General features: G+C 54.5%; 62 protein-coding genes (2 of these 62 cut by a window edge). 5 read left to right on the top strand and 57 right to left on the bottom strand.

What is annotated here, in order from left to right; all coding sequences use genetic code 11:
• A protein-coding gene (locus KNP76_RS00305; RefSeq protein WP_034815209.1) for a DUF3800 domain-containing protein crosses the window boundary here: on the top strand, positions 1–505 show its 3' portion. The gene continues 347 nt to the left of window position 1, outside the view; 505 of the gene's 852 nt are visible here — the last part of the coding sequence; its start codon lies beyond the left edge, outside the window; it ends in the stop codon at positions 503–505.
• A gap of 35 nt (positions 506–540) precedes the next feature.
• Here the strand turns inward: KNP76_RS00305 and nth are convergent, their stop codons facing one another.
• The 14 genes from nth to bshB1 form a co-directional block, all read right to left on the bottom strand.
• Complete coding sequence (gene nth, locus KNP76_RS00310) at positions 541–1,197, bottom strand: endonuclease III (protein ID WP_034815208.1); 657 nt, start codon at positions 1,195–1,197, stop codon at positions 541–543.
• On the bottom strand, positions 1,197–1,784 hold the full coding sequence (locus KNP76_RS00315; protein ID WP_034804943.1) for a DnaD domain-containing protein: 588 nt from the start codon (positions 1,782–1,784) through the stop codon (positions 1,197–1,199). The genes nth and KNP76_RS00315 overlap by 1 nt, the downstream gene beginning before the upstream one ends.
• Positions 1,785–1,851: 67 nt before the next feature.
• Positions 1,852–3,153, bottom strand: a complete 1,302-nt coding sequence (gene asnS, locus KNP76_RS00320; protein WP_034809104.1) for an asparagine--tRNA ligase — start codon at positions 3,151–3,153, stop codon at positions 1,852–1,854.
• A 20-nt stretch (positions 3,154–3,173) separates the two neighbouring features.
• On the bottom strand, positions 3,174–4,361 hold the full coding sequence (locus KNP76_RS00325; protein ID WP_034809106.1) for a pyridoxal phosphate-dependent aminotransferase: 1,188 nt from the start codon (positions 4,359–4,361) through the stop codon (positions 3,174–3,176).
• Between the two features lie 16 nt (positions 4,362–4,377).
• Complete coding sequence (locus tag KNP76_RS00330; protein ID WP_034809109.1) at positions 4,378–4,860, bottom strand: hypothetical protein; 483 nt, start codon at positions 4,858–4,860, stop codon at positions 4,378–4,380.
• Positions 4,857–5,042: a YpmA family protein gene (locus KNP76_RS00335; RefSeq protein WP_021067223.1), complete on the bottom strand. Its 186-nt coding sequence runs from the start codon at positions 5,040–5,042 to the stop codon at positions 4,857–4,859. The genes KNP76_RS00330 and KNP76_RS00335 overlap by 4 nt, the downstream gene beginning before the upstream one ends.
• Positions 5,043–5,105: 63 nt before the next feature.
• The gene (gene dinG / locus KNP76_RS00340; protein WP_251137270.1) at positions 5,106–7,925 is read right to left on the bottom strand and encodes an ATP-dependent DNA helicase DinG; all 2,820 of its coding nucleotides are present in this window, start codon (positions 7,923–7,925) and stop codon (positions 5,106–5,108) included.
• Between the two features lie 98 nt (positions 7,926–8,023).
• The gene (gene panD / locus KNP76_RS00345) at positions 8,024–8,407 is read right to left on the bottom strand and encodes an aspartate 1-decarboxylase (protein WP_034809114.1); all 384 of its coding nucleotides are present in this window, start codon (positions 8,405–8,407) and stop codon (positions 8,024–8,026) included.
• 5 nt (positions 8,408–8,412) lie between these two features.
• Entirely contained in the window at positions 8,413–9,243 is an 831-nt protein-coding gene (gene panC / locus KNP76_RS00350; RefSeq protein WP_211779601.1) for a pantoate--beta-alanine ligase, read from the bottom strand.
• Positions 9,240–10,076, bottom strand: coding sequence for a 3-methyl-2-oxobutanoate hydroxymethyltransferase (gene panB / locus KNP76_RS00355; RefSeq protein WP_034815202.1), 837 nt, complete (start codon positions 10,074–10,076; stop codon positions 9,240–9,242). The genes panC and panB overlap by 4 nt, the downstream gene beginning before the upstream one ends.
• Before the next feature lie 210 nt (positions 10,077–10,286).
• On the bottom strand, positions 10,287–11,249 hold the full coding sequence (locus KNP76_RS00360; RefSeq protein ID WP_034809121.1) for a biotin--[acetyl-CoA-carboxylase] ligase: 963 nt from the start codon (positions 11,247–11,249) through the stop codon (positions 10,287–10,289).
• Positions 11,222–12,361, bottom strand: coding sequence for a CCA tRNA nucleotidyltransferase (locus tag KNP76_RS00365; protein WP_214842008.1), 1,140 nt, complete (start codon positions 12,359–12,361; stop codon positions 11,222–11,224). Before KNP76_RS00365 ends, KNP76_RS00360 begins: the two co-directional genes overlap by 28 nt.
• A complete protein-coding gene (gene bshA / locus KNP76_RS00370) occupies positions 12,358–13,479 on the bottom strand; it encodes an N-acetyl-alpha-D-glucosaminyl L-malate synthase BshA (RefSeq protein ID WP_034815199.1) in 1,122 nt (373 codons plus the stop codon). Before bshA ends, KNP76_RS00365 begins: the two co-directional genes overlap by 4 nt.
• A complete protein-coding gene (gene bshB1, locus KNP76_RS00375) occupies positions 13,476–14,159 on the bottom strand; it encodes a bacillithiol biosynthesis deacetylase BshB1 (RefSeq protein WP_034809126.1) in 684 nt (227 codons plus the stop codon). The genes bshA and bshB1 overlap by 4 nt, the downstream gene beginning before the upstream one ends.
• Positions 14,160–14,272: 113 nt before the next feature.
• Between bshB1 and KNP76_RS00380 the strand changes: the two genes are divergently transcribed.
• Positions 14,273–15,148: a YitT family protein gene (locus KNP76_RS00380; RefSeq protein WP_034815197.1), complete on the top strand. Its 876-nt coding sequence runs from the start codon at positions 14,273–14,275 to the stop codon at positions 15,146–15,148.
• Between the two features lie 81 nt (positions 15,149–15,229).
• On the opposite strand, the gene KNP76_RS00385 is transcribed toward KNP76_RS00380, so the two are convergent.
• The 27 genes from KNP76_RS00385 to prsW form a co-directional block, all read right to left on the bottom strand.
• Positions 15,230–15,694, bottom strand: a complete 465-nt coding sequence (locus KNP76_RS00385; RefSeq protein ID WP_214842012.1) for a GreA/GreB family elongation factor — start codon at positions 15,692–15,694, stop codon at positions 15,230–15,232.
• Between the two features lie 60 nt (positions 15,695–15,754).
• On the bottom strand, positions 15,755–16,438 hold the full coding sequence (locus tag KNP76_RS00390; RefSeq protein WP_034809132.1) for a zinc metallopeptidase: 684 nt from the start codon (positions 16,436–16,438) through the stop codon (positions 15,755–15,757).
• A gap of 38 nt (positions 16,439–16,476) precedes the next feature.
• On the bottom strand, positions 16,477–17,094 hold the full coding sequence (locus KNP76_RS00395) for a DUF1405 domain-containing protein (protein WP_211779606.1): 618 nt from the start codon (positions 17,092–17,094) through the stop codon (positions 16,477–16,479).
• Positions 17,095–17,179: 85 nt separating this feature from the next.
• Entirely contained in the window at positions 17,180–17,974 is a 795-nt protein-coding gene (locus tag KNP76_RS00400; protein ID WP_034809138.1) for a menaquinol-cytochrome c reductase cytochrome b/c subunit, read from the bottom strand.
• Between the two features lie 33 nt (positions 17,975–18,007).
• The gene (gene qcrB / locus KNP76_RS00405; RefSeq protein ID WP_021067209.1) at positions 18,008–18,679 is read right to left on the bottom strand and encodes a menaquinol-cytochrome c reductase cytochrome b subunit; all 672 of its coding nucleotides are present in this window, start codon (positions 18,677–18,679) and stop codon (positions 18,008–18,010) included.
• A gap of 15 nt (positions 18,680–18,694) precedes the next feature.
• Positions 18,695–19,198, bottom strand: a complete 504-nt coding sequence (locus KNP76_RS00410; protein ID WP_034815195.1) for a QcrA and Rieske domain-containing protein — start codon at positions 19,196–19,198, stop codon at positions 18,695–18,697.
• A 110-nt stretch (positions 19,199–19,308) separates the two neighbouring features.
• Positions 19,309–19,749 (bottom strand): DUF2487 family protein, encoded by a 441-nt coding sequence (locus KNP76_RS00415; RefSeq protein ID WP_034809142.1) that lies wholly within the window; start codon positions 19,747–19,749, stop codon positions 19,309–19,311.
• 161 nt (positions 19,750–19,910) lie between these two features.
• A complete protein-coding gene (locus tag KNP76_RS00420; RefSeq protein ID WP_034808558.1) occupies positions 19,911–20,444 on the bottom strand; it encodes a ReoY family proteolytic degradation factor in 534 nt (177 codons plus the stop codon).
• 25 nt (positions 20,445–20,469) lie between these two features.
• The gene (locus KNP76_RS00425; RefSeq protein ID WP_214842015.1) at positions 20,470–21,741 is read right to left on the bottom strand and encodes a tetratricopeptide repeat protein; all 1,272 of its coding nucleotides are present in this window, start codon (positions 21,739–21,741) and stop codon (positions 20,470–20,472) included.
• A gap of 33 nt (positions 21,742–21,774) precedes the next feature.
• Positions 21,775–23,025 carry a 3-phosphoshikimate 1-carboxyvinyltransferase gene (gene aroA, locus KNP76_RS00430; RefSeq protein ID WP_214842018.1) on the bottom strand — a complete coding sequence of 417 codons (1,251 nt, stop codon included), beginning with the start codon at positions 23,023–23,025 and terminating at the stop codon, positions 21,775–21,777.
• 1 nt (position 23,026) lies between these two features.
• The gene (locus tag KNP76_RS00435; RefSeq protein WP_214842021.1) at positions 23,027–24,070 is read right to left on the bottom strand and encodes a 3-dehydroquinate synthase; all 1,044 of its coding nucleotides are present in this window, start codon (positions 24,068–24,070) and stop codon (positions 23,027–23,029) included.
• Entirely contained in the window at positions 24,064–25,224 is a 1,161-nt protein-coding gene (aroC, locus tag KNP76_RS00440) for a chorismate synthase (RefSeq protein ID WP_034808553.1), read from the bottom strand. The genes KNP76_RS00435 and aroC overlap by 7 nt, the downstream gene beginning before the upstream one ends.
• Positions 25,225–25,234: 10 nt before the next feature.
• Positions 25,235–26,014 carry a CheR family methyltransferase gene (locus tag KNP76_RS00445; RefSeq protein ID WP_034815475.1) on the bottom strand — a complete coding sequence of 260 codons (780 nt, stop codon included), beginning with the start codon at positions 26,012–26,014 and terminating at the stop codon, positions 25,235–25,237.
• 105 nt (positions 26,015–26,119) lie between these two features.
• Positions 26,120–26,539, bottom strand: coding sequence for a nucleoside-diphosphate kinase (gene ndk / locus KNP76_RS00450; protein WP_034808551.1), 420 nt, complete (start codon positions 26,537–26,539; stop codon positions 26,120–26,122).
• A gap of 91 nt (positions 26,540–26,630) precedes the next feature.
• On the bottom strand, positions 26,631–27,593 hold the full coding sequence (locus tag KNP76_RS00455) for a polyprenyl synthetase family protein (RefSeq protein ID WP_034815184.1): 963 nt from the start codon (positions 27,591–27,593) through the stop codon (positions 26,631–26,633).
• A 3-nt stretch (positions 27,594–27,596) separates the two neighbouring features.
• Positions 27,597–28,298, bottom strand: coding sequence for a demethylmenaquinone methyltransferase (locus KNP76_RS00460; protein WP_034808547.1), 702 nt, complete (start codon positions 28,296–28,298; stop codon positions 27,597–27,599).
• A 20-nt stretch (positions 28,299–28,318) separates the two neighbouring features.
• The gene (locus tag KNP76_RS00465; RefSeq protein WP_034808545.1) at positions 28,319–28,891 is read right to left on the bottom strand and encodes a heptaprenyl diphosphate synthase component 1; all 573 of its coding nucleotides are present in this window, start codon (positions 28,889–28,891) and stop codon (positions 28,319–28,321) included.
• Positions 28,892–29,018: 127 nt separating this feature from the next.
• Positions 29,019–29,291, bottom strand: coding sequence for an HU family DNA-binding protein (locus KNP76_RS00470; protein WP_024370177.1), 273 nt, complete (start codon positions 29,289–29,291; stop codon positions 29,019–29,021).
• A gap of 109 nt (positions 29,292–29,400) precedes the next feature.
• Positions 29,401–30,102, bottom strand: coding sequence for a hypothetical protein (locus tag KNP76_RS00475; protein ID WP_209325624.1), 702 nt, complete (start codon positions 30,100–30,102; stop codon positions 29,401–29,403).
• 13 nt (positions 30,103–30,115) lie between these two features.
• Complete coding sequence (locus tag KNP76_RS00480; protein WP_251136429.1) at positions 30,116–30,295, bottom strand: DUF2768 family protein; 180 nt, start codon at positions 30,293–30,295, stop codon at positions 30,116–30,118.
• Positions 30,296–30,396: 101 nt separating this feature from the next.
• The gene (locus tag KNP76_RS00485) at positions 30,397–31,440 is read right to left on the bottom strand and encodes an NAD(P)H-dependent glycerol-3-phosphate dehydrogenase (protein ID WP_214842024.1); all 1,044 of its coding nucleotides are present in this window, start codon (positions 31,438–31,440) and stop codon (positions 30,397–30,399) included.
• A 17-nt stretch (positions 31,441–31,457) separates the two neighbouring features.
• The gene (gene der, locus KNP76_RS00490) at positions 31,458–32,768 is read right to left on the bottom strand and encodes a ribosome biogenesis GTPase Der (protein WP_034808538.1); all 1,311 of its coding nucleotides are present in this window, start codon (positions 32,766–32,768) and stop codon (positions 31,458–31,460) included.
• A gap of 130 nt (positions 32,769–32,898) precedes the next feature.
• Positions 32,899–34,044, bottom strand: a complete 1,146-nt coding sequence (gene rpsA / locus KNP76_RS00495; RefSeq protein ID WP_214842027.1) for a 30S ribosomal protein S1 — start codon at positions 34,042–34,044, stop codon at positions 32,899–32,901.
• Positions 34,045–34,185: 141 nt separating this feature from the next.
• Complete coding sequence (locus tag KNP76_RS00500; protein ID WP_081825894.1) at positions 34,186–34,809, bottom strand: lysophospholipid acyltransferase family protein; 624 nt, start codon at positions 34,807–34,809, stop codon at positions 34,186–34,188.
• On the bottom strand, positions 34,806–35,483 hold the full coding sequence (gene cmk / locus KNP76_RS00505) for a (d)CMP kinase (protein ID WP_214842230.1): 678 nt from the start codon (positions 35,481–35,483) through the stop codon (positions 34,806–34,808). The genes KNP76_RS00500 and cmk overlap by 4 nt, the downstream gene beginning before the upstream one ends.
• A gap of 74 nt (positions 35,484–35,557) precedes the next feature.
• Complete coding sequence (locus KNP76_RS00510; RefSeq protein WP_214842040.1) at positions 35,558–36,223, bottom strand: flagellar brake protein; 666 nt, start codon at positions 36,221–36,223, stop codon at positions 35,558–35,560.
• A gap of 19 nt (positions 36,224–36,242) precedes the next feature.
• Positions 36,243–36,899 (bottom strand): glutamic-type intramembrane protease PrsW, encoded by a 657-nt coding sequence (gene prsW, locus KNP76_RS00515; RefSeq protein ID WP_214842054.1) that lies wholly within the window; start codon positions 36,897–36,899, stop codon positions 36,243–36,245.
• Positions 36,900–37,007: 108 nt separating this feature from the next.
• Between prsW and KNP76_RS00520 the strand changes: the two genes are divergently transcribed.
• Entirely contained in the window at positions 37,008–37,979 is a 972-nt protein-coding gene (locus tag KNP76_RS00520; RefSeq protein ID WP_034808531.1) for an asparaginase, read from the top strand.
• Between the two features lie 29 nt (positions 37,980–38,008).
• Positions 38,009–39,016: a YpdA family putative bacillithiol disulfide reductase gene (locus KNP76_RS00525; protein WP_034815169.1), complete on the top strand. Its 1,008-nt coding sequence runs from the start codon at positions 38,009–38,011 to the stop codon at positions 39,014–39,016.
• A 57-nt stretch (positions 39,017–39,073) separates the two neighbouring features.
• Here the strand turns inward: KNP76_RS00525 and KNP76_RS00530 are convergent, their stop codons facing one another.
• The 7 genes from KNP76_RS00530 to KNP76_RS00560 all read right to left on the bottom strand — a co-directional run bounded on the left by KNP76_RS00530 (position 39,074) and on the right by KNP76_RS00560 (position 45,860).
• On the bottom strand, positions 39,074–40,342 hold the full coding sequence (locus KNP76_RS00530; protein ID WP_034808527.1) for a Glu/Leu/Phe/Val family dehydrogenase: 1,269 nt from the start codon (positions 40,340–40,342) through the stop codon (positions 39,074–39,076).
• 148 nt (positions 40,343–40,490) lie between these two features.
• Positions 40,491–41,408 carry a D-alanine--D-alanine ligase gene (locus KNP76_RS00535; protein ID WP_034808524.1) on the bottom strand — a complete coding sequence of 306 codons (918 nt, stop codon included), beginning with the start codon at positions 41,406–41,408 and terminating at the stop codon, positions 40,491–40,493.
• Between the two features lie 96 nt (positions 41,409–41,504).
• Positions 41,505–42,086, bottom strand: coding sequence for an adaptor protein MecA (locus tag KNP76_RS00540; protein ID WP_214842057.1), 582 nt, complete (start codon positions 42,084–42,086; stop codon positions 41,505–41,507).
• Positions 42,087–42,150: 64 nt separating this feature from the next.
• Positions 42,151–43,008, bottom strand: coding sequence for a MerR family transcriptional regulator (locus KNP76_RS00545; protein ID WP_214842060.1), 858 nt, complete (start codon positions 43,006–43,008; stop codon positions 42,151–42,153).
• A 173-nt stretch (positions 43,009–43,181) separates the two neighbouring features.
• Positions 43,182–43,385 carry a hypothetical protein gene (locus KNP76_RS00550; protein WP_214842240.1) on the bottom strand — a complete coding sequence of 68 codons (204 nt, stop codon included), beginning with the start codon at positions 43,383–43,385 and terminating at the stop codon, positions 43,182–43,184.
• 41 nt (positions 43,386–43,426) lie between these two features.
• Positions 43,427–44,854: a RecQ family ATP-dependent DNA helicase gene (locus KNP76_RS00555; protein WP_371816123.1), complete on the bottom strand. Its 1,428-nt coding sequence runs from the start codon at positions 44,852–44,854 to the stop codon at positions 43,427–43,429.
• Positions 44,838–45,860, bottom strand: a complete 1,023-nt coding sequence (locus tag KNP76_RS00560) for a YpbB family protein (protein ID WP_081825892.1) — start codon at positions 45,858–45,860, stop codon at positions 44,838–44,840. The genes KNP76_RS00555 and KNP76_RS00560 overlap by 17 nt, the downstream gene beginning before the upstream one ends.
• 144 nt (positions 45,861–46,004) lie before the next feature.
• Here KNP76_RS00560 and KNP76_RS00565 point away from each other — a divergent pair, with 144 nt between their 5' ends.
• Complete coding sequence (locus KNP76_RS00565; RefSeq protein WP_021067177.1) at positions 46,005–46,253, top strand: ferredoxin; 249 nt, start codon at positions 46,005–46,007, stop codon at positions 46,251–46,253.
• A gap of 48 nt (positions 46,254–46,301) precedes the next feature.
• Here the strand turns inward: KNP76_RS00565 and KNP76_RS00570 are convergent, their stop codons facing one another.
• The 9 genes from KNP76_RS00570 to KNP76_RS00610 all read right to left on the bottom strand — a co-directional run.
• Positions 46,302–47,099: a thermonuclease family protein gene (locus tag KNP76_RS00570; RefSeq protein WP_251137272.1), complete on the bottom strand. Its 798-nt coding sequence runs from the start codon at positions 47,097–47,099 to the stop codon at positions 46,302–46,304.
• Positions 47,100–47,191: 92 nt separating this feature from the next.
• Positions 47,192–48,151 carry an ABC transporter permease gene (locus KNP76_RS00575; protein ID WP_214842065.1) on the bottom strand — a complete coding sequence of 320 codons (960 nt, stop codon included), beginning with the start codon at positions 48,149–48,151 and terminating at the stop codon, positions 47,192–47,194.
• On the bottom strand, positions 48,148–49,212 hold the full coding sequence (locus KNP76_RS00580) for an ABC transporter permease (RefSeq protein ID WP_214842068.1): 1,065 nt from the start codon (positions 49,210–49,212) through the stop codon (positions 48,148–48,150). The genes KNP76_RS00575 and KNP76_RS00580 overlap by 4 nt, the downstream gene beginning before the upstream one ends.
• A complete protein-coding gene (locus KNP76_RS00585) occupies positions 49,209–50,735 on the bottom strand; it encodes an ABC transporter ATP-binding protein (RefSeq protein ID WP_034815156.1) in 1,527 nt (508 codons plus the stop codon). The genes KNP76_RS00580 and KNP76_RS00585 overlap by 4 nt, the downstream gene beginning before the upstream one ends.
• Before the next feature lie 61 nt (positions 50,736–50,796).
• Positions 50,797–51,888, bottom strand: a complete 1,092-nt coding sequence (locus tag KNP76_RS00590) for a BMP family lipoprotein (RefSeq protein ID WP_214842071.1) — start codon at positions 51,886–51,888, stop codon at positions 50,797–50,799.
• Positions 51,889–52,019: 131 nt separating this feature from the next.
• Entirely contained in the window at positions 52,020–52,739 is a 720-nt protein-coding gene (locus KNP76_RS00595; protein WP_034808510.1) for a GntR family transcriptional regulator, read from the bottom strand.
• A gap of 401 nt (positions 52,740–53,140) precedes the next feature.
• A complete protein-coding gene (locus KNP76_RS00600) occupies positions 53,141–55,351 on the bottom strand; it encodes a DNA translocase FtsK (RefSeq protein ID WP_371816124.1) in 2,211 nt (736 codons plus the stop codon).
• 56 nt (positions 55,352–55,407) lie between these two features.
• A complete protein-coding gene (locus KNP76_RS00605; protein WP_034808812.1) occupies positions 55,408–57,075 on the bottom strand; it encodes a ribonuclease J in 1,668 nt (555 codons plus the stop codon).
• 95 nt (positions 57,076–57,170) lie between these two features.
• Positions 57,171–57,671 carry the 3' portion of a M15 family metallopeptidase gene (locus KNP76_RS00610; protein ID WP_034815152.1) on the bottom strand. Its footprint extends 153 nt past the window's final position, so the window shows 501 of its 654 coding nt (coding positions 154–654); the start codon falls outside the window, past its right edge; its stop codon occupies positions 57,171–57,173.

Genomic DNA, 57,671 nt, shown 5'->3' on the forward strand with positions numbered 1-57,671 from the left:
GCTACAAGACTTCTACTCGACACCGAAAGACCCTTACGTCGTCGCGTTCGCGCATTTGATGAAGTCGTTTTACGCGTTTTTAGAAGAGACCGAGGCGGTCAGTGCCCGCGTCGTGCTCGAATCGCGTGACGATTACCAGAATCTACTCATTCAAAAGGCGTTTTTTGACATTTTCAACTCAGGGACGGTCCACCTCGATGTCGAAAAGAGTCGACAAAAAATCAAAGGCTTCATCTTCTCCGAGAAACAAAACACGATTTATCAGTCCGGGCTCGAAATCGCAGACCTCGTCTGTCTGCCGCTCTCGCGCGTCCGTCGCGGGGTCATCGAAGTCAAACCGCGGTTCGTCCATTATGGGGATGAGAATCGCATCTTTAAAGCAATCAAGGACAAGATTTACATTCGTAAAGAAAGTCCAGACCAAGACTTCCGAAACTGGGGCTTCAAAAAAGTCCCGATCACGAAAAAGCGCCGCGAATGGAGCGACCATCCGTGGAACCACTAAAAAACTGCCTCGTAGCGTTAGCTACGGGGCAGTTTTTATGTCGCTTTTATCGACTTCATCCGCTTTTTCCCTTCCCGGCACATGTGCAGGAGCGGGCACGTCTCACAAGCCGGGCGTTGCGCCTTACAGTGATACCGTCCAAAGAAGATGAACTGATGATGCAGCTGCGACCATTCCTCACGCGGGAACTTTTTCATGAGCGTGTCCTCGACTTGACGGACGTTGTCTTTCCAGCGACAAATCCCGAGTCGTTTCGAGACGCGCTCGACGTGCGTATCGACGGCGAACGCCGGCTCATGGAACGCGACCGACAAGACGACGTTCGCCGTCTTGCGACCGACGCCAGGCAACGCCTCGAGCGACGCCCGGTCGTCCGGGACAATCCCGTCATGAAGCGTCACGATTTGCATCGATAGCGCCTTCACGTTCTTCGCTTTGTTCCGATACAATCCGATGCGCTTGATGAGCGACTCGATTTCCGAGACGTCGGCTGCCGCCATCGCTTCGACCGTCGGGAACGCCTCGAATAGGCCTGGCGTCACTTTGTTGACGAGCGCGTCCGTCGCCTGAGCCGATAACGCGACGGCGACGACAAGCTCGAACGGATTGCGATGCGTCAGCTCACAGTGCGCATCCGGGAACATCTGTCGCATCGTGTCTGATACTTCGTTTAGTTGGGCCCGGGTCAACATCATTTGTTCCTCCGTTGATATTCGACGACATCCTCAAGCGACTGGACGTTATGGTCTTGCCAGACGCGCAAGATTTTATCCATGTACTTGAAATTCCGCACGTTCCGGAGTTTTGCTTCCCGAAGGGCGGCCAGCACCAACTCTTCGCTAAACCCGTCTTCGGTCAGCCAGCCGACGATTTGCTCGATTTCAAACGGGGTGATCGTCCCGAATTCGCGCTCGAACGTATGAATCAAGTTCTCATTCAACGCATGCGGCGTCTTGACGGTCACCGTCTCCTCCTCGAGCGCTTCGAACAACGGTAACAGGCTGTATCGTTCCACGTCAGCCGAGGCATCGATGGCAATCAATTCTTTTTGCAACAAACCGAGCAAGACGGCACGTGCTTCATGCTCGGCCACGTTCATCCGTTCCCCGAGCTCGCTCGGGAGCGGCATCTCGATGCCTTCCCCGGTCAGTTCGAGCAAGTGGACGACGAGACAAAACTCGACCGGGCTAAGGTCCAGCCGGCGTGCGTCCGTGAACAATTTACGCGGGACGACGACCGGGCTCTGTTCGAACAGTTTGATTAGACTATGTGCATTCATGGCGCACATCCTTTCTAAACACATCAATCGGGGAAGACGTCAAACGTCATCCCCGATTCGGCGATTATTATGGGTGAATCCGGTTCAAAAGACGTGGGAACGGAATCGCTTCGCGGATATGCTCGATTCCGCTAATCCAAGCGACGGTGCGCTCGAGACCGAGTCCGAAACCTGAGTGCGGCACTGAACCGTACTTCCGGAGCTCGAGATACCAGTCGTACGCGTCCGTCTCATCGAGGCCTTCTTTGATGATTTCTTCTTTCAAGCGGTCATAGTCGTCTTCACGCTGTGAACCGCCGATAATTTCTCCGTACCCTTCCGGTGCGATCAAATCGGCACAGAGGACGAGATCCGGGTTCTCCGGGTCGACTTTCATATAGAACGGCTTAATCTCTTTAGGCCAGTGCGTGATGAATACCGGCTTGTCATGTGCGTTCGCGATGGCCGTCTCGTGCGGTGCACCGAAATCGTCGCCATACTCGATATCATCGAATCCTTCGGCTTTTAGGAACGTGATTGCGTCCGCATAACGGATGCGTGGGAACGGTGCTTGAACTTTCTCAAGCTTCTCCAAGTCGCGCCCGAGCAGTTCGAGCTCGTTGCGGCAGTTCTCAAGTGCCGACTTCGCCAGATACGAGACGTAACGCTCTTGAAGGTCGAGACTCATATCATGATCGAAGAACGCCATCTCAGGCTCGATCATCCAGAACTCGATTAAGTGACGACGTGTCTTCGATTTCTCGGCGCGGAACGTCGGGCCGAACGAAAAGACTTTTCCAAGCGCCATTGCCGCGGCTTCCATGTATAGTTGTCCTGTCTGAGACAAGTATGCCGGTTGACCGAAATAGTCCGTTTCGAACAACTCCGTCGTCCCTTCCGGCGCGCTTGACGTGATGATCGGCGGGTCGATTTTGACGAATCCTTCTTGGTTGTAGAACTCATACGTCGCCCGAATCAATTCGTTCCGTACTTTCATGATCGCGTGCTGGCGACGCGAACGGAGCCAGAGGTGACGGTTGTCCATCAAAAACTCCGTCCCATGCTCTTTCGGCGTGATCGGGTAATCGACCGACTCGGCGATCACTTCCATGTCTGACACTTCAAGTTCAAAACCGAGCGGCGTGCGGCCACCGTCTGACTTGACGTTCCCTGTCACCCAGACCGATGTCTCTTGCGTCACACCTTTGGCGAGTGCGAACAGCTCTTCGGCCACATCGGCTTTGACGACGACGGCTTGGGCGAACCCGCTCCCGTCCCGGAGCTGAAGGAACGCGATTTTCCCGCTCGAACGTTTATTGGCAATCCATGCACCGACGCGGACCGTCTGTCCTTCGTAATCTTTAAATTGGTTGATTGAAATAGTTGTCATTGTCGTTTCCATCCTTTCGCTTATCGAGCGTTCTCTTTAATGAAAGCTTCCACTCGATCGAGCGCTTCTAATACTCGCTTTAACTCCGTCGCATAGGAGAGTCGTACGTAATCGTCTTGACCGAAGCCAGAGCCCGGGACGAGCGCGACGAACGCTTCACCGAGGACAGCCTCGCACCAAGCGTCGACCGAGTCGTATCCGCTCATCGATGCCGCTTCTTTGGCGTTGGCGTATAAGTAAAATGCACCTTGTGGTTTCAAACATGTGATTCCTGGAATTTGAATCAATCGGTTATAGACGATGTCGAGGCGTTCCTCGAACGAGACACGCATCATCTCAACGTCATCTTGCGGCCCGTTATACGCTTCGACCGCGGCTGCTTGCGCGACGGACGTCGGGTTCGACGTCGAGTGCGAGGCGAGGTTCGTCATCGCTTCGATAATCGTTCGGTCACCGAGCGCATAACCGATGCGCCACCCTGTCATCGCATGCGACTTCGAGACGCCGTTGATGATGATTGTGCGTTCGCGCATACCCGGAAGTGTCGCAATCGAGACGAACCGGTCATCTCCGTAGACGAGCTTCTCGTAAATCTCATCGCTGACGACGAGCAAATCGTGGCGTTTGACGACGTCCGCGAGTTCTTCGAGTTCCTGTTCGGTATAGATCATGCCGGTCGGGTTGGACGGGCTGTTCAAAATGACCGCTTTCGTCCGATCCGTGATGGCCGCTTCGAGCGAAGCCGGCGTCAATTTGAACGACGTCTCTTCCGTCGTCTCGACGTACACCGGTTCCCCGTCCGCGAGTTTTACTTGTTCCGGGTAACTGACCCAGTACGGGACCGGGATGATGACTTCGTCCCCTTCATCAAGAATCGCTTGGAACAGGGCATACAAGGCATGCTTCGCCCCAGAGGCGACCATGACCTCGTTCCGTTCAAAGACGAGGTCACTGTCGCGCTTCGTCTTGTCGATAATCGCATCTTTCAATGCAACCGTGCCCCCTGAAGGCGTATATTTCGTATCGCCTTCCCGGGCAGCGCGGCAGGCCGCATCGATGATTCGGTCTGGCGTGTTAAAGTCCGGCTCGCCCGCCCCAAGACCGATGACGTCTTGTCCTGAAGCCTTGAGCGCTTTCGCTTTCGCCGTGATGGCGAGCGTCGTCGACGGCGTCAATTGTTTAACCCGTTTTGCCAATAGATGTTCCATCGTGATCCCCCTCTACTTATAACGACGCGTCCGTCAGTTCGACCCGTCGGATAAATTCTCCAGTTTGAAGCGTATAGTATGAATACGTGTATGACGCGTTCGCCTTTGTCACCACTTCGACTAAGGCACGTTCATCGAAGCCATATGTGCAGCTGACGAGTGTCCCGCCCGTCTCTGCGAGTGAATCGTTACAAATTTGATCCAAATCAACGTTCGTCACGTCACGGACGACAATCGGTTGTTCCTCATCGACCGGAACGAATAGGACGTTTTCTGCGTTCTCGAAGACGACGTAAGGTTCAGTGCCGTTATAGAGCGTCGCCCGATCGACTGTCACGCCTGCTTGCTCCGTCTCAAGACGTTCTCTTGCCTCGCCGATCATGGCATCTTTCACACGCTCGGTGTGGCCGATCGTGAACCAATACACACCACTAAAGACGATGACGACACCAATCAGTGCCGTCACGAGTGCGATCACTACTTTTGACTTACGTGTCATTCCGTCCGATAGATGGTGAACACCATCTCTTCTTTCTTCGGATCATTTACTTTTTTCTCTAACGCCAAACCAAACATTAAATCTTGGCCCTTGAGCGTCCGATTCAACAAGTCGACGATTTTATAGACGTCTGCGGTCGGCTCGATGCGAACGGTCGCGAGCGTTTCGATATTTGAATTCATGGTCCATCCTCCTTCGAACACTATACCCATCATTATAAAACGATAACTTCTTCATGCCTAGCGTTATCTGTCATTTCCTAGGCCGGTCTTCGCTTTGTCGTCCAAAAAAAGTTCAAGTTCTGCGAGCGCCGTCTCGATTGGTCCTTCGATTCGGTCGACGGCGGGCAGACTATTGAGGAATTGCTTGCCGTAACGCGTCGTCTCGACACGGCGGTCAAAGACGAAGATGGCGCCGTAGTCGTCTTTCGAACGAATCAACCGGCCGACCCCTTGTTTGAAACGGATGACGGACTGTGGCAGGGACAGTTCAAAGAATGACGATTTTCCGGTCGCCTCAATCTTCTCACCCCGGGCTTGCATGACGGGCTGGTCCGGCGGTGCGAACGGTAGCCTGACGATGATGAGACACGTGAGCGCCTCGCCTGGGATGTCGACGCCTTCCCAAAAGCTAGCCGTACCGAACAAAATCGACTGATCGATGCGCTTGAACTGCTTCGTCAACCGACTTCTCGATCCGCCGCTGACACCTTGGGCGAGAAGCGTATATGCTTCGTCAAGTTGGTCTTTCACCGCCTCATGCGTCAGGCGTAGCAGTTCGTTCGAAGTGAACAACACGAGCATGCGCCCTTTTGTGACGTTGGCAATCTTTGCGATGGCGTCCGCGGTCTGTTCGACGAACTGTGGGAGCGGCACTTCATTGATGAGCGGGAGGTCGGACGGGACGAACAGCTTCGCCTGCCGTTTGAAATCAAACGGCGACGGCAAGACGACACGCCGCACGTCTTCCCCGTCTAACCCGAGCCGACGCTCGATGAAGCCGAACCGTCCCGACACCGTCATCGTCGCCGACGTCAAAATCGTCGGCCGCTTGTTGAACAGCCGCTCGTGGAGCAACGGACCAATCTCGACCGGTTGCGTGTAAACCGAAGTCAGCTTTCGATTCGCTAGGTTCAGCTCGACCCAACTGACCGAGTCGTCATCCCGGGCGAGCATCGTCTCGAACAAGACGCTCTCGAGTTCGCGCACATCCCCGATAAACGCCTTGAAGTCCGCGATGACGGCCCGTTGCTTGAACGTCATATGTTCTTTATTTTCATCAAGAAGGCGGTGCATCTGCCGGAGCGACATCCGCAATGTCCGTAGTTTCGATTCGAGTCGTCTCGCCACTTCCCGAATCGGCTGGAAGGCGTTCCCTTCCCGTTCAAAGCGCACCGTTTGACGCGGCTCTTTCTTCTTGCCGAGCGAGTAAAGCGCCGTCAATAGGTCATCGAGCTCCGCGTCGACTCCTGCGAGCGCGACGTCCGTGTCACGGCTGAACGCCTCCGTCTCTTCTGACACCGACGTCAGATCGGCGAGTTGCAACAACCGTGAGTGAAACTTCCCATCGGCCCCGTACCCGAACCATTTGAACACACGGTCGAATTGGAGCGCATCGAACGTGACACCGAAATGATGGGACGCGACTTCCTCAACTTGGTGCGCCTCGTCAAGGACGAGCGGTGTATCGGTCGGCAAAATCCCGGCCTGATGCTGAAGGTCGGAGAATAAGAGCGCATGGTTCGTCACGATGATATCCGCCTCTTTCGAGCGCAAGACGGCCCTTGTGAAGAAGTCCCGGCTATACCATGGGTCGAAGCGCCCGAACTCCGAGGCCGCGTCCGCTTGAATCAACCGTTTGAACGAGGCAGGCCCTTGTGTGGCCGCTCCAGGTAGCGATAGCTCCTCTAGGTCGCCCGTCTCGGTCTCCGTCAACCAGACGAGCACCATCGCTTTGCACATCCCCGTGAGCAGTCCGTCCGTCTTTTCCTCGAGGACCGCCTCGAACTTCCGTAAATCGATGTAGTTGCGGCGACCTTTCAACAGCGTGAACGCCACTTCCGGGAATATCGCCTGTAAAATCGGCAAGTCCCGATTGAGCAGTTGTTCCTGCAATTGAATCGTATGTGTGCTGACGACGACGGGCCGCTTCGTCTCGAGGGCATGGTGTGCACTCGGGATGAGGTAGGCGAGCGTCTTCCCTGTCCCCGTCCCCGCTTCGACTAACAAGGTCGCCTCGTCGTCGAGCGCCTTGTAGACGTGCCGCATCATCTCGAACTGGCTTTGTCGCGGCTCGAACTGATGGAACAATGACGGAAGCGTCTCTTCGATCGTCCGATGGAGGAACGGCTCGAACGGTTCGCGTTCGACGGCTTCGACGTGCGAATCGATCAGACGGCGAAGCGCGATTTTCCGATGAATGTCATAATTCGTTTCGTCATCCGGACGAATACCGACCTCGACAATCAACTCATCGAGTAACGGTTCGATGTTGCTCGTCCAAGACTCCGACAAGCGCCGGAGCTGTTTGAGCGTCACGACCGGCAGATCTCGGAGCCGTTCGATTTGACGGATGAACAGCTCTGCCGTAGCCTCGGCATCACTGAGCGCCCGGTGCGCATCCGTATGCACCAGGTCGAACGTGCCGGAGAGCGCCTCGAGGGCGTGACTTTCAAGGGTCGGGTAAAGGATTCGGGCCAGTTCGACCGTGTCGATGGCCCGTCCTTCAAACCGCATATACCCGGCCTGCTCCAAACTTTCATTTAAAAAATTCAAATCAAAGGTCACGTTGTGGGCGACAAAAATACGACCGTCCAAACGCTTCCATATTTCAGGGATCACTTCTTCAAATGTCGGGGCATCCGCCACATCATCATCGGTGATCGTCGTCAACTGCGTGATAAAGGGTGGGATTGGACGACTCGGTCGAATCAAGGTACTGTAGCGCTCAATCACTTCACTCCCTTGTACGACTACCGCCGCGAACTCAATCAGTTCGTCGCCGGATTTAACGGAATGACCGGTCGTCTCTAAATCCACTATCACATAAGTGTCCATAACATCCATCCCATCTTCGGCACGCGCGTGCTTGCTATCTGTCTCATCTTACCATAGAACGAAAGACGAAAAAACGGGGACGCCTATACTAGACGCCCCCGTTCGCTTCACAATACTGTGTGTGCAATCTCTTCATAGAGCAATTGGTCGACCTCGTTGCGTTCGTTCAAGACGGCCACTTTCGGACGATGCATTTTCGCTTCTTCCGCCGTCATTTGACCATACGCCATGATGATGACGACATCGCCGACTTGGAAATGTCGCGCTGCGGCCCCGTTCAAACAAATGACGCCTGAGCCGCGCTCGCCTTTGATGACGTATGTCTCGATGCGGGCCCCGTTATGGTTGTTCGTGATGTGCACATGTTCGTTTTCCATAATGCCGACCGCATCCATCAAATCCTCATCGATCGTGATGGAGCCGACGTAATGCAAGTTCGCCTCGGTGACGGTCGCCTTGTGTAGTTTCGCGTGCATAAATGTTCGAATCATTCGATTCATCCTCTCTTCCAAATCACATTATCAATCAGGCGGGCCCGTTCGAACTGCACCGCCACGGCAATCAATAGTTCGGTCGATGCCGAGGTCGCCTCGGTCAACGTCGGATAGTCTTTCACTTCGACATAGTCGATCATGCTATTCGGAATGTTTTGCAACCGTTCCTCGAGTCGTGCCATCACGTCTCGGAGCGGCTCGCCGTCTTCAAGCGCGTCGTACGCATCGGTCAAGGCGCGGTTGATTTCGCTCGCATCCGTTTTTTCCACGTCTGACAGATAGACGTTCCGTGACGACTTCGCGAGGCCTGACGGTTCGCGAATAATCGCACAGCGACGAATCTCGACCGGGACGAAATAGTCGCGGACGTAACCTTCGATTAGAGCGACTTGTTGCGCATCCTTTAATCCGAAATAGGCGCGTGTCGGACGGACGAGATTGAACAGCTTCGATACGACGGTCAAGACGCCATCGAAATGACCGGGACGACTCGCCCCGCATAAGACGTCCGCGCCGGTCCGTACCGTCACCCGTGCCATATCGAGCGGATACATCGTCTCGGTCGTCGGATAGAACAACACGTCGACACCTGCCTCACGGGCGAGCGCCTCGTCTCGCTCAAAGTCACGCGGGTAACGGTCAAGGTCCTCGTTTGGCCCGAACTGGGTCGGGTTGACGAAGATGCTCATGACGACGAGATCGTTCTCGGCTTTGGCCGCCTCGACGAGACTGAGGTGCCCTTCATGTAAATAGCCCATCGTCGGGACGAAACCGATCGTCCCGGCGTCTGTCAACAGTTGCTGCAACGCGCTCGGTGTCGTGACGATGTTCATGCCTTGCCCCCGTAGAGCGTGTCGAGCAAAGACTCGTCCATCGTGAACGTGTGCCGCTCGAGCGGGAATGAACCGTCTTTCGTCGACTCGACATAATGGCGAATTGCCGTCGTCGCCACTTCGTTCACGTCGGCATACGCCTCGACGAACTTCGGTAACCGGTCGACCCCGTATTTCAAGATGTCGTGATAGACGAGCACTTGCCCATCGACGTCGGCCCCTGCCCCGATGCCGATGACCGGAATCGTGAGCGCCGCGGCGATCTTTTTCGCCAATTGGTGCGGGACACACTCTAACACGAGCATCTTCGCACCGACACGCTCGGCCTCGAGGCTGTCGGCAATCAACTGTTCGGCATCCTCAAGTGACTTGCCTTGTACTTTGTAGCCTTCGAGCACGCCGACCGATTGCGGCGTGAGACCGAGATGGGCGACACAAGGCATGCCGACCTTCGTCAGCCGCTCGATTGTCTCGAGCACCTCGCCCGCCCCTTCGAGCTTGATGGCGTCGGCTTGTCCGTCCTGGAACAAGGACGCCGCGGCTTGGAGCGTCCGGTCAAAATCACCGTGATAGGTCGCAAACGGCATATCGACGACGACGAACGTGTCACGCGCCCCGCGGCGTACCGCCTTGGCGTGATGAATCATATCTGCCGTCGTCACAGGAATCGTCGAGTCGTAACCGAGTACGACCATCCCGAGCGAATCGCCGACCAAGATGATGTCGACCCCCGCCGCCTCGGCGAGTTTCGCCGACGGGTAGTCGTAGGCGGTCAACATGACCAGCTTCTCTTCTTGTTTCATCTTTTTGAGTAGTGAAGTCATCGTGTGCATAAAATTCTCCTCCTAATTGGGAGACAGGAAAGAAAAAGCGCCTTCTTATCGACAAGAAGGCGCACGAAAGCAAACTCAAGGGTTGAGTGTCCTTCTGTCCCTGTCAAAATGATCAAGGCAGACAAAAATGTGAGTGACGGTCTGCAGTCCGGTACACTTCGCGAGCGATAGCGTCCGACACACTCATTATAGACCACGTCAAGCATTCATTCAATCATTCCAAACTGCGATTTCAGCAGAGTAAATCGGTTCGATTTCCGCTCCCGTCTCCAGTAAGAGCGCACCTTCAAACGAGATGCCACGCATGACCCCGGTCTTCGTCCTTCCACCCGTCGTCAACGTGATCATCTCATCGATGAAAGCTGCGTTGTGAAGCCAATGTTCACGAACCGGGGAGAAGCCCGCCTCAAGGAACAGATCGTACTCCTTCTCGAGGTCTTCTAACAAACGAGCGAGCAATTCGCTGCGGCGGTGGACGATGCCCGTCTCGCGCTTGAGTGACGTCGCGCGATGGAGGAGTTCTTCTGGGATCGTCTCGCCGTTGACATTGAAGCCGAAGCCGAGGATGACCGCTTGAATCCGGTCGCCCTCGGTTTGCATCTCCGTCAAAATCCCGCCGATTTTCTTCCCGTTCAAGAGCAGGTCGTTCGGCCATTTGATCGTTGCGGCAATCCCTTCACGGTTGAGAGAGCGGGCGAACGCGCTCGCCGCCATGAGGGTTAATTTCGACGCGTCTCGAATCGGCAAGTCCGGACGTAAAATGACGCTCGCCGCAATATTGACCCGGCTCGGATTGTACCATTGTCGTCCGAGTTGTCCGCGGCCGGCCGTCTGTTCTTCGCTGATGACAATCGTCCCTTCCGCCGCCCCTCGTTGAGCGAGCTCGTGGGCGATCCGTTGCGTCGTGTCGACTTGGTCGTACGCGTGAACGTGTTGCCCGAAACGGCCACGCCGGACGGAGACGAACGCCGTCTCATCGAAGCGGTCGTTCTGCTCAAGCAATTGATACCCTTTTCGTGGAATCGTCTCGATCGCGTAACCGTCTTGTTTTAACGTCTCGATATGCTTCCAAATAGCGGTACGTGAAATATTTAATTGCCGGGCCAACTCCTGCCCGCTCCAAACCGCCCCGTCTTGCAAGAGGCTCAAGACCTTTCCTCGTGTCGAAGCCATGCGCCTGCCTCCTTCCGTAAAATCGTCTCCTCGTTCGAGAGCTCGCCGTGGAGCACCACTCGTTCCAGATGGGCAAGTAACTGTTTAATCGTCGCGCCTTTCGCCCCGATGGCGATGGCGTCACGACCATCGAAACGAAGCTCACTGCGACGTTGAATCGGCAATGCCCGCTTCAACTCGAGGGCCCGGTCCGTCCGGCCTTCCATCCGTAAGTACGTGTCGAGCGTCGCCTCGGGCGTGTCGTAAATCGCGAACGTGTCGAGGCCGGTCGAGAGCAACCTAGCGAGCCGACTTGCTTCACGTTTGGTCGCGTTCGACCGTTTCCAGGCAGCGAGCCAATTCGCGTCACCCGCGTGATAGAGTAAGAGCGCCCAGCCGCCGAGCGCGTTGACCGGTCTCCGGTCGTCGTCGATGACCTTTTCCAAGAGATGGCGATCCATATCCGGCAAGTGGGCATGAATCCCGGCCGCCATGAGCGACGAGAGCGCCCGCTTATAGGCCGGACCCGCCATCAGCTTCTCGAACTCGATGGCGATGCGCTCCATGGCGATATGGCGAAGCTTGTGCCCGAGCGCCGAGGCTGCGCGGACGAGTTCCTCGTCGAGTGTGAAGTCGAGCTGGGCCATAAAACGGAACGCCCGCATGATGCGGAGGGCGTCCTCGTCGAACCGTTCGTACGGGCTCCCGACGGTTCGGATGACTTTCGCTTCGAGGTCGAGCCGTCCGCCGAACAAGTCGACGACGTTGCCGTCGTGGAACGCCATCGCGTTCATCGTGAAATCGCGTCGGAGCAAATCCTCCTCGAGTGAGACGCCGAGGGCGACGTGGTCGGGGCGACGCGAGTCGGAGTACGTACCTTCCGAGCGGAACGTCGTCACTTCGAACGGGTGATGGTCTAAGATGACCGTCACCGTCCCGTGGTCAATCCCGGTCGGCACCGCCTTCGGGAAGAGCGCGAGCACCTCGTCCGGGAAGAGCGACGTCGCGATGTCGATGTCGTCCGGCAAATGTCCGAGCATATAATCCCGGACGGCGCCGCCGACAATATACGCCTCGCCGCCGCAGGCGTTAATCGTTTCGATAATCTGTTTTGCGTATTCCCACTCTGTCATACGCGCACCACCCGTTCATAAAGTGATTCGTAGGCGGACACGATATCGGCCGAAGCGAACTGTTTGGCCCGTTTCAACCCGTTTTCCCGTAACCGCATCTGTAGCGCCTTGTCGAGCAAGATGTTCTCGAGCGCTTTTGTCGCCCCGGCGACGTCACCACGGGCGACGACGAACCCTTCCGCCCCATCGGTGATCACTTCCGGCAAGCCGCCGGCGTCCGAGACGACCGACGGGATGCCCGTCGCCATCGCCTCGAGCGCGACGAGACCGAACGCCTCTTTATCCGATAACAGGACGTGCACGTCACTGATCGCTAACAGTTCCGCGACTTGTTCTTGCTTCCCGGCGAAGATGACGTCTTGCTCGAGCGACAACTCGCTCACTTGGCGGCGCATCGCCCCCATGAGCGGGCCGTCCCCGACGAGGAGCAGTTTCTTATCCGGCACGTCCATCCGGTCGAACGCTTCGAGGACGAGATCGATCCGTTTCACTTGGCGGAAGTTCGAGACGTGGATGACGACATGGTCCGATTCGGTCAAGCCGTAACGTTCCCGAAGTGACGAATCATCGAGCGGACGGTACACCGACTCGTCGATGAAGTTATGGATGACGTCAATCGACAAGTCGGACCCGATCCGTTCGAGCGTCTCTTGCCGCAGGCTATCGGACACGGCCGTGATGGCGTTCGATTGCCGAAGCCCGTATAGGATGGCCGGTTTCAGCTCCTCATCCTCCCCGAGGACGGTAATATCGGTCCCGTGTAGCGTCGAGACGATCGGGATGTTCGTCCCGGCCATCTCGCGCCCGAGCGCGGCACAGACGGCGTGCGGCACGGCGTAATGCGCATGGATGACGTCGAGACCGAACGCCTGGATGACGCTCGCGATCTTCGAGGCGAGCGTAATGTCGTACGGTGGATAGCGAAACACCGAATATTGATTGATCTCGACCTGATGGAACGTGATGTTCGGATGATACGCGTTCAATCGGAACGGGATGCTCGACGTGATGAAATGGACGTCATGGCCGCGGTCGGCGAGCTTCATCCCGAGCTCGGTGGCGAGAATGCCCGACCCCCCGACCGATGGATAACAAAGGACACCAATCCGGAGCTTCATGCGAGCCCACCCGCCTTCCTGACGGCGTAAGGCTTGACGGTCATCAAGCCTTCGGCGTACGTCGTCCCGATTAAACTGCCGAAATGCCTCTCCCGGGCCCGCACGCGCTCGATGTATTCATCTGTGAGCGGGGTGCGGACGCCGTCGACGGGCATGAATTGGCTCTCATACGCAGACAAGGCACGCAGCTTCGTCTCCATCGTCTCGCTGATGTCGATGCAGACGTCAGGCGTCTCGAGCGCGTTAATCATATATTGATAGACGCTGTCCGGTCGATACGCCGGCACGTCCGGTAAGTATTTACGAATCCCGGCGTTAAAGAGCGCCTCCTCGACGAGCCGGGCACAGGCCCGATGGTCGGGATGACGGTCGACGCCGTACGGATACAAGACATGCGTCGGACGCTCGGTCCGAATCAACCGTACGAGCGTCTCGATTTGGATTTCGTCCCCGGTCAGTCCACGGTCCGGGAACCCGAGATTGAGGCGACGAACCCCGAGCACGTCGTCGGCGTATCCCGCCTCGACGGCGCGCGTGTCGACGTCCCCGTTCGAGGACAGCTCGGCCCGCGTCAAATCGACATAGACGACCTCGATGCCGTCGCGTCTCCATTGGGCCGTCATCCCGGCGATACCGATCTCGATATCGTCCGGATGGGCCCCGATTGCTACTATTTTCATAATCAATCACCTCTTCTGTGAAAAGTATATCGGACTCCTCCGCGAATGTCATATGTAGAGGGTAGGCAATCGAGAGGTTTTTCGAGTACTCTAGGAAATGGGAGGTGAACGAAATGACGGTCCAGTTACCGATTCGTTTTCGCAATATTATCTTTATCTTAATTGGTTCTTTCATTTTTGCGTTCGGGGTGTATCACTTCAACGTACAAAACAATTTGGCCGAAGGTGGCTTCACCGGGATCACGTTGATTCTGCGCGGCTTGTTCGACTGGTCGCCCTCGATCACGAACTTGGCGCTCAACATCCCGCTCTTCTTCGTCAGTTATAAGCTGCTCGGGCGGACGACGTTCATCTATACGCTCATCGGGACGTTCAGTTTCTCGCTCTGGTACGCGCTCGTCGCCAAGTACTCGAACCTCGTCATCGATTTGACCGACGACATGGTGCTCGCGAGCTTGTTCGCCGGGCTCTTCATCGGCGTCGGCCTCGGCATCATCTTCAATAACGGCGGCACGACCGGCGGCGTCGACATCATCGCCCGCCTCGTCCAGCGCTATGTCGGATGGTCGATCGGGAAGACGTTCCTCGTCTTCGACTTCTTCGTCATCGTCCTCAGTTTGACGTATCTCGACATCCGCGAGGCGATGTACACGCTCCTCGCCGTCTATGTCGGGGCTCGCGTCATCGATTCGATGCAGGAAGGAACGTACGCCGGCAAGGCCGCGATGATCATCAGCGACCATCGGACGGCGATCGCTGACGGCATCCACGCGACGATGAATCGTGGGACGACACGCCTCATCGCCAAAGGTGGCTACTCGAACAAAGAGCTCGAGGTGCTCTATGTCGTCGTCGGTCGCAACGAGGTCAACCGCCTGAAGACGATCGTCAAACAGATCGACCCGCACGCCTTCGTCACGTTCCATCACGTGTACGAGGTCGGCGGGGAAGGCTTCACGTTCGACGAGAATCGGGTCCCACTGAAGTAATCGAAACCTCAGAGACATCAAACAAGCCACCGGCAGCGAACTCGCTGCCGGTGGCTTGTTTTTTAACGGTTGTTCGCCTCGTCATCGTTCGATTCGGACGATCTCAAAGTCGAGCGTCCCGCCCGGTGAAACGATTGAAACGGTTTGGCCGACGACGCCCCCGATTAACCCGCTACCGAGCGGCGACGTGTCGGCAATCGTGTCTTTCGTCAAATCGGCTTCGTGTTCACCGACGATGCGGTACGTCTCTTCATCCCCACCGGGTATCTCGCGGATGACGACGCGGCTGCCGAACGCGACGACGTCTGAGCGGCCCGTCTCGACGATGACGGCATGAGCGAGTAGCCGCTCGAGTTCGACGATCTTTGACTCGATCCGCGCTTGTTCCCGGACCGCGTCCATATACGTCACGTCTTCTCGAAAATCACAGAACTTCCGGGCCGCCTTGACGCGTTCGAGCGCCTCGCGCCGGCTGTCGCCTCGCAGCGTCTCGAGCTGTTCCTGCAAGCGGTGGCGCCCCGCTGTCGTCAATTGTGGTTGATGCATCGGTTGCTCCTTTCGAAAGCGAAATGAAAAAATCCCGTCACGTGGACGGGACTGATGATTCTACTCATCACGTGGCATGAAGACGATGAGCGCCAAACGGATGAGTTCCGCGACCGCGACGAGCGTGGCGGCGACATATGTCCAAGCTGCGGCGTTGAGCACTTTTCGTGCGCCTGACTCTTCGTTCGCCGTGACGATCCCGTGGCTCGTCAATTCGGCCATCGCCCGTTTCGAGGCATCGAACTCGACCGGAAGCGTCACGAGTTGGAACACGACCGCACCGAGCATCATGATGACACCGAGCTGAGCGAGTCCTAAGGCACCTAACAAGAATCCGCCGAGGAGGAGCGGGAACGACAAGTTCGACGTGATGTTGACGACCGGGACGAGACGATGGCGGACGCGCATCATCTTATAGTCGGTCGCATCTTGGATGACGTGCCCGATCTCGTGCGCCGCGATGGCTGCTGACGAGATCGTCGAGCCTTGATACACTTCACGTGACAAGCGGACGACTTTGTTGACCGGGTCGTAATGGTCGCTCATCAGTCCGTCGACCATCTCGATGCGCACATCGTTGACACCGTTTTGCTTCATGATGAAGTCTGCGACTTGCGCGCCGGTGACACCGCTTTGGAGGCGTTGCTGTAAAAATTTCTTATACGTACTTTTCACTCGCATCTGAGCCCATAGCGGGATGAGCATAATCAGTGCAAGATAGAAAATATAACCACCTAATGACATTTTCTATATCACCTCTGCGTGTATTTGATAGTTCAATTTTACATTCTCATGACCTTATTATCAAGTGAAGTGCGTAGGACGAGCACATATCCCACAAAAAAACACAATCCTGTCAGCCAAAACGACCCGTATCCGATCCACATGATATGTTCGGCTAGCGCGGGGTAACGTGGCCATTGGCCGAGCACATAATCGACGACGTCGTTATGGATGACCCAAACGAGCGTCAACACGAACGAGCGTATCGTCCACGTCATGAACGGGGCGTAAAGGAGCGCCTGGACGGCCATGGCGCCGTGCGACACCATGAGCATGAGTGCCATGAGCACCGTGAACGTGTCGGCATCACTACCGAGCGTCCGTAAGAACAAGACGTTCATGACGACGGCCCAGACACCGTATTTGATTAAAGTAATGAAGGCGAGCGTCTCTAGGAGTGGCGATCGCTTGCCGAAAATCCAAAGACCGAGCACGACCGTGAAGAAGAGCGAAGCCGTCGGACTATCCGGCACGAATGGCCAGTAGATGAGCGGCGTATCCCGCAGTTGTGGCTCGTACCAGATGTAACCGTAAATCGTACCGAGCAAGTTGATGACGAACAACACGCTGAGCACGGCTTTATGTCTCAAGAAAGGATACCAAACGTTATGTAACATGTTCAAACCGTCCTTTTTTCCTTATTGTAGCGCGAGCCGAAGGGAAAGTAAAAACGCGCGGCCCAATTGGACCGCACGCGTTGGATTACTGGTTGTTTTCGCCGCCTTCACCGTATGAAGCGATGAATTCAGCCATAGCTTGAAGATCTTCATCCGAACCGTCCCATTGACCGGCTGGCATTGCGCCAATCCCGTTCACAGAGATTTCGGCAATCTCTTCTGCCGAGTAAGTCGTACCGACGAGCGGTGGGGCTGCAGCGCCACCTTCTAGGTTTTGACCGTGACAGTTGACACATGATTGGGCCGCATAGATTTCATAACCTGGGGCCGCCGTGTCAATCTCTGGGCCTTCACCCGGGACGACAAGGATACCTTGCTCATGGACTTGGTCCCAGTGCGTCGTTTGTACCGACTCCCACGTCAAGTAGACGATCGAAAGGATACCAAGCAACATGAACGTTGTCGAGACTGGGCGTCTCGCCGGTCGGCGCTCGAGCCCTTGGTCAAGCCATGGTGCAATCAAAAGCGCCGTAAAGGCGATTCCCGGCATGATGACCGTACCGAGTAAAATCCAATCCCCTGCTGCAAACTGATATTTGAGCAATTGATACAAGAACAAGAAATACCAGTCCGGAAGCGGAATATATGACGTGTTCGTCGCATCAGCGATGTTTTGAAGTGGCGCAGCTTTAACAATCGTCAAAGCAATGAATCCGATCAAGAAGACTGATCCGACCATCCACTCTTTAAGCAAGAAGTTCGGCCAAAACGCTTCTGTGCGTCCTGGGTATTCTGAATAGTCTTTTGCAATGTTCTGTTTCCGATTCGAGATTCCTACTCGAGAGTCGGTCACAAATTTCATCCCTTTACCGCGATGCATATCGTTTCTCCTCCTTTTTGTCTTCGAATCGGCTTAAAGCGGTCCAGATATTCCTTGTTTACGAATCATCAAGAAGTGAGCCCCAAGGAGTCCGAACAAGGCCGCCGGTAAGAAGAAGACGTGAATGGCGAAGAAGTTCGTGAGCGTCCGGGCGCCGACGATCTCACCACCGGCGAGAAGCGTTTTGGCGATGCCACCGATGACCGGGACACTCTCAGCAATCTGAAGCGTAACTTTCGTCGCGAACAACGCTTTCATATCCCAAGGCAACAAGTAACCTGTGAGACCGAGCGCCAAGACGACGAAGAAGAGCAAGACGCCGACGACCCAGTTGAGTTCGCGCGGCTTTTTATAAGAGCCTGTAAAGAATACGCGGAGCGTATGCAAGAACAACATGACGATCGCAACCGATGCGCCCCAGTGATGCATCCCACGGACGATTTGACCGTGTGCGATCTCGTTTTGTAAGTAGTAGACCGACGCGTGCGCGTTGATGATGTCAGGTACGTAATACATCGTCAAGAACATCCCTGACAAGATTTGAATCACGATCGTAAAGAACGTCAAACCGCCGAAGCAATAGACAAATGCTGAAAAGTGATGGGCAGGGTTGACGTGTTCTGGTACTTCATGGTCAGCGATGTCGCGCCATAACGGCGTGATGTCGACGCGTTCATCGACCCAATCATAAATTTTTTGTAACATCGGCTATTCCCCCTCTCACAACTGTGTGACCGGACTGCCCAAGTATAGGAATCCGTCTTTTTCTTCTTTTTCATAACGGGCAAGTGGTGATGTCGGAGGCGTACCTGGAATGTTCGTCCCGTCCTTCGTATAACGACCGAAGTGGCACGGGCAGAAAAATTCTGTTGGACGCGTCGGATCGCCGCCGTATCCTACTTGACAGCCGAGGTGCGTACAGATCGGAGACAAGGCGATCACCTCTCCGCTCTCATCTTTGAAGACCCATGCTGAGAGCGTCTCTTCGAACTCATACCATGCATCTTGCGTTTGTTTTTTAAAGTCGACACGTTGCGGCTCAGTCGTGATGTCATCGAGACTCATCACTCGAACTTTGTCACCCGCATCCGATCTTTTAAGTACCGGATCGATTGCAAAGTTGACCATCGGACTGATCAATGTTGCCGCCATAAAGCCACCTACTCCAGTCAGTGTGTACGTTAAGAACTGACGGCGCGTGACTTTTGACCCTTTTTGAGCCATTTCGTTCCCCCCTCATTCGTGTGCATAACCCCATAATTCTTTATGCATTCTTCACAAAAATTTCTCACTCAACAAAATAGTATATCAATAAAACCTCTACGTCAACCGCTTCATGTCGCCATCCAACGGGCAGAAAGCTCTGTGATGACTTGTGTCGCAAAATTTTGAACCATCGTGTGCGACTGCTCGCCCGACATCCCTTTCAACGCTAACGGCGGCACGAAGATGATCGGTAAATCGAACGCTTTGAAGCGGACGTCTGAAGAGATGAACAACACGTGAGAGAAACCCGACGCCGTCGCTCTCTCGAGGACGGTCTCCGCAAGTAAAGAGCCGGTTTCCACGTCGACGTAACTAAGCGTCGGGCAGAGCATCGTTCGTCCAGAGAGCTGTCGTTCCGTCTCGAGCGCCACCGCCTGGATGACCTCGTTCCCTTCAGCTTTACGGACCATCTCCTCGTCGAACGCGAGTTCGACGAGCGGGACGACGAGCGTATCGACGTATTGTCGTTCCGTGAGCGACTTTCGCGCATCAATACTATCGAACCTCATCTTTCCCCTCCTCTCTAGACATGATTCATCATGTCTATTGTATCGCACCTCCGTTCATTGCTTGTTCAAACTTATGAACGAAATGTGAAATTATTGTGTATTCCTACGTCATTAATATACCAAAAAACAAGCGCTACCCATAACGGAAGCGCTTGTTTTTCCTAAAATAATTTTGAGGCTCGAACTTGATGGAGTTTACTCGTCAAGTTGCGGAACAACTTCTCATCACGTCGGTCGAGCGCCTCGTCGATTTCGACGAGCAATCGTTCTTCCTCGAACTGGGCGACCGAGGCACGGATGACGGTCTGTGCCGATGTCGTCACTTCGTCTTTCACTTCGGCAACGGGTTCGAACGGGTTCGGCTCGACAATGTCAATCCAATTCTCGTCAATCATCATGCCCTGGAAATTGAGTTCGACATAAATCGCCCCGTCATGAAGGCGAATGTCGTGATACGCCTTTTCCGGATTGACCGTGACAAGGTCCCCACGACGGTATCGAAACGGTTCCCCGTCAAAGCCGTACGCTGTCATCACGAGGCTTCGCGGGGCGACGGACGCGTTCGTCACAAAATGGACGTTGCCGAGTTTCTCTGGATGCCTGAGCCAATAATCGATAATCCATTTGGCCTCTCGCTTACGCAACGTATGATGAGCGAGGAATCGCTTTAAAAAGTTCTTTTTCCGCTCCACCATGTGACCCCATCTCCTTTTTTATCGATTAATCGCGGTCCGCCAACGAGTCGAGCCGTTCTTCGAGCATTTGTCGGTCGTCCACGTCTGCAGTAAGCGCAAGCGTTTGCTCTAGCGTACGCTTCGCCTTATCGCGCTGTCCTTCTTCTACTAACAGTGTAGCCCATTCGTTCGCAAAAGACACGTCCTCTTTATAAACGTCTTCAATCGATTCATATAAAACGACGGCGTCTTCGTACGCCTCGAGTTCATAGGCGGCTTTTGCCTTGTACCACGTCATGAGCGGTGATGTCGAGTGGTCTTCGAGGGCGTCGATCGTCTCGATGACGGCATCCATGTCCCCAGCTTCAAACAAGACGGACAAGAGCAATTCAGTCGCCTCAAGCGATTCGGGGTTCAAGGCGAGCGCTTCACGCAGCTCGTTTACCGCTTCGTCGGTCGCACCTTGACGCAAGAACAGTTTTGCCTTCACTGTCCGCAACTCGTCGTTATAATCGTCTCGTTCAATCCCGTGGCTAATCATCTCGAGCGCCTCATCGATTCGCCCGAGCGCCTCGAGCGCTTCCGTATATGGAAGATAGAGCGACGTGAAGTCCGGGTCCATCGTCCGCAACTCCTCGAACTGTTTGACCGCGACCTCGTCACGCCCGATGCGGTGGGCCGTCATCGCATGCCCGAACACGGTATTCAAGTTTCGGTCCGTCGACTTCTCGTATTCCACGAGCGCCTCTTCGAACGACCCAATCATCGTGAGCGCCTCGGCATAATCGGCTTGATAATCGATCTCTTCAGGCAACGCCAGATGCGGCAGTCGCGCATAGAGCGGGACGGCTTGTTCGAACGACCCGATTGACGCGTAAAGTTCAGCGAGCCCATAGACGAGCAGCGGTTCGTCCGGATTCGTCTCGAGTGCCTCGAGCAGTTTTTTGACGGCGACTTCGTCGAGTCCTTGCGATTGATACAAATCGGCCAATAAGACGAGACTGCGGACGTGTGCCTCTCGATCTTTCGTGTCGACTTTCTCGAGCACGGCAATCGCCTCTTCTTCGCGGTCGCTATCAAGATATGCCTCGGCGAGCGACAACGCCACGTGCGGATTCCCCGCATAATCGACGTAAAGCGCGGCCAGGACGTTCACCGCGCGGTCGGCGAGTCCGAGCTCGAGATAAAGATCGGCGATGGCTAGCCGGTCTTCGTCCGAGCCCTCTTTTTCAAGCGATTCGAGATGGTGTAGGGCGTGTTCTGTCTCCCCGGCCTCGAGCATCTCGACAATATGGTTCAATTCTGATTCATCTAACATTGATCTTCCTCCTACCGACAACAACTATTGACGTTATTCTATCTCACGACCGAGCCGTTGTAAATCTTGATGAAACTGCGGGTAACTGACATCCGAGACATCCATCCCATGAATGTGGACAGGATCGTCCGTCAAAAGCGCCGCAATCTGCAGCATCATCGACAGCCGATGGTCGCCAAACGCATCCACGTCCCCACCTCGAATCGGACTCGGGCGGACGGTGAACCCGTCCTCAGTCTCTTCGATGTCGACACCGAGCGTCTTCAGTTCGGTCACGACCGTCCGGATGCGGTCCGTCTCTTTCACACGCAGTTCGCCTGCGTCTCGGACAGTCGACGGGCTTGTCGCCTGTGACGCGACGAGGGCAAAGAGCGGCAACTCGTCGATTTGATGCGGAATCGCCTCGCCGCCTAACTCGATGCCGCGAAGCGTGCTCGTCGAGACCGTCACATCGGCGACCGTCTCCTCTCCGAGCGGGCGCGCCCGCTCAATCGAAACGGAGGCGCCCATCCGTTCAAGCGTCCGCAAAAAGCCGATGCGCGTCTCGTTCAAACAAACATCGACTGTCGTGACTCGACTATTCGGGACGATGGCCGCTCCGGCCCAAAAGAATGCAGCCGACGACGGGTCGGCCGGGACGTGGACCGTCGCTCCCTTCAATCCACCCGGGTCGAGTCGGATCACTCGTACCCCGTCCTCGATCGTCACATCGATGCGACCGCCGAACAGTGGCAACATCCGTTCCGTATGGTCACGCGACAACATCGGCTCTCGCACGATCGTCTCTCCCTTGGCCCGAAGCCCTGCCAGCAAGATGGCCGATTTGACTTGGGCGCTCGCGACAGGCAACGTGTAGTCGATGCGGCCCAGTTCGCTTCCTCGGATGCGAATCGGGGCGTAATCGCCTTCGATATCGGCTCCACGCTCACGTAGCGGTACCGTGACACGTCCCATCGGCCGTTTCGAGAGCGATTCGTCACCCATCAACTCATACGTCCCGTCAAACCCGACGAGCAGTCCAGTGAGGAGACGCATCGTTGTCCCCGAGTTGCCGCAGTCAATCGTCGTCGACGCCATCTTGTCCGTTCCCGTGATGACGACCTGGTCAGCTCGTTCCTCCACCGTCGCCCCGAGGCGACGCATGGCCTCCATCGTCGACCGGCAATCGGCTCCAAGGAGCGGGTCATGAATCGTCGTCACACCATGCGCGACGGCACCGAACATGACAGCGCGATGCGTGATCGATTTGTCACTCGGGACACGAATCCGTCCTGTCAATCCCATGCTACATCCATCCTTTCAGTTGATTGAAGGCGGCGATGAGGCGATCGTCTGACACCGGTTCGACCGTGACGGTTTCACCGAGCAAGACGAACCGGACTTCACCGCCGCGATTTTTTTTATCCCGTCCCATTAACGTCCGATAGTCTTCAAATGGACGCCAGGCGACCGGTGTGACTTCGTTCGCTGTCATCCAGTCTGCTAACCGCCTCGCCCGGTCCGTGTCCCCGTTCAAAAGGAAGGCATACACCATCCCATACAGGACGGCCTCTCCATGGGCGAGCCGATACCGTTCACTCGTCTCGAGCGCATGGCCGAACGTATGGCCGAAATTGAGCCACGCCCGAACTCCTGCTTCTCGCTCGTCCGCCTCGACGATGCGACGCTTCACTTCAATGCCTCGCGCGAGCCACTCCGTCCAATCGATCGGGCCCGTCAAGGCGTCGAACAACGCATCCTCGAACGACGCCTCGAGCACATGCTCAGAGAGATACGCATGCTTGATCAGTTCGCCGAGACCGCTCCGGACGTCACGTTGCTGTAACGTCTCGAGTCGCGTGACGTCGTAGTGGACGCCCATCGGTTGATAGAACGCACCGATCGCATTTTTGGCGAGCGGATGGTTGACGGCGACTTTTCCGCCGACGGCCGAATCGTGCGCCAGAATCGTCGTCGGGACTTGGATGTAACGGACGCCCCGCATATAGACGCTCGCCAAAAAACCGGCCAAATCCCCGACCATGCCGCCGCCGAAGGCGAGAACGATCGTATCGCGGTCACATCCGGACGTCAATCCTTCGGAGACGAGCCGTTCGATGACGGAAAGCGACTTCGATTCGTCGCCTGGTGGCACGACCGACCAGACAATGTCTTGATGGACGTGCGCCAGCCGTTCTCGAAACGTGTTGCCATGGAGTCGGTCGACCGTCTCATCGGTCACGACCCAAACCGTCGAACCAGAAAAAGCTTGAACGCGGTCGAGCCAAGCATCACCGCGTTCAATCGTCACATCATATGGGGTCGACGCATCGACGCGAATCATCACCATGTCCGAATCTCCTCACGATACGTCGCGACTCGGTTTTGTATCCGTTCCACCGTATCGTGCCCGAACGTTTCACACAGCTCACGCGCAAGTTCGAAGGCGACGACCGCTTCGACGACGAGCGAGGCGGCCGGGACGGCACACGCGTCACTGCGCTCGATTTGAGCGAGGAACGGCTGTTTCGTCTCGATGTCGACCGACGGGAGCGGTTTGTATAGGGTCGGGATCGGTTTCATGACGGCCGTGCAGACGATCGGCATCCCCGTCGTCATCCCGCCTTCAAAGCCGCCAAGGTGATTCGAGAGTCGAGTGTAACCGGTCTCGTCATAGGCGATCGGGTCCATCACTTCCGAACCCGGACGATACGCCATGTCAAACCCGTCCCCGAAAGCGACGCCTTTGATGGCGTTCACGCTCATGACCGCCTGAGCGATTCGCGCATCAAGTTTCCGGTCGTACTGAACGTAGGAGCCGAGTCCCGGGATGACACCGTGGACCTCGGTCGTGACGACGCCTCCGAGGGAATCCCCCGCGGCTTTCGCCTCGTCAATCAAGCGCATCATCTGATCTGCCGCTTCCGCGTCGTACGTGCGGACAGGTGACGCCTCGACCGCTGCGATGAGCGCCTCCTTCGAGTCCATCGTTTTCACGGCCGCGACGCCGCCAATCACTTTCACATAGCTGAGCACACTCATCCCTACGGCGGCGAGCAACTGCTTGCTGATGGCGCCGACCGCGACGCGGGCTGCCGTCTCACGGGCGCTCGAGCGCTCGAGCACGTCGCGAAGGTCGCGATGGTCGTACTTCAATCCTCCGACGAGGTCGGCGTGCCCTGGCCGTGGGCGGACGACCCGCCGCTTCACCTCGGCGTCATCTGCGATCGGCTCCGCTTGCATGACGTTCCGCCAATGCGTATGGTCCTTGTTCTCAATCCAAAGCGAGATCGGGGCACCCGTCGTCCGTCCGTGACGAATCCCGGCCCGGACGTCCACGCGATCCGATTCGATTTGCATCCGCCGGCCACGTCCGTATCCCGATTGTCGTTTTTTCAATTCTTCATTCACCAAGTCGATGTCGACGGAGAGGCCCGCCGGCACTCCTTCAAGAATGATGGTCAATCCAGGACCGTGTGACTCTCCTGCCGTCAAATAACGCATACACGCCACCTCACTCTTCGTATTTTTCGTAAAAGAAACTTTGCTTCATCCGGTAGCCGTAACGTTTCGGTTGGAAGATTTGCTCTGTCCCGCCGACGAACAACACACCACCCGGACGCAACGAGCGATGAAACGATTTGTACACTTTCTCTTTCGCTTCCTCCGTAAAGTAAATCAAGACGTTGCGGCAGACAATCAAATCGAAGTTTCGTTCATAGACGTCCGCTAACAAATTGTGCTTTTTGAACGTGACGAGCTTCTTTATGTCTTCTGCGATATAGTAATCGTCGCCCCGCCGTGTGAAATAACGTTGTCGGAACTCGGCCGGCAAGTCGACGAGAGCCCGTTCATGGTATTTGCCTGCTTTCGCTTTCTCGATGACGATGTCGTCGAGGTCGGTCGCGGTAATCGAGAATTGGGCAGGTGACAGATGTTTGGATAAGAGCATCGCGAGCGAGTACGGCTCTTCCCCTGTCGAACAGGCGGCGCTCCATACGCGTAACTTCCCTTGGCTCTTGCGGATGAGTTCTGGCAAAATATCCTCCTCGAGCTGTTGCCAACGGACCGGGTTCCGATAAAATTCGCTCACATTGATTGTCATCCGGTCTAAAAACTCTTCGTACAGGCCGCGGTCGGCCTCCATCGCTTTGAAGTACTCGATGAACGTGGCATAGCCTTTCTTCTCGCGGAGGGCAATCATCCTGCGCTTCATCTGTGCCTCTTTATATAAGTTCAAATCAATCCCAGACTTTAAGTAAAATTTTTTCACGAAGATGGCATAATCATTTATCACCAGTTCCAACCTCAATTCTTCCTCATTTCCTAGTTCTCGATGCCGCGTAAGCGCTTCAACGGCAACAAAAAAAGGGACAGGTGACCCCGTCCCTCGTTCTCGTCATGAAACGTGCGATGCTTCAGAGACGAACCAAAGCGCCAACTCCCGCTCGGCACTCTCGGCACTGTCAGACCCGTGAATCACGTTTTGTGACATCGTCGCGGCCAAGTCGCCCCGAATCGTGCCCGGTTGCGCGTCGAGCGGGTTCGTCTTCCCAATCATCATGCGTGAGACGGCGATGATGTTCTCACCTTCCCATTCCATCGCGACGACCGGACCTGACGTCAAGAAGTCGACGAGCTCGCCGAAGAACGGCTTCTCCTTATGTTCCGCATAATGCGCTTCTGCGATTTCTACAGACGGTGTAAGCATTTCGAGACGGTTCAACGTGTATCCTTTGTTTTCAAAGCGCGAGATGATTTCCCCAATCAAGCCACGCGCTACGCCGTCAGGCTTCACCATTAAAAATGTTTTTTCCATTCCCCTAATCCCCCTAAATCGATATGTGTACGATGTACTCTATAAGTGTACACGGTCACTCTCGTTATTGAAAGGGGTTACAACGTGCAAATTACCATTTCCGTTTCCCAATATATTCGGCAATCTCGATGAGCGAACGTTTGTCTGACACGTCCGGGAGCGGCTCGAGCCGTTTGATGGCCCGGCGAACGTAACGATCGATCGTCTGTTGGCTCCGTTCAAGCGTCCCGTTTTGCTGTACCTCGCGGACGAGCGCGGCCGTCAAATCAGGGGTCGACGTGCTGTCGACTCGCGACAAGCGCTCGTAAAACCGACCATCTTCGGCCGAATAGAAGAGCGGCAACGTCTTATGGCCGTGCTTCAAATCTTCACCGACCGGTTTCCCGAGCTGAAAGCTCTTCGCTGTGAAGTCGAGTAGGTCGTCCGTCATTTGAAACGCCATGCCGATGTCATACCCGAACAGACGTAACTGCTTGACGACTTCTGGCGACGCGCCCGAGACGATTGCCCCAGCGGCACAACTCGTTTCGATGAGCAGCGCCGTCTTTCTAGCGATTCGGTCCAAATACCGTTTCGGTGACTGCGACCAGTCGTATTGATCTTGGATTTGATTGATTTCGCCGATACAAATCAATTCCATCGTCTCTGCCATGAGTTGCATCACTTCCGGCGAATCGACTTCGGAGACGAGGCGGATCGCCTCGCCGAACAGCGTGTTTCCCGTGTACATGGCGACACGTTCATCATACCGTTCCATGACGGTCGGCTTGCCGCGTCTGAGCGTCGCATCGTCGATGACGTCGTCATGGACGAGCGAGGCCATGTGAATGAGCTCGAGACTAGCCGCTACTTTCGTCAATCGAATGTCATTCTGCTGACCGAACGCGGCACTCAAGAGGACGAAAGCCGGACGAATCCGTTTCCCGCCCGCGTCTAACAGTTGCCTCGACGCCGCATCGATGACGGGATGGTCCGTATGCACACGTGTCGACAAAAAGCGGTCGATTTGATCGATTTCACGATTCATGTGACGATATAGTCGTTTTAAAGACATCGGTTACCACTTCTTCCCTAAGTGCATCGCACATGCACCACCGGAAAACGGTTTGACCTCGACTTGTTCGAACCCAGCCGTCTCGAACATTCGCTTCAATGTGAGGCGGTCCGGGAACGAGTCGGTCGACTCTTGCAGCCATTTATATTGGTCATAGGAACCGGCGAACAGCTTGCCAAAGAGCGGCATGACCGTACCGAAGTAAAATCGGTACAGCTCGCTGAAGAGCGGCGCCGTCGGTTGGCTCGTCTCGAGGCAGACGACCGTGCCGCCCGGTTTCAAGACGCGATGCATTTCGCTTAGCACCGTCATATAGTCCGGGACGTTACGAAGGCCGAAGCCGATTGTCACAAAATCAAACGAGTCATCGCCAAACGGCAACGCCATCGCGTTTCCGTGAACGAGTTCGATGTTCGGATATTGTTTTACTTTCTCGTGACCGACCGCAAGCATGTTCTCCGAGAAGTCTAACCCTTTGACGACCCCCGTGTTTCCTGCCGCTTCGGCGAGTTGAATCGTCCAGTCAGCCGTCCCACAACAGACGTCGAGACATTTCGCGCCCGGGAACACCTGCATCCGTCGCATCGTCGCTCTGCGCCACCACTTGTGGAGCCGGAAACTGATGATCGAGTTCATCGTATCGTAGCTCGGTGAGATGGATTGAAACACATCATATACTTTTTGCTCTTTTTCTTTCGGTTGCAACACGTAACATCCTTTCCGTTCTAAGCGACAGCATGCGCCAAAAGCGCCGATAGCTGCTCTCGTTGTTCTTTATGCAATGTCGTCGCTCTTTGTTCGATGATTTGTTTTCCGTACGACGTCAAATACGTTTGACCGATCAATTCAGCGAACGTCTTGACGAGGCCAAAGTTGGCTTCCATCCATGTCGATACAGAAATCTCGTCGTCTAAAGCGAGTGTGCATTTAGCCCCGTTGACGAGTTGGACGGTCCGGCCGAAGCGATCACTGAAGTCGGTCGGGAATCGTGCCAATATTTTATAAAATTGAGCCGATGCGAAGTCTCCGGCGAGCACGTTCAACTGGCGCGCCAAAGAACCGTTCGGACAATCCTTCACTTGATCGTGCAACTCGAGTGCCTGCTGGGCAAAATACGTGGCTAGCACGAGCTGTTGTTGTTCGGTTGATTCTTCGTCAATCAATTCGACCATCCAACGAAGTAAAGGCATGTCGACTGCGGGCACAATCTCGTGTCTCGTCAAATACGGATGGGTCATGCGTTGTTCGATTTGACGAGCAAGGTCGGTGACAACGCTTTCGTTAGTCCACTGTTCCATGCTATCCCCCCTCGTCCTCTTCGTTGTCATTCTGACATAGTATAGCACATTTTCGTCACATTCACGCCATGTGAACTCGTAAACGGACACAAAAAAAGCCGCCTTTCGGCGACTTATGTAATGCCTATTATTTGACCGCGTCTTTGAGCGCTTTACCTGCTTTGAAGGCAGGGACTTTGCTCGCAGGGATTTCGATATCTTCTTTCGTACGTGGGTTGCGACCTTTACGGGCAGCACGCTCACGAACTTCAAAAGTACCAAAACCGATCAATTGAATTTTCTCACCGTTTTGGAGTGCTTCAGTGATTGATTCAAATGTAGCTTCAACAACTGTCGTCGCTTCTTTTTTAGAAACTTCGGCTTTTTCAGCAACTGCTTGGATCAATTCAGTCTTGTTCATCACGATTCACCTCCTCTCACAGAGAGTTTACGGGATTAATCATATCGTACAAACGTTGATATGACAACATTTTTTAAGTGAAAAGCCCATATTCACGACGCTTCGTCGATCAGTTGTTTAAAAATTCGACTTCGCCTTGTTCATTAATCGTATAGCCTTGCGAATAAGCTGGGGCGAATGGTGAATCATTGTAGAGCAAATACCGAATATCCTCGCCGACTTCTGGCGTCACATCCGTGTTTTCGAGCTTGGCCGCGATGTCTTGGCGATAGTCGACGAATAGCTGTCCGCTCCCGTCGACGTAGATCGGTAACTCGTTATCGGAGTATGGGCTCGGGATCGTCGGTTCTTCGGCGACGAAGATGAGGTCGTAGTTGAGCGTAAATTGATTTTTACCGACCGATCCGGCAAACGGGAACTTCCCTTCCTTCGCCCGGTACGCGTTAATGTTCGTCTGCAACTGCTGTAGCCGCTCGGTCACCCGTAAATCAATCAGCTTGACCGTCGGTTCGTCCTCGACGTCGACGAGGACGTATAAGAACAGCCCACCCCCTTCAAAACTGTTCGCCGGCGGGTCGGCCATATACCCTGGGACAAGACGTCCGAATTCGATTGGATACCGTTCCATGAGCGGTGTCTCGGCCGGCTTCGTTTTAATCGGCAACACCCCGGTCGTCTCTTTGAACGAGTCGACGGCCGTTTGGACCGAACGAATCTGTTCTTCGTACGGGACGTTGTCGACACGGTTTGACTGCGGGTACATACACCCGCTCAGAACGGTTACCGCCAACAGACTGACAACTACTAACATTCGTTTCAACGGTTCAACCCCCTGTCGGCCCTGAAGCGACCACGTAAATCATAATGAGCGTTCCAAATAAAAAAATGACGAATGCGACGACGCGCACGAGCGCCCCGAACCAACCAGATAGTTTCGTGTGGCTGACAGCGACCATGAGCGCCGCGATGGCGAACGCCCCGATGCCGGCGAATGAAATCCACATCTTGATGAGTGACGGTGTCACGTTGATCCCCTCGACTTTCTCTCTAATTCTCTCTCCGTACATTAGTGTAGCAAAAAAAAGCAAGGAACTGAACGAAAACGTCAGTCCCTTGCCATTTCATCGCCTTCGAAATGGAACACTTGCTCCATCTCGTGTTTTTGCGGGCGTCGCATCAACTTCTTCACTTCATCGTGCGGGCTCTTGTTCTCGAACAAGACGTTATAGAGCGCCTCCGTGATCGGCATCTCGACGCCGGCCTCACGGGCGAGCGTGTGCGCGGCCTCACAGGCGCGCACCCCTTCGACGACCATACCCATCTGCCCAAGCACGTCTTCGAGTTTTTCCCCGCGTCCGATGGCGTTACCTGCGCGCCAGTTACGACTGTGCTGCGACGTCGCCGTGACGATCAAGTCACCGATGCCGGTCAAGCCGGAGAACGAGGCCGGATTGGCCCCGAGCTTCACACCGAGACGGGCAATCTCGACGATGCCGCGCGTCATGAGCGCCGCTTTCGCGTTATCGCCATAGCCAAGACCGTCCGTCATCCCGGCAGCCAAAGCGATGATGTTTTTGAGCGCACCACCATACTCGGCGCCAATGACGTCCGAATTCAAATAGACACGGAACTGGTCGTTCGTGAGCAACTCTTGAATCTCGTCGGCGACGTCTAAGTCCTCGCACGCAATCGTGATCGTCGTCAATTTGCGGACGGCGACTTCTTCGGCGTGCGTCGGACCTGTCAAGACGCCGATGGCCCGCCGTTTCGACGGGTCAATCTCTTCAGCGATAATCTCAGACAGACGCTTATGCGTCTTCGGTTCAATCCCTTTGGCGGCGTGGATGATGACGGCCGGTTCCTTGAGGAGCGTGTTCAGCTCGCGGGAGACCGGACGAATCGCCGAGCTCGGAACGACGAGGAAAATGATGGACCGTCCGGCAATCGCCTCTTTCAAATCGGTCGTCGCTCGAATCGACTCCGGAAGCGGAGCGTCCTTCAAATAAGTCGAGTTCGTATGTGACGTATTGATCTCGAGGACGTGATCCTCTTCACGGCCGTAGAGCAAGACGTCGTGACCATTATCAGCGAGGACGAGCGATAACGCCGTTCCCCAGCTCCCTGCGCCGATGACAGCTACTTTTGCCATAGGAGGCACCCCCATTACTAGTTTTTCTGACGAGCCACGATGTGGACCGGTGTACCGGTGAAATCAAATGCGCGGCGAATCTGGTTGTCTAGATAACGTTTATACGAGAAGTGGAGCAACTCAGGATCGTTGACGAAAAGAACGAACGTCGGCGGCTCGATGGCCACTTGCGTCGCGTAGTTGATCTTGAGTCGTTGCCCTTTGTCCGTCGGTGTCGGGTTCATTGCGACGGCATCGACGATGACATCGTTCAAGACACTCGTCGAGATACGGCGACGATGTGATTCGGCCACTTCGTTGATGACCGGGAGGAGCGTCTGCAACCGTTTCGATGTGAGCGCCGATAAGAAGACGATCGGTGCATAGTCGAGGAACAAGAATTCTTTACGGATCTTCTCTTCCATTTTCTTCATCGTCTTGTCGTCCTTCTCGACGGCATCCCATTTGTTGACGACGATGACGATCGCTTTCCCTGCCTCGTGGGCGAGTCCGGCGACACGTTTGTCTTGCTCGATGATACCTTCTTCGCCATCGAGGACGACAAGGACGACGTTCGAACGTTCAATCGCCTTTTGGGCACGCATGACACTGTATCGCTCTGTCGATTCGTATACTTTTCCGCGCTTGCGCATCCCGGCCGTATCGATGATGACGTACTCTTGATTGTCGCGTGTGAACGGCGTATCGATCGCGTCGCGCGTCGTACCGGCCACGTCCGAGACGATGACGCGTTCCTCACCGAGGATCGCGTTCGTCAAGCTCGATTTCCCGACGTTTGGACGTCCGATGAGCGAGAAGCGAATGACGTCTTCGTTATATTCGTACTCGTCTTTGTCTGGTGCGAGCTCGAACACTTTGTCGAGAAGGTCACCAAGACCGAGACCGTGCGTTCCCGAGATTGGGAACGGGTCGCCAAACCCGAGCGAATAAAATTCATACATGAGGTCGCGCATCTCGAAGTTATCGACTTTGTTCACGGCGAGCACAATCGGTTTGTTCGAACGGAAGAGCAAGTTCGCGACTTCCTCGTCCGCTGCCGTGATGCCTTCGCGTCCGTTCACCATGAAGATGATGACGTCCGCCTCATCGATGGCGAGTTCGGCCTGATGGCGCATTTGAACGAGAATCGGTTCGTCACCGACCTCGATCCCGCCTGTGTCGATTAGATGAAACTTTCGGTTCAACCACTCACCCGTACCGTAAATTCGGTCGCGTGTCACGCCCGGCTTATCATCAACGATCGATACGCGATCTCCGATAATCCGGTTGAAAATCGTGGATTTCCCAATATTCGGGCGGCCGACGATGGCCACTGCTGGAATTCCCATAAAAAACACCTCTCTAACTTTCATTCAATAAATACTCGTTTCTAAATGCAACTGTACTATCATATCACAGCACTATTTCGGTGACCATACAAAAAGAAGCGGGAGCATGACTCCCGCTTGAACGACCGTCTTATTTAGAATCGTCCGAAGACTCTTCGCCCGTTAGTTCCGAGACGGAGAATCCTCCTTGGTCACTGTATTCGTCGAGGAGCGCCTGGTCTTCGTCACGTGACGATTCGGCTGACTCGAGTGCGCGCATCGAAAGCGAGATTTTTTTCTCGTCGAGATGGACGTCAAGCACTTTCACTCTCACTTCTTGCCCTTCTGTCAACACTTCAGATGGGGTCGCGATATGTCGATTCGCGATTTGCGAGATGTGAAGCAACCCTTCGACTTGCGGTGCGACTTCAACGAACGCACCGAACGTGACGAGACGTTTCACTTTCCCTTCAATCACGTCACCCGGTTGAATCTGACCTTCAATCGATTCCCACGGGCCTGGTTGCGTCTCCTTGATTGACAATTTGACTTTCTCATTGTCAAGGTCAAGGCCGAGCACTTTCACTTTCACTTTGTCGCCTTCGGTCACGACGTCACTCGGTTTCTCGACACGACTATGCGCCATCTCGGAGATGTGAACGAGACCATCGACGCCACCGATGTCGACGAACGCACCGAAATCAGTGAGACGTTGGACCGTCCCTTCGATGATTTGGCCGACTTCAAGCGACTCGAGCGTCTCCGCTTTCTTCGCGCTCATCTCCGCTTCCGCGACTGCTTTATGCGAGAGAATGACGCGGTTCTTCTCACGGTCGATTTCGACGACTTTGACCGTGATTGGTTTATGCAAGTAAGAAGAGAAGTCCTCGACGAAATGACTTTCGACGAGCGAGGCCGGGATGAAACCACGGATGCCAATATCGACGACAAGACCGCCTTTGACTTTATCCTTGACCATGACTTCAAATACTTCACCTGATTCGTATTTTTCGACGATTTGATCCCAAGCTGCCTCGGCATCCACGTCCTTCTTCGATACGACAACCTCTTCGTCCGTGACTTTCTTCACTTTCACACGGATTTCGTCGTTGACATGGAGTGATTCGTTTAAATCGTCTAAATGCATGCTTGATACTTCGCTGATTGGCAGAATCGCCTCGGTTTTATACCCGATATCGATTAACGCTTGCTTGTCCTCGATTTTGACGACTGTACCGGTCACGATTTGACCTCGATTAATTTCAAAATCAGGCATATCTTTCATTTCTTCGACCATTCCAACACTACCCCCTCACGATGAGTACAAAAAGGAGCGCCCAAAGGCGCTTAACACCTAGTATAAACTTCTTATAATTCCGAAGATTTGTCAAGGTGTTATCAGATTAGTACCTTTCCTCGAGCCAGATTAAACCTGAATTTACCGAACGTTCCGTGAATGCTCGATGTACAGTTCACTGATCCGCTCCATGATTAAGTCCGCCGCTTCCTGCGCACTCGCTTTGTTCGCCTTGAGCGCGGTCAAGTCGAGCGGTTCGCCGATGACGACTTTCAGCTTCGTCCGGAACTTGTATCGGCCGATGATGGCGATTGGCAACACGGCTGCCTCAGAGCGCAAGGCGAAGAAGCCGACACCCGCTTGAGCCGTACCGAGCGTCCCGTCTTTCGAGCGGGTACCTTCCGGGAAGATTGAGATGAGTTCGTTCTCTTTCAACTTTTGCAAAACGACACGAAGGGCTTGACGGTCCCCCTCGCCACGCGAGACCGGAATCTGACCGGCCCGGTTGAGGATATGTTTCAGCACCGGGACACCGAACAGCTCTTTCTTCGCAAAGAAGCGAAGCGGACGCTGTTTCGGAATCGCGATGGCGAGTAAGACCGGGTCCCAGTTCGACTGATGGTTCGAACAGACGAGCACCGAGCCGTCGGCCGGGACGTTGTCACGTCCGATATACTCGACACGGAACATGAGTTTTTGAATCAATGCGACGGCGGCACGGGCGACCCGATACATGCCGAACGGTCCGTTGTTGAGCGGTTTCATCGTTTCACCACCTGCTTCATCAATCGTTCAATCGCTTCGACGACACCGTCGATTGACAGCTCGGTCGTATCGAGATAGTGCGCATCATCGGCCTGACGAAGCGGAGCTACCTCACGCTCGGAGTCACGCTTGTCCCGGAGGGCGATTTCACGCTGCAATTGCTCGAGATCGCTCGGCAATCCTTTCGATACGTTCTCATCATGGCGGCGGCGGGCCCGTTCTTCGACCGTGGCGGTCATGAACACTTTCAAATCGGCACCCGGTAAGACGTGCGTCCCAATATCGCGACCGTCCATGACGATGCCGCCCTCTTTCGCGAGGTCGCGTTGCAAGTCCATCAACGCGTCCCGGACTTCCGGTTGACGAGCGACGAAACTGACGTTGTTCGTCACTTCGCTCGAGCGAATCAGATCGGTCACTTCGGTCGCACCGTCGAAGACGCGTTGCCCAGATTCACTCGGCACGAGGCGAAGGTCCATCTCGGCGATCATCGCGGCAAGTGCTGGCCCGTCCTCTAAATCGACATGCTCGTTCAAGGCGCGATACGTGACGGCCCGATAAATGGCACCTGTATCGATATAGACATAGCCAAGTTTTTTGGCCAACGTTTTGGCAATCGTGCTCTTTCCGGCTCCAGCCGGTCCATCTAATGCAATTTGTAACGGTTTCATAATAAAAATTGGGTATCGGCATTGTCCGACACCCGCCTCCTCTCGGTCATTTGTTCCGAGAACATCATAACAGTTTTTTATCGTGAAGAAAATACAGAGCCGGTTCGTTTTCTCGCCTCGAGCTGGGCGCGGAAACAGTAACGTAAAATCGTCTCTTGATCGCGTGGTGCCAAGTCCTCGAAGCAAAGTGACAACTCTTGCTTGACGGTCTGGGGCTTGATTCGGAAGAGCCGACTCTTCACCCGGAACGTCTGCGGCATCCCCCGCTCATCCTCGATACGGAAGACGACGACGAGCGAGTCATCCACTTCGATTGGCGCCCGGTTGGCGACGATGCGCATCCCGCCGGCCGACACGTCGAGTGACGTCGTCTCGAACGTCGGGAAAGCTTGACCGTCGACAGCGAGGACGGTGACGTTAATCATTTCAGGGACGCGTAGGTACTCGCGGCGCTGCACCCGTTTGATTTTCTTCTCGTCCGGCAATTTGAACGCGTAACGAAGCGTCAACTGCGCATCGCTCAATCGCTTCAGGACGACCGTGTCAAACGCAAACAATTGCTCCTCGCCCTTAAAGAAATAAACGCGTAACGCCTCTTCTTCATGAAGGAAGAATGTCTTTAACGTCGCCGTCTCGCTCGGTGACTCGATCCAGACGACACCGTCTTGGATGGCGGCGATTTTTGTCTTCCCCTCGCTTCTCCCCTCGACTTCAATCCGTAACTCTTGACCTACTTTTAACATGACTCCATTCCCCTTTTAGCTATTTAAATTGACGACGATTCGATTGATTGGCGGTCCGGACGAGCAACAGGGCGACCATCCATAGCACGACGATATAGAGCACGGCCGGCACTTTGTTCGTCGGTTCGATGAGCAGAATATAGTCGAACACGCCGTGCATGAGCGTGGCGACGGCGACGGCGAGAAAGAGCCAGAGCCGCTCCCGGGCCGAATGTTTCGCCCGACCGAGGCAAAAGCCCATCGCCACAGCGAACAAGGCGTGGCCGCTAACCGGCAGGACGGCCCGCCAAATCGCGATTTCGAGTGAGTCGTACACCCATAAATATAGAAAATTCTCTAATGTGGCGAAGCCGAGTGAACAGGCGACCGCGTAGAGAATCCCGTCGTAGTAATCATCGAAGACTTTATGTATGTATATTGTATAATAAATCATGAACCACTTAAAAAACTCTTCTAACAACGCGGTTGCCACGAACGCTTTCCAAAACGGGCTCGTCAACACGCCTTCTTCTTCGAACGCGTATTGGATGAACATGATCGGGAAAACGAGGACGGCTCCGGCGACGAACGAACGGATCACATAGCCGAGCGGTTCCGCTTCCAATTCATGTCGAAGATAGAAATAGGAAAGAAGGGCGAACCCTGGCGCTACCGCAGACAAGGCGATTGCAATCATGACGCATCTCTCCTCTCTACCGTTAAGCATACACCGAAACGGGAAAAAGAAAAAGCAGAAAACGCCTAGAAATTGGAAGAAACGAACAAAAAAAGTTGGAGGTCCTCTATGAACCATTTACTACTCATCCACACCGGCGGCACGATCGCCATGTCTCAGTCGGGAACAGGGCACGTCTCGCCGAGCGATATCAACCCAATCGATGCGACGCTGCCGAAAGCGACGGATATCGCCCGCATCACGACGAAACACTTCTCGAACATCCCGTCGCCGCACATGACGCCGGCGAAGATGCTCGAGCTCGCCCACTTCATCGCCCAAGAATTGACGCAAGACACGTACGACGGGGTCGTCATCACCCACGGCACGGACACGTTAGAAGAGACGGCTTACTTTCTCCAAATCACTCTCGGTGCCCCGGTGCCGATCGTGTTGACCGGGGCGATGCGCTCATCGAACGAGATCGGCTCGGACGGTGAGTTCAACTTGATCACGGCGCTTCGCGTCGCACGGAGCGAGGCCGCGCGCGGCAAAGGCGTACTCGTCGTCTTCAACGGCGAGATTCATTCGGCGTTCAACGTCACGAAAACACATACCTCGTCGGTCGACACGTTCAAGTCGGTCCACTTCGGGAATGTCGGGATGGTTACGAAAGACCACGTCCTCATCTACAGTCAACCGATGACGCGGCAAGCGAAGATGATTCCTTCGATCTCGAAGCGGGTCGCCGTCTTAAAAGTCGTCGCCGGCATGGAACCCGATTTGCTCGAAGCCGTGCTCGACCTCGGCTATGACGGGCTCGTGCTCGAAGTGCTCGGTCAAGGGAACGTTCCACCGACAATCGTCCCTGCCCTCGAACGGCTCGTCGCCCACATCCCGGTCGTCATCGTCAGCCGTTGTTTTAACGGCATCGTCCAAGACGTATACGGCTATGAGGGCGGCGGCAAACAGTTGAAAGACATGGGAATCATCTTCTCGAACGGATTGAACTCTCAAAAAGCAAGACTCCGTCTGCTCGTCGAACTCGAGGCCGGCTCGTCTCAGCCTGTCATGGAGCACAGTTTCAGCTTCCAGCAGTGAACTTGCCAACATCGTCTTGCTTCCATACAATGAGGGATGAGGTGATTTCATTGAAGAAACAGGCAATCATCGTCGGCGCCGGCCCTTGCGGCTTGTCGGCGGCCATCGAACTAGAACGGATCGGCATCTCGTGCACCGTCATCGAACGGGGCAACATCGTCGATGCGATTTACCATTATCCGACCCATCAGACGTTTTTCTCGTCTGCGAACCTACTCGAGATCGGGGATATCCCGTTCATCTGTAAAGATTTGAAACCGAGACGCCAAGACGCGCTCGTCTATTACCGTGAAGTCGTGAGCCGGATGAATCTCGACGTCAAGCCGTTCGAGACGGTGACATCGATTGACAAAGAAGACGGACGATTCACCGTCACGTCGCATCATGAACGGCACGGGACGACAGTACGGACCGCCGACTATGTCGTCCTCGCGACGGGCTACTACGGCCGCCCCCGGAATCTTGATGTACCGGGCGAGGAGCTACCGCACGTCTCGCATTACTTTAAGGAAGCGCATCCGTATTATCGGCAACGCGTGATCGTCATCGGCGGCAAAAACTCGGCCGTCGACGCCGCCATCGAGCTCGAGAAGGCCGGCGCGCACGTGACGGTGCTCTATCGGGGCGACGGCTACAGCCCTTCGGTCAAACCGTGGGTGCTCCCGGCGTTCGACTCCCTCGTGCGGCACGAAAAAGTTCGTTACGAACTCGAGACCGAAATCGTCCGCATCGAGACGGACCGCGTCGTCTATCGCCAGCACGGGGTCGAAAAGAGCGTCGCGGCCGACCACGTCCTCGCGATGACCGGTTATTTGCCCGACCACGGCCTGTTCGCCGAGTCTGGCGTGACGATTGACGACGAGACGGGTGTCCCGTCGTTTGACGAAGACACGTACGAGACGAACGTCGAAGGCCTCTTCATCGCCGGTGTCGTCGCTGCGGGTAACGATGCCAACAAGATTTTCATCGAGAATGGACGGTTCCACGGAAAAGCCATTGCCGAGACGCTTCGGGAGCGTAACGGTGTGACATCCTAAACGACAAAGAGGGAAGACCTGACGAATCGGGTCTTCCCTCTTTTCCTATGGCTAGATTTAAACCCAGCCGCGGAAACGTGACGCTTCCGCCATCTTACGGACGCCGACCATATAGGCGGCGAGACGCATGTCGACTTTACGGGCCGAAGCCGTATTGTAGACGGTGTTGAATGAGTGGACGAGCACTTTTTCAAGCTTCTCTTCGACTTCTTCCTCCGTCCAATAGTAACCTTGGTTGTTTTGCACCCACTCAAAGTAAGAGACCGTCACACCGCCGCTCGAGGCAAGCACGTCCGGCACGAGCAAGATGCCACGCTCCGTCAAGATGCGGGTCGCTTCGTTCGTCGTCGGTCCGTTCGCAGCCTCGACGACGATCGAGGCTTTAATGTTGTCAGCGTTCGTCTCCGTGATTTGGTTCTCAATTGCAGCAGGCACTAAAATGTCACAGTCGAGTTCGAGCATTTCTTGGTTTGAAATCGTGTTCTTGAAGAGCGTCGAAATCGTCCCGAACGAGTCTCGACGGTCGAGGAGGTACGGGATATCGAGCCCGTTCTCGTCGTGGATGGCACCGTAAGCGTCACTGACGGCGATGACTTTCGCACCGGCGTCATACATGAACTTCGACAAGAAGCTTCCCGCGTTCCCAAACCCTTGAACGACGACGCGCGCCCCTTTCAACTCGATGCCACGACGAAGCGCGGCTTCGCGAATCATGATGGCGACCCCTTTCGCCGTCGCCGTCTCACGACCATGCGATCCGCCGAGGACGAGCGGCTTCCCTGTGATGAATCCTGGTGAGTTGAATTCATCGATTCGGCTGTATTCATCCATCATCCACGCCATGATTTGCGAGTTCGTGAACACGTCCGGTGCCGGGATATCTTTTGTCGGACCGACGATTTGACTGATGGCTCGGACGTAGCCCCGGCTCAGACGTTCGATTTCTCGGAAACTCATTTCACGCGGGTCACAGACGATTCCACCTTTTCCGCCACCGTAAGGAAGGTCGACGATTCCGGCTTTCAAGCTCATCCATACCGACAACGCCTTCACTTCGACTTCCGTCACGCTCGGGTGGAAGCGAATCCCACCTTTCGTCGGACCGACAGCATCGTTGTGCTGGGCCCGGTAGCCCGTGAAGATTTTTGTCGAACCGTCATCCATGCGGACCGGGATGCGGACGGTCAACATCCGGAGCGGTTCTTTCAACAGCTCGTACATCTCTTCCGGGTAGCCGAGCTTGTCGAGTGCCTCGTGAATGACCTCTTGTGTCGATTCTAGGATGTTCTTTCGTTTTTGATGACCTTTTTCTTGATCCGTAATCATGAAGGTTTCCTCCCCTAAGTTGTCAATTCTCCCCCAAGAATCAACCTCGTATTCGATTAAAAGTATAGCCGATACACGACCAATTTGAAAGGGTTTTACAAAAATAATGAAAGCGTTTTCTAAAAGAAAAAAGAAGGGTGTCCCCCTCTTATTTTTCTAGCGCTAACGATATGAAACGTTCGAGCAGCTCGCCATATGAGATCCCGACGGCGCGCGCGCTATCCGGGAACAGGCTAAGCGGCGTCATCCCCGGTAGCGTGTTCGTCTCGAGAATATAGGCGAGGCCGTCTTCTGACACTAAGAAGTCAGACCGCGAATAGCCGGCACAACCGAGCGCCTGATGCGCGAGCACGGCCGAACGTTGCACTTCTTCCGTCAACGCCTCAGGCAGTTCAGCCGGACAGACGTGCACCGAGCCACCTTCTGTATATTTCGACTCGTAGTCGTAAAACTCATTTTTTGGGATGATCTCGATGACCGGTAGCGCTTCTTCGTGACCGAAGTTCCCGATGACCGGCACGGTCAACTCTCTCCCTTTAATGTACTGCTCGACCAACACGGCCGTATCGCATTCGAACGCTTTCGCAATGCCGTCGCGAAGCATCGCCTCGTCCATCGCGATCGTCAATCCGTTCGATGAGCCTTCTTGGGCCGGCTTGACGACACAAGGGAACTCTCCGCCCCACTCGGCCACTTTCGCATCGACGTGGGCCGGGCTCTCGACGAGTACGTCGCGTGCGACGCGGATGCCCGCTGCCGCAAAGATGATTTTCGCCCGTGCTTTGTCCATCGCGAGTGCCGATGCCAAAACACCTGATCCTGTGTAAGGCAAATTCGCCATCTCAAGAAGCGACTGGACACGCCCGTCTTCCCCGTACTTGCCGTGGAGCGCGCTCAACACGACGTCCGCTTCAAGTGTCAACAACTCATGCGCCCGCTCAGGGTGAAAATCGATGGCGACGACGTCATGACCTCGTTCTTTCAACGCCTCGATCATGCCTTTTCCACTCGTGAGCGAGACTTCACGCTCTCCTGATACTCCTCCATATAACACAGCGACTTTCATTTTATCTCTCCTTCGACTTTCAACTGAAAAATTCAAGTTTTATCATACCACGCATGACGAAAAAACAATAGAAACAGAACGGTGAAAAAGCCGTACTCACGCGAACGTATCGTACAGCTCTTTCACCGCTTGAACGGATTGAATTGTCTTCCCATACTCGAGCATCATATACGGGCTCACGGTCGTCGTCTTGCCGTACTCGGACAAGATGGCGGCGAGACGCTCCTCGACTTGCGGGTTCAACACTTCTGCGAAATGCAAATAGTAGTGCCCGTCATAATGATAGAGCGCGCCGCCATGGTCCGTCGCATGCATATGCGGGTATAGGCTGACCGACGCGTCAATCACGTCTTCGATGTCCTCGAACTGATAGATCAAGTGATGAATCACATCGATCGTCAAACGGATCTCGACTTGTTCTTGGTCCGCCTCGGGCTCGAGCGCGCCGACTTTTTGAACGTCGATGACGATCCCGTCGCGGGGAAACATCGTCACGTTCAAATCGACGGCACCTTGCGGGGTGAACCCGTATTCGGCTTCCGCCGTCTCGAGTAACTCGCGCCAAAGCTCTTGTCCGGTCTCCCCGACAATCGTGTCAATCGCGATGCCACGAAGCGATAACTCGTTCGCCGTCAAGTAGACCCGTAAATGTTCTTTTGTTTGTTTTTCAAATCTCAAACGAAAACCTCCAAACACTAGTCGTTGCTACATATTTATAAGCTACTCTCGTTTGGCCGAACTGTCAAATAGTTGAAAGCCACTCCGTCCACGCTTCAGGCGAATTGCCTAAAAATGAGCTTCCGAACCGATCCGCGTGCTGGCTGACGGCGTATCCGCCGACACCGATGACGAGGTCCGCATGTTCCGCACGGACGTACGCCATCGCCTCCTCAAGGCCGTTCAAATGCTCGGTCAACGTACACGAGAAGACCAAGCATTTGGCGTCAATATCGTGTAACGCTGTGCCCAAATCTTCTTTCGGGATGCCTGAACCGAGGAAAATGACGTCATAGCCATGCTGACGCAAAAAGAGCGTCACGAACAGGAGGCCAATCTCATGCATTTCGTCGGGAGCGCACACGCAGACGATTCGCGGCAAGAACGGGTTCATCGGCATCTGGAGCGACAACGTTGACAGCCTCGAGCGGAGAAACGCCGTTGCAAAATGTTCATGAGCGATGGTGATCGTGCCGTTTTCCCAACGCGTCCCGATATCCATCAGCAACGGGCCGATAATATCTGTCGTCACTTTCTCAAAACTGAACGTGTTGAAGGCCCGGTTAATCAAATCGTGGGCTTGTCGCTCATCAAACGTCAGTAGCGCCTCCATCAGCCCGTCCTTTAACTCTTCGTCGTAAAGACGGTCCGGCTTCGGTTCGGGTGCTTTATGCAGCTGTTGAATCGCTTGGGAGACGGTCAACCCTTCGCGTTGCTTCTCGACGACCCATTTGATTTTTTCGACATCTTGTTCTGAATACAGACGGTGCCCCGATTCGGTCCGGCTTGGGACGATGAACTGGTAACGTCGCTCCCACGCCCGAATCGTCGTCGGGTTCACTCCGGTGAGTGATGCGACCGTCTTTATGGAGTATTTTGGCATCACAGCCCCACCTCTCCTACTAGTCTTCTCTTTCAGTATAGACCGCCCGTCGGCAATTCGCCTGTTTTATTGTGCAATTTCATAAGAAATTGGTGAACCACTTCCAAACTTTCACGGAAAGGAATTGTCTGACAGTCAAATCCATAAAAAAATACGGCCGTTCCGCCGTATTGTCAAAAGAAGATTGCATGACGTCCTATATATAAAAATGCCAATATAATAGCAAACATGGAAAGGGTCAGCATCATGGCAAGAGGCCGCTTCAGCCAATTGTCATTCAGTTTTTCTTTACGCTCGTATTCTTGTCGTGCCGATCGAGACGGCAACGTATCCACCACTTTTTCACGGAGTGAATCCGCCTGGTTCCGATGTCGCAACGCACATCCTCCTTTACCTTTTTTATCATTTTACTATGATATCATTCAAAGGAAAAGATACGGCTCAACCGATGTTTCCAATCTGTCACATTTTTAGACACAACTTGCTCGTTTTCCGGGAAAGCGATGGGGCCGCAGACGTCACAGCACGGCTCTTGATCAATCGGTTGCTCAGAGAAGTAACGGAGTAAATAATCGCGGCGACACGTCTTGATAAGCGCATAGTCAATCATTTGACCGAGTTGACGATACCGGTCGCGTTTCCTCTCCTTTACCCAATCCACCGCCCCGGCAAGCGTCCGTTCTGAGAGCATCTGTTTCAAGAGCCCGAATACCGGGTCTTCCTCGTTCATCCGGAGCAGGCGCGGCAAGTGAGATAGACTCGTCCCGTTCTCGCGTTCGAAATAGGCGACCCGGATGTCTTTTTCTTTCGGATACTGCTGGTCAATCAAAAACTGTTGAATCCGCTCATCTCCGTCTGCGTACAACAATACCGCGAACGCAGCTTCCCCGTCGCGGCCGGCCCGACCAATCTCTTGCATATACGCCTCGAGCGTCGCCGGCAGCTGGAAGTGAATCACGCTTCGGACGTTGTCTTTATTGACGCCCATCCCGAACGCGCTCGTACACACCATGACAGCGACCTCGTCCCGTAAAAACTGGGACTGGACGAGCCGGCGATCCTCGGTCGACATGCCGCCATGATAAAACAAGGCGTCGTCGAGCGAGAGGGCGAGCGATTCCGCTTCACGCCGTGTCGCCGTGTAGATGACGGCCGGTTTCGGCACGTCGCGCACGAGTTCGACCAAACGCGGCAGCTTCTGTTCGCCCAGGAGACGTTCGACGATGAGCCGAATCTCCGGACGGTTCGCCGAATGGACGAATTGGGCCGGATTGAACAGCGCCAACTTCTCGATGATGTCCTTCTTCACAGCCTCAGGAGCCGTCGCCGTGACGGCCATGCACTGTGGACTGCCGAGCTGTTTACGGAGCTCGCCGAGTCGTGCGTATTCCGGTCTGAACTCGTGGCCCCATTGCGAGATGCAGTGCGCCTCGTCGATGACGAGCATCTGAATCGGGGTGCGCGCGAGCGCCCTCGTCACGTGTGGCACGGCGAGCTGTTCCGGAGAGAGATATAAGAAACGGTATCGCTTCAAGTGATTCAAAATCGCTTGCTTCTCTTCGAGCGTCTCCATCGAAGTCAGCCGTGCCACGCCACGTTCCCCACGCTCACGGATATGAAGCATCTGGTCCTCGATCAATGACAAGAGCGGCGAGACGATAATCGTCAAGCCGTCGTTCTTAATATAGGACGGTAGCTGGAACGTCAACGACTTACCGGCTCCCGTCGGCATGATGGCGAGCACGTCTTGCCCGTCTGCGACCGCTTCGATGACGTCGCGTTGCCCTTCTCGGAACGCGTTATAGCCGAACACCCGTTTCAATGTTTTTTCATACAAACGTCTCACCTCGTTTCAACCTCGCGAACACGAGTCGGATTTGATAATAGCTGATCGTCTCGATTTGGTCGAACACCGGCTTGAGCGCCCAGCTGTCCGGTTCCCGCATTTGCTCGACCATGACGATCTGTTCTGTCGGCACGAACTGGTCGAGCGGGAACGCCTCGAGATACATCGCCATCTCGACGACGTGATCTTCAATCGTCGACGTGCGCAAGCGCCGAATCGATTGGACTTGATTGAACGTCCGACCGCCGGCGAACAGTTCGTATGATTCCCGGGCCGACAGCGTCATCCGTTCCGTCGTGAGACCGGACGTGAACCCTCTCAGTTTCGCGTCTTCCGGCAAGTGGTGCAACAGCGCGCTCCACCCTGCCAAAAAATAGAGCCGTGCCGTCCGGGCATCGACGTCGAGGAGCGAAGCGATTTGTTCATACGTATATCCGGTCTCGAATGCGCCGGTGAATCGATAGACGACCGCCGTCGCATACGGGTCACCGACTTCATCGAGGGCCGTCTCGAGTTCTTCATGAAACGCTTGGATGAGCGGGCGCCAATCCCGCTCTGTCCGGACGACTTGCTTCACCCAGCGCTCGGCGTGACGGTCGGCTTGGACAGGGTAAAACGTGCGCTTATGTTCAAGCGACATGAACGTTTGGATGAACAGACTGAGCCGTTTCCACGTCATCGTCGCATAGTCTCGCTGTTCCCCACCGAGACGTTCGAACAAATCACGGACAGCTTCTGGAGAAGCAAGCATAGCGCCGGCTTCCGTCAAACTGAAGCTCGAGCGGTTGAGCCAGCCTCGTTTCTCGAACGAGGCGAGCAGTTTCTCGTAATCGTACTTCGTGTAAGGGAACAGCCCAAAAATCGGTTCGAGGTCATAAAAGAATGCATCTTGTAACGTCGTCGCCGAACGTTTACCGTTCAACACATGAAACAGACTGCGCTCACTTCGCTCTCCTTTCAATCGGTCAATCGCGAGGAGCAACACCCCGTCAGCCAAGTGCACCATCGGCCCACCTCCTTCTCAATCATTATCCTTCCAAAACGATGTTCGTTTCCTCATTGAAATAATCGGGTATGTAGACTACAATTACTCATAGTCAGTAGTAAGTCGATTTCCATGGAGAGAGACGAAACGTATGGAGGGTTAAGAATGGCAAAATTTACAATTGTTGATAAAGATACATGCATCGCGTGTGGAGCTTGCGGAGCCGCCGCCCCGGACATCTTTGACTATGATGACGAAGGCCTCGCCTTCAACTTGATGGATGACAACACGGGTACGATCGAAGTCCCAGACGAGTTGTACGAAGACTTGATGGACGCGTTCGAAGGTTGTCCGACCGATTCAATCAAAGTCGCCGATGAATCATTCGACGGAGACGCACTCAAATACGAATAAGCGGAGAGAGACATGTGTGTCCAAGACATACATGTCTCTCTTTTCTTTTTATCGGGCTGCTTTACGGAACCCGGCCGCCTCCGCTTCTCGTTCACTGCAAAACATCGCTTCCGGCACCGTCCGCTCATAGCTGGCGCCGCCCGGGACGTGATAAATCTTCTCGCCGTCCCGGTTGATGTTGCCTTTGATGTCACAATCGTCTGTCTCCTGAGTCGGCTTGGCCGGTTCGGTTGCCTCGTGGTCAAAGCCGTTGCCGGTGACGTAATCCTCGAGACTCCAAATGCCGAGCAACTGTTGGCGCGCGGCCCGCTCGACGTCCCGGAACGCATCGACGTGTTGCGTGTTCGGCGCATAGACGTAGGCGACGCGGGCAAGGCCGCGACGCAACAGTTCCTCGTTCAGCATCACCCCGTCATACCAGACGTAGGCGAGCGTACGCTGATACCGGTCGTAGCGCCCGACGTCATATTCGAGCGTGACCGTGTCGCCTTCAGGGAGCCAGCGCGTCACGAACGCTTTCGCCTCTTCCCCGAACGGTTGGACCGGGAGCGTCGGATGGCTCGTCTCCGGCGTATCGACGAGCAAGAGCCGAATCGATTCCGTCGCCCCGTTCTCGAATTCGACTTTAAGCGTATCGCCGTCGACGACGCGGTCGAGCGTGACCGACTCGGTCTTCCCGACCGGTCGCTTCACTTGTTGCGTCGCGTCAGCGCTCGGATAGTCGCTTTCGAGTTCAGTCAGTGACTCCGGCGGATCGATCTGCGAACCGAACCAATCATCGGTTGTACACCCTGAAAGGAAGGAAGTCAGCGCGAGGACGAGCGTCCAGTACCACCATTTTTTCAATTATCTCACCTCTTTATGAGTATAACAAAAAAGGTTGTTCGACGCTTCCGTCAAACAACCTTTCACGTAGAGGACAGATGTCCTTTTTTTCGTCATCGTTTCCCTTTAATATACGGGATACCGACAGATTTTGGTGCATCGGCTCGACCGACGACACCGGCAAGGGCAAGAATCGTGAGCGCGTAAGGCGCGATCAAGAGCAACACTTGCGGGACGTTGTTGATGACCGGCAAGTTGCTGCCGATAATCGAGAGCGCTTGGGCGAATCCGAAGAAGAGACCGGCTCCGAGCGCACCGAGCGGATTCCACTTCCCGAAAATCATCGCGGCGATGGCAAGGAACCCTTGTCCGACAATTGTCGTCGCACTAAAGTTCGTCGTGACTGTGACGGCATAGACCGCACCAGCTAAGCCACCGAACGCACCTGAGAGCATGACGCCCATGAAGCGCATCTTCGTGACGTTGATTCCCATCGTGTCCGCCGCCATCGGGTGTTCCCCGACCGAGCGAAGACGCAGGCCAAACGGCGTCTTGAAGATGACGAACCAGACGACGAACGCGAGCGCGATGGCGATGAACGACGTGTATTGGACGTTGATGAAGAACATGCGAAGAACCGGGATATCCGACAAGATCGGCACATTCTCTTTCGCGATCCGGTACTGGATGAAGTCGGTCTGCCCTTTATTGTAAAGGACACGGACGACGAAGATCGCAAGTCCGACCGCAAGCATGTTGATCGCGACACCGAGGACGGTCTGGTCGGCCCGCCAAAGGATGGCCGGGACTGCCAAGAAGAGCGAGAACAGCGCCCCGATGACCATGGCGACCAAGAGCGAGATCCATGGGCTCATGCCGCCAAGACCCATATTCGTCAGTGTCAGCGTCGTGATGATTCCCGTCACTGCCCCGATGACCATGATTCCTTCGAGTGCGATGTTGACGACACCCGACCGTTCACTGAAGATGCCACCGAGAGCGGCGATGATGAGTGGAGTCGCATAGGCGAGTGCAACCGGTACGACGATATAGAGGACTTCTAAGAAGCTCATTTTTTCTCCACTCCTTTCTTACGATTTCCTTTTAGTTTCTCAATGACATAGTTCAGTGCGTAACCAGACGCCACGAAGATGACGATGGCGGCGATGATGACTTTGACGAGCTCAGATGGGATGTTCGCGCCGAGCTGCATCGCGAGTCCACCGATGTTGAGGCCGGCGAACAACAAGGCCGCCAAGACGACACCGACTGCCGTGTTCGCTCCGAGAAGCGCGACCGCGATCCCGTCGAATCCGACGCCAGTGAACGACGCGCTGAGCGTCATGCCGTTGAACGTCCCGAGACCTTCCATCGCACCGGCGAGGCCGGCGAACATACCCGAGATGACGAACGACAAGACGATGTTGCGATTGACGCTCATCCCCGCATATTGCGAGGCGTGCTTGTTGAACCCGACGGCACGAAGCTCGTACCCGAGCGTCGTCCGTTGCAAGATGTAGTAATAGACGACCGCGGCAAGGACGGCGATGAGAATTCCCCAGTGCAAACGCGAGAACGTCGTCAATTCCTGAAGGAGCGGTGACGAGAGGGATGCCGATTCTCGAATCGATTCCGTCCGTTCATTCGTCACGCCGATGACGCTCCGTAAAATCGCGTTCGTCGTATAGAGCGCGATGTAGTTCATCATGATCGACGTGATGACCTCGTGGACGTGGAACTTCGCCTTGAGGAAACCTGGCACGAACGCCCAGGCGGCCGCAGCGAACATCGCGGCGAGCAAGGCGAGTGGCAAGTGGAGGAACATCGGCAAATCGAAGTTGATTCCGACGTACACCGCCGCCACCCAGCCGATCAACACTTGGCCCTCGACCCCGATGTTGAAGAGGCCGGTTCGGAACGCGAACGCGACCGCGAGACCTGAGAAGATGAGCGGTGCCGCAGCACGGAGCGTCTCCCCGATCGCGTACGGGCTGCCGAGCATCCCGTTAAAGAGCGACGTGAATCCACGCACTGGGTCATAGCCGCCGATGAGCATGACGATTGCGCCGACGAATAGCCCCATCAAGATGGACAGTAGCGGGATGAGCAGTCGATTGAGTCCTAGCTTGTTCATACTGTTTCTTCCCCTCTCTTACCGCCGGCCATCAAGAAGCCGAGCTCTTGCTCTGTCGTTTCTTTCGGGTCGCGAATCCCGACGATCTTTCCTTCGTACAAGACGGCGATTCGGTCCGATACGTGTAGAATTTCTTCAAGTTCGAACGAAATGAGGAGCACGGCGCGCCCTTTCTCCCGTTCTTTGACGAGCTGTTCGTGAATGAACTCGATGGCTCCGACGTCGAGACCGCGCGTCGGTTGCGCCGCGATCAGCAGGTCCGGAGACCGGTCGACTTCACGGGCGATAATCGCTTTTTGTTGGTTACCGCCAGAAAGCGCACGAGCCGGCACGTCGACTGATGGAGTTCGGACGTCAAACTTCTCAATTAACGCTTTCGCCTTCTCTGCGACGGCTTTATAGTTCATCAAGCCGCGTTTTGAGAAGGGTTCTTTGTAATACGTTTGCAAGACCATGTTGTCTCGAATCGAATAGTCGAGCACGAGACCATGCTTATGTCGGTCTTGTGGGATATGACCGACGCCCGATTCCGTCACTTTACGTGGGGTGAAACCGGTCACGTCATTTCCGTTTAAGAAAATCTTGCCGCCCTCAGGCTTTTTCAATCCTGAGATGGCTTCAATCAATTCCGTCTGACCATTGCCATCGATTCCAGCAATTCCAAGAATCTCACCTGAGCGAATCTGTAAATCCAAGCCTTCGACGACTTCAATGCCTCGACTGTCTTTGACGACGAGCTTTTGAATGTCGAGGACGACTTGCTGTGGATCTGCCTTGGAATATTCCGCATCAAAGTTTACTTCACGCCCGACCATCATCTCCGCAAGGCGATCCTCGTTGACAGTCTCGTCGATATCGACCGTCCCGATGTAACGTCCACGTCGGATGACCGTACAGCGATCCGCCACTTGCATGATCTCTTTTAGCTTGTGGGTAATCAAAATGATCGACTTTCCTTCTTCGATGAGACGCTTCATGATTTGAATAAGTTCTTGAATCTCTTGAGGCGTCAATACGGCCGTCGGCTCATCAAAAATTAAAATCTCGGCGCCACGATAGAGCGTCTTCAAAATTTCCACACGCTGTTGCATCCCGACTGAGATGTCTTCGATTTTTGCATCCGGGTCGATTCGAAGCCCGTACTGCTCCGAGATGTCCATTACTTTTTTACGCGCCGTGGCCCGGTCGACCGTCAACCCGCTCTTCGGTTCAGAACCGAGGATGATATTTTCTGTGACCGTAAACTTCTCGACGAGCATGAAGTGTTGGTGCACCATGCCGATGCCGAGATCGTTGGCGATGTTCGGGTTCTCAATGTTCACCTTTTCTCCGCGTACGCGAATCTCTCCGCCTTCAGGCTGATAGAGACCGAATAAGACGTTCATGAGCGTCGATTTCCCGGCGCCATTCTCTCCGAGCAACGCATGAATCTCGCCTTTACGAAGTTGAAGGGTGATATTGTCGTTGGCTACGAACGTACCGAACTCTTTGCGAATATTGAGCATTTCAATAACATATTCCAAGAAAGTCCACTCCTAACTTTAAGGAAAGGGGAACCACATGGGTCCCCCCTAACTCAATGATTTATTCTACTGTTTTCATGAACTCTTCGAACTCAGCGTCTGTCGCAGGTGCAGTAAGTTCGCCGTCAATTAACTGTTGGCGATACTCGTCTACTTGCGAGAGGATGTCAGCCGGAACGTTCTTATCAGATGTTTCAGCAATTCCAACACCGTCATCTTTCAAACCGAACTCGATGATTTCTCCACCTGGGAAGTTCCCTTCCATCGTCTGTTTCGACACTTCATACGTCGCCGTATCTACACGTTTAACCATTGAAGTAAGCGTAACGTCTTCTGGGAGGCCTTCTTCGTATTGGTCACGGTCAACCCCGATTACCCATACTTCTTCGCCGTTCTTCTTACGGTTCTTCGCTTCTGTGAATACCCCTACACCCGTACCACCAGCTGCATGATAGATGATGTCAGAACCTGCGCCATACATACCTGATGCGATCGCTGTTCCTTTTTCAGCCGAGTTGAAGTCTTCCGCGTATTTCACGTCGATTGTCGCGTCTGGGTTGACGGCCATGACGCCCGCTTTAAATCCGTTTTCGAACTTCTTGATCAAGTCAGACTCGACACCACCGATGAAACCGACTTTGTCCGTTTCAGTCATGAGACCCGCGATGACACCGACAAGGAATGATCCTTCTTGCTCTTTGAACGTGATTGACGCGACGTTCGGTTCATCAACGACCATGTCGACGATTGCGAAGTTGTTGTCTGGGAATTGACCAGCGACCGTTTGGATGTCTTCAGCCATCAAGAAGCCGATTCCGTAGATCAAGTCGAAGTTGTCACGTGCCAATTGTTGCAAGTTTGGCTGATAGTCTGCTTGTTTAGAAGATTGAAGGTATTTGAATCCTTCGTTTTCCGTCAAGTTGTTGGCTTCACCGAACTTCGTGAGACCTTCCCAAGCTGATTGGTTGAACGACTTGTCATCTACGCCGCCCGTATCCGTTACCATCGCTACTTTGAAGTCGCCAGCTTCGCTGCCGCCGCCTTCTCCGTTTGAAGCGCCTTCATTGTCGTCCCCGCCGCCACATGCTGCGAGTACTGTCGAGAGCGTAAGACCTGCTGCTAAAGCTGAGAGAATCGTTTTTTTCTTGTTCATCATCGTCGTGTTTCCCCTTTCGGTTCATAACAATTTAGGTTGTCATGTTGTCAGTAGTCATTACACCGGTATAAGAAAGCGCTTTCACGCCATTCCCCAAAAATAACCTCTCCGAATGTCAAATACGTGTTTTAGACGCGTTTGCGGACGACGTGGAAGTCAAAGCGGTCCGCTCGGAAAAAGTTTGCCGAATCGAGCAACGGTAGGTCGCTTTCATCGTAATGCAATTGCTTTAAAGCGAGTAACGGTTGGTCCGTTTGAAGTTGTGTCGAGATTTCCGTGCTCACACTCGGTTCGATGTGCGTAATCGCGTACGCGACCCGACGTCCTACCTCTTGTTCCAGCGCGTCAAACAATGACTTCCCTTCTGTCAATGCTTCAGGATTAGAAACGAGATGTGCGGGGATTTTGTCCACGCAGTATACGACCGGTGTCTCGTCTGCATAGCGAATCCGGACAATCCGATAAATCGGAGAATTCGGTTCGACTTTTAAACGCTCGGCTTCTCTCTCTGTCGCTAACACCTTTTCGGCCACCAATACTTTCGTTCCCGGTGTCATTTGGGCACGCGTGATCATGTCCGTTACGCTGAACAGCTCTTCAATCCCCGATGTGAACGGAGGTTTAGAACTAATGAACGTCCCGACGCCATGTTTACGCACGACAAATTTCTCGTCTTCGAGAATCCGAAGCGCTTCTCGGAGCGTCGCACGACTAACCCCTAGCTGCTTCGATAACTCGAACTCTGAAGGAAGTTTTTCCCCCTCACGATAGACACCCTCATCGATATCTTGCTTGATTTTCTCAATCACGCGGAGATAGAGCAAGCGATGATCGAGCTTGATCGACATGGGCCTCACCACCTTTACCTATTGTTACCAGTGCTCAGACATCTGACGTATGAATGCCCTTGCCAATATTAAGTATAGGGATTCCAGAAAAAGAACGCAATACTTTTTGTTCGGAATCAAGGAAATATTTTGACGTGAAGGAATTCAGTGCGTCCTGTAGTCTATATTACCTGTTCCTTCAGCCTTTGCAAAGTTTTTGTAAAATGAAAACGGTATTAAAAAATGAAAGCGGTTCAATCGTTTCAGTAGTATGTCGGATTAGGTATTATAGACCAGATGTGCTATATCATTCCCGCTCATTGCGCGTTTCTTATGAATTCGGTACCCATTTCAATTATACCGATAAATAAATAAAAACGAACGATTAGATTATATTAAATCCAATCGTTCGTTTTTTAATTTTACCCTTCCGACTCATTGACGAGTACTTTCCGTGGTTTCGATCCTTCTGACGGACCGACATACCCCGCTTGTTCTAGCGAATCGATCAATCGTGCAGCTCGATTATAGCCGATTCGGAACCTCCGTTGAATCATCGACGTCGAGGCCGTCTCTTGCGTCATAATGAACTGGACGACTTCCCCGAACAACGAATCGTCCGAATCGATCGTCGTCACTTCTTCTTCTTTCGGCATCATCGCCTCGACGTACTGGGCGCGTTGCTGGGCGATGACGTGGTTGACGACTGTCTCGACCTCTTGGTCCGATACAAAGGCACCTTGGACACGAATCGGTTTGTTCATCCCGTTCGCGAGCATGAGCATGTCTCCACGCCCAAGCAACTTCTCGGCCCCGCCTCCGTCGAGAATCGTTCGTGAATCCGTCTGTGATGAGACGGCAAACGCGATCCTTGACGGAATGTTCGCCTTGATGACGCCTGTGATGACGTCTACGGACGGCCGTTGTGTCGCGAGCACCATATGAATGCCTGCGGCCCGCGCCATCTGTGCAAGGCGCATAATGGCGTCCTCGACATCATTCGACGCGACCATCATCAGGTCGGCGAGCTCATCGACAATGACGACGATGAACGGCAGTCGCTTCGCATCTCCATCCTCGGACTTGTCGACGAGTTCGTTATATCCCTCGATGTTTCGTACACCGTAACGACTAAACAGCTCGTAACGTCGTTCCATCTCGGCAACGACTTGCTTGAGCGCCTGTGCCGCCTTTTTCGGGTCGGTGACGACCGGCGTCAACAAGTGTGGGACACCGTTATAGACGTTCAACTCGACCATCTTCGGGTCAATCATCATCAATCGGACCTCATCCGGCCGGGTCCGCATCAAAATCGACACGATCATGCCGTTGATACAAACCGACTTCCCCGAGCCCGTCGACCCGGCTACGAGCAAGTGCGGCATTTTGTTCAAGGCGACGGTCACCGTCTCGCCACTGATGCTGCGCCCAAGCGCGACGAGTAACGGTGACGCCTCACGTTTGACCGTATCGGCCTCCAGCACTTCACGTAAGCACACCGGGGCGACCTCTTGGTTCGGCACTTCAATCCCGATGGCCGCCTTGCCCGGAATCGGCGCCTCGATGCGAATGTCTTTCGCCGCCAAAGCGAGCGCCAAATCATCGCTTAGCGAGGTGATTCGGCTCACTTTCACACCGATGTCCGGTTGGAGCTCATATTTTGTGACAGTCGGTCCAAGATGGATCTTCAACACTTTCACCCCGACGCCGAACGACTTGAGCGTTTGGACGAGTTTCGTCGCATTCGCTTTCAATCGTGCATTCTCACCCGACAAGTCGGTGACGACCGGCTCGGACAAGATGGTGAACGTCGGGAGCTCGTACGTGTCAGACACGTCTTGCGCTGCCGTCATCATCATGTCCTCGGTCGGCATGTCCGCCACTTCATCTGCACGATCCGTCGTGCTCGCGTCCTGTTTTTGTGCCTGCTTCTCGGCAACGACTTGTTCACTGAACCCAACGATTGGGATGTCGTGCATCGTCACAGCATCCGGTTCCGGCTCGATTTCCGGCGGGTTACTCGACGCCTCGGCGTCGCGAGGGACAGCAGGCGTCGCTTTCTTCCGTGCCGGTGCCGTTTTCCGTTCAGGCCGTTCCCGCTCCTGCCACTCTTGTTTGATCGCTTGGCCAGACTCGAGCAGTCTCCGACCGACACTGTGCCAAATCGATGGCGAAAGTAGAGAGATTCCGACGACGAGACAGATGATGCCGAGGAAAATAATGCCGAAGTCGGAGAGTAAGTAATGGTTCAGCTCATAGAGCGCGCCGTTGATCGCCCCACGCTCGGCTCCCCAGACGAGATCGCCAAACAATAGAAAGGCGAGGAACAACAAGAAGATCCCGGCCCGCTGGCTCGGCCGCCAATCGCTCAACCCGATGAGCAAGGTGAAGCCGATGGCGAGATACGTCAACGCTCCCCAGCCACCGAACAACGTGGCAGCGAGCAGCGATGTCCGGGCACCGACCCAGCCGAACTCGAATAATGAAAAGATGAACGCTGTCATCGCAAGGACGAACGCGCCCCATCCATATGTACGCCAAGGAATCGGTTGTTTCTTGCGGGCTCTCGGAGCCGGTCGTTTCCGTTTTGGCGGAGTCTTTCTCGATTTTTGAGCCACCTTTTTCTGTGTCACTTTCGATTCCTCCTAAAAAAAGAAGGCAAAAGTCAGATGACTTTTGCCTCAATTCATTATATCTCCATGATGATCGGCAAGATCATCGGACGACGTTTCGTCTGCTCGAACAAGAAGACGCTGAGCCGCTCACGAATATTTGATTTCAATTCGGTCCAATCGCTTCCAGCTTGGAGACTCTTCTCGATTTGCTTTGTGACGATTCGGTTCGCCTCAGAAATCATCTCTTCGGACTCACGCATATAGACGAATCCGCGGGAGATGAGCTCTGGGCCTGAAATCAATTTCTTTTGTTTCCGGTTCAACGTGACGACGCAGAGCACGACGCCATCTTGCGACAAGAGGCGACGGTCGCGAAGAACGATGTTCCCGACGTCTCCGACACCGATTCCATCAATCAAGACGTTTCCGGCCGGCACTTTACGGCTCATACGCGCTTTGCGTCCGGTGAACTCGACCACATCGCCTTTTTCGACGATGAAGATGTTGTTCGATTTGACACCGACTTGTTCCGCGAGTTTCGAGTGCGCCATTTGCATCCGATACTCCCCGTGAATCGGGAGGAAGTACTTCGGTTTGACGAGGTTGAGCATGAGCTTCAACTCTTCAGCCGAACCGTGTCCCGATACGTGTACTTTCCGTTGGTTGTAGATGACGTTCGCGCCCGAGCGGAACAAGAGGTCAATCGTTTTTGAAACCGACTTCTCGTTACCCGGGATCGGTGTCGCAGCGATGACGACCGTATCATTCAAGCGAATATTCACTTGTTTATGCGCGTTCCGTGCCATCCGTGTCAACGCTGCCATCGGTTCCCCTTGTGAACCGGTCGTCAAGATGACAACTTTGTTGTCAGGCAAACGGTTCACTTGTGACAGTTCAACGAGCGTTTTTGGCTTGAAACGAAGGTAGTTCAACTTTTGGGCCACTTCGACGATGTTGACCATGCTGCGGCCGACGACCGCGACTTTCCGGTCGTTCGCTTCCGCCGCTGCGAACACTTGTTGCAAACGATGGACGTTCGAGGCGAACGAGGCGACGATGACGCGCCCTTCCGCCTGATAGATGACGTCGTTCAATTCGGCACCAACGATTGACTCCGATCCGGTTTGACCCGGACGTTCCGCGTTCGTCGAGTCTGATAACAAGGCGAGGACGCCTCGCTGCCCGATTGCGGCCAATTTATTGAAATCAGACTGTTTCCCATCGACCGGTGTATAGTCGAATTTGAAATCGCCCGTATGGACGATTGCCCCTTGAGACGTTTGGATGCAGACCCCTACGCAGTCGGGAATCGAGTGGTTGACGCGGAAGAACGTGATGAAATGATCAGCGATAGTCAATTTCGTTTTGGCGTCAATCAATCGAAGGTCGACTTCTTTAAGTAAGCCTGCCTCTTTCAATTTGAGCTCGATCAAACCGAGCGTCAACTTCGTCCCGTAGACGGGGACGTGTTTCAAATCGCGGAGCACATAACTGAGTCCACCGATATGGTCTTCGTGACCGTGCGTGATGAAAATGGCACGGACACGGTCTTTATTCTCTTTCAAATACGTAATGTCAGGGATGACGATATCAATCCCGAGCATCTCATCGCCTGGGAACATGAGACCGGCATCGATGACGAAGATGTCGTCGTCTAGTTCCACGACGTACATGTTCTTCCCGATTTCGCCTACGCCTCCAAGCGCAAAGACGCTAATGTTCTCTGTCTTCTTCTTTGACACTAACAAAAACCTCCTAGATGATTCATATTCTGGTTCGTCCACTTATCGCTATTGAATATTGTATCGGAAAACGGCTTCATTGCCAACATTTCCGTTCAATCGACTAGAGGTTTTAAAACATCGGCGAGCGGCATCGTCGCTTGTTCCCCTGGCCGCTTGCCTGCTGCGAGCTGTCGAATCGACAATCCGAAGTCCATCTGCAGGTGCGGATAGTCGGGGAAGTTACGCCAATCGCCGCCCCACTCGAATCCGAGCGCCTTGCCGAGCTCACCGAGTTCTTGCCAGTCGGGCACACCGGAACGATTGTGGTCAGATGACAAATCATAGTCGGCCCGGTTGTCATGGATGATGACGAAATCGACGGCGAGTCCATAGTTATGGTAGCTCTGTCCGGCCTTGGCGTTCGTGACGATTTGGCCAGGCTCCGATCGACCTTGCGCATAGAGCGCGTTTTGCTCGTCTTCGGAGCGATAACCGGACGTCAGGCGAACCTCGAGCCCAAGGCACGAATAAGCGAGCCGGACAAACGTCTCGCTTCGTTCCCGGACGTGCGGATGTAAGTTCGAGAAGGCGCGCTCACTCCGCTCGACAATCGG

This window comes from Exiguobacterium sp. s150 (genome assembly GCF_018618435.1).
Taxonomy (GTDB): Bacteria; Bacillota; Bacilli; order Exiguobacteriales; family Exiguobacteriaceae; genus Exiguobacterium; species Exiguobacterium alkaliphilum.

Bases quoted from the DNA above. Each gene is read 5' to 3' on its own strand.
- nth (WP_034815208.1), bottom strand. From the start codon at position 1,197: ATGTTGACCCGGGCCCAACTAAACGAAGTATCAGACACGATGCGACAG.
- KNP76_RS00480 (WP_251136429.1), bottom strand. From the start codon at position 30,295: ATGTGGATTTCATTCGCCGGCATCGGGGCGTTCGCCATCGCGGCGCTC.
- KNP76_RS00500 (WP_081825894.1), bottom strand. From the start codon at position 34,809: ATGAAACCGCTCAACAACGGACCGTTCGGCATGTATCGGGTCGCCCGT.
- dinG (WP_251137270.1), bottom strand. From the start codon at position 7,925: ATGGATGTTATGGACACTTATGTGATAGTGGATTTAGAGACGACCGGT.
- KNP76_RS00410 (WP_034815195.1), bottom strand. From the start codon at position 19,198: ATGGCTCAAAAAGGGTCAAAAGTCACGCGCCGTCAGTTCTTAACGTAC.
- KNP76_RS00580 (WP_214842068.1), bottom strand. From the start codon at position 49,212: ATGAACAAGCTAGGACTCAATCGACTGCTCATCCCGCTACTGTCCATC.
- rpsA (WP_214842027.1), bottom strand. From the start codon at position 34,044: ATGGTCGAAGAAATGAAAGATATGCCTGATTTTGAAATTAATCGAGGT.
- der (WP_034808538.1), bottom strand. From the start codon at position 32,768: ATGGGAATTCCAGCAGTGGCCATCGTCGGCCGCCCGAATATTGGGAAA.
- KNP76_RS00330 (WP_034809109.1), bottom strand. From the start codon at position 4,860: ATGACACGTAAGTCAAAAGTAGTGATCGCACTCGTGACGGCACTGATT.
- KNP76_RS00525 (WP_034815169.1), top strand. From the start codon at position 38,009: ATGAGGGATGAGGTGATTTCATTGAAGAAACAGGCAATCATCGTCGGC.
- panC (WP_211779601.1), bottom strand. From the start codon at position 9,243: ATGAACATCGTCACGACACCGAGCGCGTTGCAGCAACTGTTGACAGAC.
- KNP76_RS00465 (WP_034808545.1), bottom strand. From the start codon at position 28,891: ATGGAACAGTGGACTAACGAAAGCGTTGTCACCGACCTTGCTCGTCAA.
- prsW (WP_214842054.1), bottom strand. From the start codon at position 36,899: ATGATTGCAATCGCCTTGTCTGCGGTAGCGCCAGGGTTCGCCCTTCTT.
- KNP76_RS00425 (WP_214842015.1), bottom strand. From the start codon at position 21,741: ATGTTAGATGAATCAGAATTGAACCATATTGTCGAGATGCTCGAGGCC.
- KNP76_RS00360 (WP_034809121.1), bottom strand. From the start codon at position 11,249: ATGGCTTCGACACGAGGAAAGGTCTTGAGCCTCTTGCAAGACGGGGCG.
- KNP76_RS00595 (WP_034808510.1), bottom strand. From the start codon at position 52,739: ATGTCGATCAAGCTCGATCATCGCTTGCTCTATCTCCGCGTGATTGAG.
- bshA (WP_034815199.1), bottom strand. From the start codon at position 13,479: ATGAAGCTCCGGATTGGTGTCCTTTGTTATCCATCGGTCGGGGGGTCG.
- KNP76_RS00380 (WP_034815197.1), top strand. From the start codon at position 14,273: ATGACGGTCCAGTTACCGATTCGTTTTCGCAATATTATCTTTATCTTA.
- KNP76_RS00335 (WP_021067223.1), bottom strand. From the start codon at position 5,042: ATGAATTCAAATATCGAAACGCTCGCGACCGTTCGCATCGAGCCGACC.
- qcrB (WP_021067209.1), bottom strand. From the start codon at position 18,679: ATGTTACAAAAAATTTATGATTGGGTCGATGAACGCGTCGACATCACG.
- KNP76_RS00475 (WP_209325624.1), bottom strand. From the start codon at position 30,102: ATGTTAGTAGTTGTCAGTCTGTTGGCGGTAACCGTTCTGAGCGGGTGT.
- KNP76_RS00315 (WP_034804943.1), bottom strand. From the start codon at position 1,784: ATGAATGCACATAGTCTAATCAAACTGTTCGAACAGAGCCCGGTCGTC.
- aroC (WP_034808553.1), bottom strand. From the start codon at position 25,224: ATGCGTTATTTGACGGCAGGAGAGTCACACGGTCCTGGATTGACCATC.
- panB (WP_034815202.1), bottom strand. From the start codon at position 10,076: ATGCACACGATGACTTCACTACTCAAAAAGATGAAACAAGAAGAGAAG.
- KNP76_RS00395 (WP_211779606.1), bottom strand. From the start codon at position 17,094: ATGTTACATAACGTTTGGTATCCTTTCTTGAGACATAAAGCCGTGCTC.
- KNP76_RS00510 (WP_214842040.1), bottom strand. From the start codon at position 36,223: ATGTTAAAAGTAGGTCAAGAGTTACGGATTGAAGTCGAGGGGAGAAGC.
- asnS (WP_034809104.1), bottom strand. From the start codon at position 3,153: ATGACAACTATTTCAATCAACCAATTTAAAGATTACGAAGGACAGACG.
- KNP76_RS00530 (WP_034808527.1), bottom strand. From the start codon at position 40,342: ATGATTACGGATCAAGAAAAAGGTCATCAAAAACGAAAGAACATCCTA.
- KNP76_RS00470 (WP_024370177.1), bottom strand. From the start codon at position 29,291: ATGAACAAGACTGAATTGATCCAAGCAGTTGCTGAAAAAGCCGAAGTT.
- KNP76_RS00560 (WP_081825892.1), bottom strand. From the start codon at position 45,860: ATGGTGCACTTGGCTGACGGGGTGTTGCTCCTCGCGATTGACCGATTG.
- KNP76_RS00520 (WP_034808531.1), top strand. From the start codon at position 37,008: ATGAACCATTTACTACTCATCCACACCGGCGGCACGATCGCCATGTCT.
- KNP76_RS00385 (WP_214842012.1), bottom strand. From the start codon at position 15,694: ATGCATCAACCACAATTGACGACAGCGGGGCGCCACCGCTTGCAGGAA.
- KNP76_RS00455 (WP_034815184.1), bottom strand. From the start codon at position 27,593: ATGTCTTTAAAACGACTATATCGTCACATGAATCGTGAAATCGATCAA.
- KNP76_RS00325 (WP_034809106.1), bottom strand. From the start codon at position 4,361: ATGGAACATCTATTGGCAAAACGGGTTAAACAATTGACGCCGTCGACG.
- KNP76_RS00575 (WP_214842065.1), bottom strand. From the start codon at position 48,151: ATGAGCTTCTTAGAAGTCCTCTATATCGTCGTACCGGTTGCACTCGCC.
- KNP76_RS00435 (WP_214842021.1), bottom strand. From the start codon at position 24,070: ATGGTGATGATTCGCGTCGATGCGTCGACCCCATATGATGTGACGATT.
- bshB1 (WP_034809126.1), bottom strand. From the start codon at position 14,159: ATGAAAATAGTAGCAATCGGGGCCCATCCGGACGATATCGAGATCGGT.
- KNP76_RS00415 (WP_034809142.1), bottom strand. From the start codon at position 19,749: ATGAGGTTCGATAGTATTGATGCGCGAAAGTCGCTCACGGAACGACAA.
- panD (WP_034809114.1), bottom strand. From the start codon at position 8,407: ATGATTCGAACATTTATGCACGCGAAACTACACAAGGCGACCGTCACC.
- ndk (WP_034808551.1), bottom strand. From the start codon at position 26,539: ATGGAAAAAACATTTTTAATGGTGAAGCCTGACGGCGTAGCGCGTGGC.
- KNP76_RS00565 (WP_021067177.1), top strand. From the start codon at position 46,005: ATGGCAAAATTTACAATTGTTGATAAAGATACATGCATCGCGTGTGGA.
- KNP76_RS00545 (WP_214842060.1), bottom strand. From the start codon at position 43,008: ATGCCAAAATACTCCATAAAGACGGTCGCATCACTCACCGGAGTGAAC.
- KNP76_RS00535 (WP_034808524.1), bottom strand. From the start codon at position 41,408: ATGAAAGTCGCTGTGTTATATGGAGGAGTATCAGGAGAGCGTGAAGTC.
- KNP76_RS00420 (WP_034808558.1), bottom strand. From the start codon at position 20,444: ATGGTGGAGCGGAAAAAGAACTTTTTAAAGCGATTCCTCGCTCATCAT.
- KNP76_RS00590 (WP_214842071.1), bottom strand. From the start codon at position 51,888: ATGAACAAGAAAAAAACGATTCTCTCAGCTTTAGCAGCAGGTCTTACG.
- KNP76_RS00390 (WP_034809132.1), bottom strand. From the start codon at position 16,438: ATGTCATTAGGTGGTTATATTTTCTATCTTGCACTGATTATGCTCATC.
- KNP76_RS00400 (WP_034809138.1), bottom strand. From the start codon at position 17,974: ATGCATCGCGGTAAAGGGATGAAATTTGTGACCGACTCTCGAGTAGGA.
- KNP76_RS00365 (WP_214842008.1), bottom strand. From the start codon at position 12,361: ATGACAGAGTGGGAATACGCAAAACAGATTATCGAAACGATTAACGCC.
- KNP76_RS00485 (WP_214842024.1), bottom strand. From the start codon at position 31,440: ATGGCAAAAGTAGCTGTCATCGGCGCAGGGAGCTGGGGAACGGCGTTA.
- aroA (WP_214842018.1), bottom strand. From the start codon at position 23,025: ATGGGATTGACAGGACGGATTCGTGTCCCGAGTGACAAATCGATCACG.